Raw genomic sequence first — 57,671 nt, 5'->3', positions numbered from 1 at the left:
AGCACCTACATTCCCGATGGCACTCGGGTGAATCCGTTCAAGGTTCATCCTGCCAATAGCCAGCTGCCAGTCATGGTTGCCCATGGCACGGTGGATCCGGTTGTGCCGATCTCGCTGGCGATGGTGGCGCTGGAACAGCTGCGCCACAACGGCCTGCAACCACTCTGGCGCAGCTATCCGATGAAGCACGAGGTTTCGTACCCGGAAATTGAAGACGTCAGCCGTTTTCTCAGTGGCTGCTTGGGCCAAAATCAATCCTGATGCAAGCGGAATCGCTCTGCCAGCGTCATCAGATTGCCCGCCAGTTCACGCTGCTGGCCACCGGTCTTGCGCATAAACTTGCCGGTGGCTACGGTCGACTCTGATAAACGCTGAATAGCCATCATGTTCTGGCCCAGCTCTTTATTGGTCGTCACCTGCTCTTCTGCCGCTGCGGCCACCTGATCAGACATATCCCGGATACTGCGGACAGCGGAACGTATTTGGGCCAGCTCTCTGGCGACGGTACCCGACAGCTCGACCGTTTGCCGCGCCACTTTCTGCGATTCTTCAACAGAATGATAGGCGCGCTGTGAATCTTGCTGGAAACGGCCAACAATCCGGCCGATTTCGGCAGTAGACTCTTGTGTTTTTTGCGCCAACGACCTGACTTCATCCGCGACAACAGCAAACCCCCGGCCCTGCTCTCCCGCACGGGCAGCTTCAATCGCAGCATTCAGCGCCAGCAGGTTGGTTTGCTCGGCAATAGCCTTGATCACCTCCAGTACCCCGGCAATGGCATCACTGGAACGGTGCAAATCCTGAATCACCTCCGCCGCCTGATTCATCTGGGTATTGAGGTTTTCAATACAACCCAGACTGAGATCGACCGTTTCACCGCTGCTGTCGGCCGTTTGATTGGCCTGGCTGGCCTGGTCAGCCACTTGCTGGATGCTGTAGGCAATGTCCTGCGTCGCCTGTTCCAGCTGACTGACAGCGGTCGCAGCACTCGAGGTTTCATCCTGCTGTACCTGCATCCCTCGGGTACTCAGCGAAATAGTCATGTGATTCTGAATAGCGATCAGGTTCATTTCTGTCGCGCTGATGGCAATCTGGGAAACGGTTTCTTCCATGCGCTCCAGTAACTGATTACAGGCGGTCGCCACTTCGCCCAGCTCATCCTTCAGGTAGACCGGCACTCGCTGAGATAGATCGAGCCCCTGACTGATGGCCACAATTTGCTGGTGCAGCGCCTTGACCTGACGATAAAACATGCCGGACACCAGCAGCGTCAGCCCGGTAGAGAGGATCAGGAAAAACAGCCCGAGCAGAATCATGCTCCAGTAGGCATGGCTGACGTCAGTCAGACGAGACGAGGCCGTGTCCAGCAACACGGCTTCGAGTCCATTCTCCAGTACCTTGAGTTGATTGATACGCGCGGTCGAGGCGGCAAACCAGTCACTGGCGGCCACTCCGAATCCGCCCGTAGTGGCATATTGATGCGCAATCGCACGGTAATCAGCAACAGCACGCTGGGAAGCTGATTCCAGAAAGGCGTCAAATGGTTGCCTGCCTGCGGCATTGGAAAATTGATAAAACGAATCAAGATAGGCGCTTTGTTCGGTTTCCAGACGGATAAAACGGAGGTACAAGCCCGCTGAAAACTCGTTGGCACCAAAGGCATTACTCAACACCGCACGCTCAATACCGGCGCGCTCTTTGCCTTGCAGCAAATTGTAATAGGCCTGCAATTGACGGGAAATCACACCATCACTGGTATAGCCTGTGGCAATCGCTGACAGCGCCAGCAAGTGGCGGATAATACCGGTATAAAATGCCAGCGCATCGGGCAGGTCGAGTGCCAATCCTGCAACACCGGAGCGTACATCAGCCAAACGCTGCAAGTCGGCTTGGGCCGTCGCAATCACCGCAGCTACCTTGGGATAGCCAGACAGGTCCGTCTGATCAAGCAGTGCTTCCCAGGCTTGTAATTGGTCATCACTGACACGCCGTTGTTGCGGCAGTGTCTCACTGAATGACGCACCCTGACTGCCCAGAAACCCGGCCGACAGACCACGTTCTTTTTGTAACTCATGGGCCAGCAGACTATTGTGCCTGGCCAGATTAACCAGCACTGAAATCGCCTGCATTTCGCTTTTCTGTACCGACCTCACACGCACATCTTCGGCCAGTAAATACACCAGAGCAATCAGAGGCACGGTGATCATCAGTAACAATTTGCCTTTTACTGACAAGCGTGAAAGTAAGCTCATATCGGTTCCTTCTGTCCTTGTACGCATGTTGTTCCACATGGCTATAAATAATCAAATCCTGTTCAGACTAGAGGATGTTGCTGAAAATGCAGCACGTCACCCGTCTGAGATTGAATAAATCACTCGCGCCAGCGATACCGGCTATTAACCGGTCAGGCATCGTGACCAGTGGTTTGGCAATCCGTACCCGCAGCATCTGCTGACAGTTGCACCCCCATATAGCGCCCTCTGCCCTGCTGTTTGGCCTGATATAACTGGATATCAGCGGCCTTGATCAGATCGGCACGATTCATGGCTAAATTCGGTTTCACCGTTGCACCTCCCAGGCTGACAGAAACCTGTGATGCCAGGGGAGATTCCACATGAGGTATCGCCAGGGTTTCAATACTGCGGAGGATATTGCTGGCGACTTTTTTGGCGCCTTGCTGGTTGGTATCCGGCAAGAGGCAAACAAATTCCTCACCGCCATAACGCGACAAGCTGTCACTGGGGCGTTTGAGCACCGCCTTGATGGTCTGTGCAACCCGGATCAGACATTGATCCCCTTCAAGATGGCCATAATAATCGTTGTAACGTTTGAAGTAGTCCAGATCCACCATGATCAGCGACAGTTCACGCTGCTCGCGCAAGTCCTGCTTCCAGTTCAGCTCCAACGTCTCTTCAAAACGACGGCGATTGGAAACGCCGGTCAGTCCGTCTTGCAAGGCACTGGCACGCAACAAGTCACGTTGAATCTTGACCGCTATATGGGTTCGCACGCGGGCATACACCAGCACCGGATTAACGGGTTTGGTAATAAAGTCCACCGCCCCCACATCAAATCCGCGCAGCTCATTTTCAACTTCCTGCTGTGATGACACAAAAATAACGGGGATATCTGCGGTCATGGCATCTGCTTTTAACTGCCGGCAAACGGTATAACCATCAATGCCGGGCATCATGATATCCAGCAAGATCAGATCCGGTTGCTGCTTGCGGCAAATTTCAATAACTCGACGACTGTCTGTTGCCATTGATACCTGGCATTCGTTTTTAAAAATTTCATTCAATACCCGGATAATCAGTGGCTGATCATCCACAACCAGCAAACGGGGCAGTCGATCCAACCCCGGAATCCATTCATTAAACGATCCTGCGGTATTCATTGATCCCCCCGCATCTGGCGCAGTGTCTGCCTGGCCTGTTCAAATTCAAGACTTCCAATCTGCATAATCAACGGCTCCAGCCATTGCGGATAAGCAGAGCGGATCACTTCTGGACAGCATTCCACCATTTCCACGACCTTCATATCGCCATTGTCCAGGCTGGCATCGAGACTGTTCAGCCAGTTTGCTATTTCCTGATCCTCTTCGCCTGTCACAGAGCTCAGGGGCCTGTCATACACACCAGGCTGGCTCGAGACCAGGCTCCCGGCCATTGCTTTTGCCTCCGGCATACCATCAAGCGCCTGCACCGCTTGCTGTAATGCCACGACAGAGCGCTCAGACAAGTGCCTCAATTCGGCGATCAGGCTATCGCTATCCGGCAGGTTGTTCCCCTCCGAACCGGCCTGCACAAACACCGGCTCCAGCGCCGCAGCACGCTTGGCCAGACCGATCGCCCCCATCGTGCCTGCATTGCCTTTCAGGGCATGCAGTGTGGCAGCGGCCTCGGGCCAGCCCGCCGACTGCAGCTGCAGCGCCAGTTTTTCCAGCAGTACGCCAAAATCTTCTTTTATCGTCGCCAGCAAACGCGTGTAGATCTCCTGTTTGCCACCGAAGCGGCGCAAAATGGTAGCAAGTGGCTCGACCAGTACGTCAGTCTCACCACCACTTTGCTGGTCGTTCGCCATTACCGGTCGGGACGGAGATCTAGCAGGATCAATGGTAGCAAGAATGGCTGTGACGATACGATCGAGATCGATCGGCTTGCCCACATGCCCATTCATACCCGCCTCAATACATTCAGCATAGTCATCCAGTGACACATTGGCGGTCATGGCCAGTATCGGCAATTGTTCCTTGCTGACACGGGTACGAATCAATCGGGTCGCTTCCAGGCCATCCATGCCGGGCATCTGGATGTCCATCAGTACCAGGTCGTAAGGTCGCGCATTGTCGCTAACGCGATTCACGCCTTCCTGTCCACTTTCAGCCAGATCCACCCGAGCGCCCTCCAGTCGTAACAATTCACTGACTATTTCACGATTGATGCCGTTATCTTCCACGACCAGTAAGTTCACACCCGCAAGCCGAGGGTTGGCCAAGTCGGTGCTGACTTGGTTGTCGATTTGCTTGCCGTTCAGCAGCTCGTTGGCAACGTGATACAATTCTGCTGGCGTCACCGGTTTACAGAGGAAAGCAACCCCTTCTGCCGCTTCGGACAAGGGCTGACAATGATCATCCAGGACACCCAGGACAATAACCGCAGGAGCCTGGCCCATTAATGGTGCAACCCGGAGTCGCAAGATTAATTCCTCAACCCGGATCCCCACTATCGACGCATCCAGCACCACCAGATGCACTGGCTGCTCACGCTGGTTGGCTTGCGCAATATAGTCAACCGCAGCAATCCCATCCAAGGCCTGAACCATGTCCCAGTGTGCCGCCTCGCCCAGACGCATTAACGGTGTTGCCACCAGCGATTTGTTTTCAACCAGCAACACCCGGCAGGTTGGGTTTTCGGCTGAGGCCAGATACGTGCTGCGATTGTCCGTCCGTTGCAGTTTTACATCGAACCAAAAACGGCTGCCCCTATCCTGCCTGCTTTCCAGCTGCAACTCGCTGCCCATCAGTTCCACCAGGCGCTTGCAAATGACCAGCCCCAGCCCGGTGCCACCAAAATGTCGGCTGACTGACGCTTCGGCCTGAATAAAGCTGGAGAAAATACGTTGCTGCTGTTCGTCGGATATACCGATCCCGGTATCGATCACCTCAATTCTCAAATCCATCGACTGTTCCCTGTCGGCCAAAATACTGACCCTGACCATGACATGGCCTGACGGCGTAAACTTCAGCGCATTGCCCGCCAGGTTGATCAATACCTGCAACAAGCGCTTGCTATCCCCTTCGAATTGAACGGGTAAGCAGGGGGTAATATCAAACACCAGTTCAACCGGTTTTTGGCCCAGATTTCCTGCCATCACAACACCCAGAGTACGTAACAGCTCGTTCATATCGAAGGGGTGAACATCCAGCGCTAATTTACCGGCTTCGATTTTGGAATAATCGAGCACATCGTTTAGCAGCAGCAGCAGCGAACGCCCGGCATTCTGCGCCTTGGACAGGTAATCCGACTGGCGCTCGGTCAGCTGGCTTTGTTGTAACAGGGCCAGCATGCCCAACACAGCGGTCATGGGGGTACGGATTTCATGACTCATATTGGCCAGAAAAGCAGATTTGGCCGCACTGGAGGCATCGGCCTGATCTCTGGCATACCGCAGGTGTGCTTCATGCAGTATCTGTTCGGTGATGTCCTGATTGATGCCGGTGATACGAATCACCCGACCATGACTGGCGCGTTCGGCACGAGCAGCGCACTGGATATGCCGGATGTTGCCATCGGGCCAGACAATCCGGAACACAGTGTCAAAATAGCCAACATCCATGCAGGTTCGCAGCAACGACTCAGCCATAACCTGATCGTCCGGGTGTACTCGTTCCGACCAGCGCTCCAGTTCCAAGTCTTCATTTTTCAACTCAACCGGCTGTTGATACAGGCTGAACATACGATCATTCCAGGTCAGCAGCTCGGTATCGGTATCCCAGCTCCAGACCCCCAATTCCGCCACTTCAGCGGCCATTTCCAATTGGCTGATAGCACTTTGAACCACGCTTTGATGCTGATAGTGCTCGGATAAATCGGTCAACACGCCGACCACAATCAGACCGCCATCCTGTTCTACAGCACCAAAGCTGATCTGCGCCGGAAACAGGCTGCCATCATGACGCATCGCCTGAATTTCCTGCTCAAATGTACGGTTACTGCCTGCAAAGGCTTCGATATCGATCAGCAGTGAATGCATGAAATTATCCGTGACGGCATCGACCGACGGCGGCATCAACATGCGGATACTGCTGCCGATGATTTCCCCGGACGAGTAACCGAACAGCTGTTCTGCCGCCGGATTAAACAGCTTGATGTTACCGGAACGATCCATGGTGATAATCGGATTGACGGCAGTATCGAGAATGGCCTGGGTCGTCTTGAGGCTTTGCTGCAATTTCATTTCGGTGCGTTTGCGATGAGTGATATCAAAGACAATGCCCAGATACCCTGTCACCTCGTTGCTGTTTTCAGAGCAAATTGCCGTGACCGATACACTCACCGTCAAGCGCTTGCCCTGGCGCGTCATGTAGGTCCACTCGCGGGTTTCTGCGCCTTCCCGTTCTGGTAACGCCACCAGCACATCAAAACCGTCAACCGATACGCCGAGGGCTTCCGTCAGCTGCTGTGCCCGTTGTTTCAGTTCATCACTGTCATGAAAAATCACTGGTGTACGGATGCCAACCATCTCCTCTGAACAGTAGCCCAACATACGTTCGGCACCCGAGTTGAACAGCGTAATCACACCTTCTTTAGTGGTGGCGACAATGCCGACTTCTGACGATGAACGCAAAACGCCCTGCAGTAATTGGTTGATCCGATCGGCCTCACCAGTGCGTTGTTCGACTTGTTGTTCCAGTTTGTGCTGCAGTTCAAGCACATGCGCCTGCGCCTGCTTTTGGCGAGAAATATCACGAATGGTCTGCGACAACCCAACCAGACGACCACTGGCATCGCGGATCCCCGAGGCCGAAACCGAAACATCAATCAGCTGACCATCCAAAGCCAGACGCCGGGTTTCCAATGGCCGGACATGCAACCCCCGCTTCACCACCGAGGTCAAGATACGTTCACTTTCCTGCTGCAGATTCTCCGGTACAATGCGCTCCGTCAGCGACGTTCCCAGCATGGTCTCGGCCGGAAAGCCCAACAAACGCTCGGCACCACTGTTCCAGCTGGTGATGATGCCATCGGCATCAGTACTGACAATGCCATCAACGGAACCGTCGACAATCGCCGCCAGGTGTTGACGCTGTGACAGGTATTCCCCGCGACGCATGCGCCCGCTGATCAGCAGATACAGCAACATGGCCAAGAGCAGGTTAACAACCGCGCCCACCACGGCCACCTGAACCGGTGAGACCAGATGAAGACTGGCAGCAAACCCTGGCTGCGGGATCACCTCTATTTGCCACTGACGGCCAAAAACCGCACGCTGGACAGCAGTCGCCTGTACTACTTGGGACGAGTCTGATGTGGATTCTTTCAGGGTGGAATAAAATACTTCCGGATGTTGGTTATCGGTTATATCGGTAAAGCGCAGACTGACAAGGGCATCATTTTTCTTCAGATCGGCCAGCACTTGCCCCATCAGCAAGGGGGCGTAACTCCAGCCAAGCAATTGTTGTTCACGCTCTTCAGGTTGCAGCGGCGTCACCGGGATACGATAAACCGGTAGCAGAATCAGAAAGGATTGCAGCCGCTTACCAGCAGTTTGTACCAGAGTAATGGGAGCCGTTAACTGCACATCACCCAATGTCATCGCTGCGATAGCGGCATTACGACGCGCTGACTCCGAGGCAATATCAAGACCGACGGCTTCAGCGTTGCCAAGCAGTGGCTCAATGTACTCAATAATAAACCGGTCGCCTTCGTGTCTCTGGATCTGGCGAATGCCAAAGTGTTCCCGCACCTTCTGTTGATCAGCAAGGTAACCCGGCAATGCTTGCTCAGAGACTTTACGTATAAACCCAAACCCCCGCGCTCCCGGAAATTCCTGATCCAGATTGCGCGTCATGGCATAGCTTTTTATTGCCAGTTCATTCAGCCGGTCGCCTGCGACCAACACCACGCCACGCATACCGCGCAGGCCATATTCATAAAGGTTAATGCGGTTAACAACCTGATCCGCCACATCTTCAGCCTGCTGCGTCAATGACTGTTGCAGCTGCTGTTGATTAAAATTTTCCAGTTTCAGCATGACCGCCAGGGTCAGCAACCCGCCAACCGTCAGCAACACAACCTCAAACACCAGATATCTGACTCGCAGGGGCATGCTCCGAAACATCTATTACCTCGTCATAGAGCCCGTGATGGAAATCGTCGAAACCGGACTCTGGGCATGCAGTAAGTCGCGAGTCATGTATTCACTATAGAAGTACATGACGTATTTGCCATTCCTTGCGAAAACGGCGTTCCCTGACTAGCCTTACTTTGATGTCAGGCGGTGATGACCCCTATCCATACAACGCACAGCCAGCCGCAAGCGACACGCTTTTTGACGCTATCCGGGCTGACTGGGCAGGAGTTTTGTTTCAGAATGAATGGCAAGAATTTTTATCTCTGGATCGGGGTCTCTGCGATCCTGTACGTTGGGCTGGCGTTTATTCAACTGTTTGTCGCGCACCAGTCAGCAAAAGAATCTCTCGCCAGTGATACCGAATCCGAGCTGAAAAGGCTGTCTACCCGCTTTGAAAACCAGCTGGCTACCGATCGCAATCACTCGGTCTTTCTCGGCAGTGTGCCGCCAATCAAAGGCATTCTGAGAGCATCGGACAATCTCGGCACCGACCCGCAGGACGGAACCTCACTGGCAGAATGGAAGCAGCGACTGGAAACCATCTTTTTTGCCTATTTGCAGGTCAACGACCACATTCGCCAAATCCGCTACATCGGCCAACAGAACAATGGCCGTGAGCTGGTGCGAGTAGAACGCCGCAATGGCATCATTAATATCATTCCCGACAAGGACATGCAGGAGAAAGGCGATACCCGCTATTTCAAAGAGTCGATGGAGCTGACCCCTCATAACCTCTATGTCTCTTCCATTGAGTTGAACCGGGAGTTTGGCGAGCTGGATTTTCCGGTATGGCCAACCTATCGGATTGCTATTGCTGTCCACCGTGATGACAGTACGGTGTTTGGTATCGTGATTATCAATATCGATGCCGGCCCCTTGCTGGATATTATTCGCAACAATCATAAAAGCGCCGATGCCTACCTGCTGGATAACGACCTAAACTTCCTGATTCACCCCGACAAACGCCAGGTATTTGCCTTTGAGCTGGGAACGCCTTCCACCTGGCCTTCCTACTTTGGCTCGGCACCAGAGCTGAACGGCCGGAATTTGCACCAGCTGGATACCCGCTCAGGAGGGACTTTTTACTACAAGGCCCAGACCATACCCTACAACGGTGGCAAGAACCCCAGAGCCTTGCATCTGCTGGAAGGCTTCAGCGATGCCGATATCCAGTCCAGCACTCTGCAACAGATATTTCAGTACCAGAGCGTATCGCTACCGGTCTACCTGATCGCCATTATTATTGTGTTTCTCTACCAGCAGGCGTTGCAGGAAAGAAGCCGTAAAGCCGCCATCAATGACCAGTATCAGGCGATCTTTTCATCTTCCTCAGAAGCCATCCTCAGTATTGACGCCATGGGGAAAATCATCAGTTCCAACCCGGCTGCAGAACATATGTTCAACCTGTATTCCGCCCATATGCAGGACCAACCGGTGGCATCGCTGTTCCGAGATTCGGCCAAAGAGATCACCGATGCAATCAATGACGCGATCACCAGTGGACAAAGTCAATCGCTGTTGGTCAACGAAACCCTCAGAGGCAACTCGGTGCAGCTGAGCATCAATTGCAACCGCATTCAGACCCCGGAACCGATACGTGACAGCATTTCTATACTGATCACAGACGTCACTGATGAAATCCTCTCCCGACAACTACTGGAATCAAGTAATCGACGTCTTGAAGAACAAGTCGCCGAACGCACCTATCAGCTGGAATTTGCCTTGCAGCAAGCCCATGAAGCCAATCATTCCAAAAGTGATTTTCTGGCCAAGATGAGTCATGAGATTCGGACACCCATGAATGGCGTTTTTGGCATGCTCAGTCTGTTGCGCAAGGACACCCTGACAGAACGTCAGGAACGCCAGCTCGATATGGCCGAAAACAGCGTACGAGCACTGACCCAGCTGATTAACGATATTCTCGACTTCTCCAAAATTGAAGCGGGCAAGATGGACATTGAACATATCGAGTTCGACCTGCTGCAGCTGTTTCATTCCACCGTCTCGACCATGTACGTACAAACCATGGACAAGGATGTCGAGCTACTGGCTGACCTCTCCGATATCCAGGTCAATCTGGTCAAGGGGGATGCCAATCGTATCCGCCAGCTCCTGAATAACCTGATCGGCAATGCCATCAAATTCACCCCCCACGGCCATGTTCTGGTCAACGTCAAAACCGCTGCAGACGAGCACGGCCAATGCCAGCTTGAGTGCCAGGTTATGGATACCGGCATCGGTATTGCTCCGGAACGACAGCAACAGATATTTACCGAGTTTTCCCAGGAAAAAAACAGCACTGCCCGTCACTATGGTGGTACCGGTCTGGGGCTGTCCATTTCACGCCAGTTATGTGAATTGATGGGCGGCACACTGACGCTGGAAAGCAACCCGGGCCAGGGCAGTACGTTCGCCTTTTCCTTACCACTGGAACCTCTGCGGATGCAAGATCACTCACCCATGCCAAGCGGTCTGGAATCCCCTCAGCGAGTGCTTATTTCACTCCGGTCAGAGCAGGAAGCGCGAGTCATTAACAACATGCTCCGGCACTGGAATGTCCAGACCGACATCTGTCCTTCCAGCCAACTCAACGAGTCGACGCTGATCAATACCTCTGCCGACATTCTGGTGCTCGATTGTATCGATTTTGACAGGGTACAGGCGGTACTTGCTGCGCTTCCCGACCAGCCACACAGCCTGCTACTGGCGACTCCCAGTTCCTGTGTATTGCTGCCACAAGATATGCCCAATGGCGTCATTCTCGCTGATCGGCCGATTACCACTGTCACGCTGGAACGCTCTCTGACGTCCTTGCTCACGCGCCATTCAACGTCGCCAGCTCCCGGAACGCCACCGCTGTCAACCAAACCCGCAATTCCCCCAAACCCGACGCATACCGCCAACCTCTTTGACGGAAAATCCATCATCGTCGCGGACGATCACCGCATTAACCGAGAGGTCGTCAAGGGTTTGCTGGAGGATACCGGCGCGACCATACTGGAAGCCAAAGACGGCGTCGAAGTGCTATCGATACTGGATGGCAGCAGCAGCGAAGACGCTGTTTCACTGATTCTGATGGACTGCCAGATGCCCAATCTGGATGGCTATCAGGCAACCCAGGCTATTCGTCAGGGACGTACCGGAAAACATTATGCCGGTGTGCCTGTTATTGCCCTGACGGCCGCCGCTGTCGCTGGCGAACGGGAAAAATGTCTGGCTGCCGGAATGAACGAATACCTGACCAAGCCACTGGAACCCGCCGCCCTGTTTCTTACCCTGAAACACTATTTGCCGTCCGCACATCCCGATCAGAATACAACCCAACACCGCGGATCAAGCAAGCAAATGCACTGGGATCATGGCGCCTTGATGGATAGGATCAATCACAATCGTCCGCTGCAAAAACGCTTGGTCGATATGTTCACCACTCGCGCTACCTACAGTCTGACCCGTATGCAACACGCAGTTGATCAGGGCGATATCGACACTCTGGTCAACACCGCCCGCGGCCTGAGAGCAGCAGCAGAAAATATCTGCGCCCTGCGTATTGCCTCCACCGCTGGCCTGATCGAAGAACGCTGCAGCAGAGCACCCTCGACGTTGCCCGGTGACGCACTACAGCAATCCGTTACCGAACTGCAGGATTTACTCAGTGCCTTTCAGCATGAGACACGCCAGCAACGGCAGTAACACAGCACCCCAGATTCTGCTGGCGTCACCTTCAAGCCCTGATCGCAGCCCGATAACACCAAAAAACCTGCGCTAATATTACCTGCACGCTGAACTCAGCCGTCCGGTTTGGTATCCTTGCGCCTTTCGATTTTTGGCAGCGACCTTCATCATGATCACCATGTACGGCATCAAAAACTGCGACACCATCAAAAAGGCTCGCAGCTGGCTGGATAACGCAGCCATTGACTTCACCTTTCACGATTATAAAAAAGACGGATTGAGTGCCACGCTGGTTGACCAATGGCTGGATGAGCTTGGCTGGGAGGCACTGATCAACAAACGCGGCACCACTTGGCGTGCCCTGCCAGAACCACTAAAAACGCAGATGGATCGCACCAGCGCCCGCCAGGTCATGCTCGACAACCCATCGATTATCAAACGCCCGCTGCTGGATACCGGCAACCAGAAAATACTTGGCTTCAAGCCGGGTGACTACGAATCCCTGTTTAACCAAACCCATTGACTAACTGACCGTCCGGGCCTGTCCGGACGCGCTCGAATCGAGGAATACGACATGAGTAATGCATTTGCACTGGCCATTGGCGTCGGCACCAAAAACAGCAAGGGAGAATGGCTGGAAGTCTTTTACTCACAACCCCTGCTGAATCCGGCCGACAGCCTGATTGAAGCCACCAAAAGTGCATTCGGCTACGACGGCGGCAACCAGACTATTGAAGCCGATGGCGGCGACCTGAGCGCATTTGCTGATGCCCTGGCCGAACTGGATGCAACCCAGGCCGGTCTCGCCCGCGCCTGCATTGAAAGCGAACAGCCGGTTGTTATCACCGTACTGGAAACGGACACCCAGTCCACCAGCACGCCAGAGGTGTACCTCAAATTGCACCTGCTCTCGCATCGACTGGTCAAACCACATGGTATCAACCTGGCCGGTATGTTTGGCTTGCTGCCCAACGTCGCCTGGACCAACCAGGGGGCGATCGACCTTGCCGAACTGCCCGCCGCCCAGCTGGATGCCCGTTTGAACGGCGCACTGCTGAGTGTGAACAGCGTGGATAAATTCCCGCGCATGACCGACTACGTGGTACCGGCGGGTGTGCGTATTGCCGACACCTCCCGTGTCCGGTTGGGTGCCTACATTGGCGAAGGCACCACCATCATGCACGAAGGTTTCGTCAACTTTAACGCCGGTACCGAAGGCGTTTCCATGGTGGAAGGCCGTATCTCTGCCGGGGTGGTGGTCGGTAACGGTTCCGACCTTGGCGGTGGCTGTTCTACCATGGGCACCCTGTCTGGTGGCGGCAATATCATTATCTCTGTCGGAGAAAGTTGCCTGATTGGTGCCAACGCCGGTATCGGTATCCCACTGGGAGATCGTTGTACGGTTGAAGCAGGTCTGTACATCACCTCTGGTACCAAGATTCTGGTACTGGACGACCAGAAAAACGTGGTCGAAACCGTCAAGGGCCGTGACCTGGCGGGCAAATCTGACCTGCTGTTCCGTCGTGACTCCATCAGTGGCGCGGTACAGTGCGTTACCAACAAAAGTGCCATTCAGCTGAACGAAGAGCTGCACGCGCACAACTGATCCTGCTGGCATCGTCTGCGTCATCAAAACCACAGCAGAGGCCAATAACGGCCTGCTGTGGTCTTTGCTCCTGTCCACTCAGATATTTTTACCTGGCTGCTCACTCCACTCCTCACTCCATTATCCCAGCCACTACCCGACCACAGTGCCGCTAACTCGCAATGTAGTATTGCCGACAACGGATTGCTGACAAATTCGCCAGATGCCCCAACCGGCGGTTGGAAAACGTTGTTGTAGCCGTGGGCGTTATTTCAACTGTCGGTTTACAGACAAGGCAACAATGAATGAAAAGCAACTTTTAGGGGTAATAAATGCGCATTTACGGTCATTTTTAACGCAGCCATCGCGATGCAAGTCGATTTTCAACAGCCAGCCAAAGGTCATACATACTGGCTAGATACTTGCACCAGGCAATGGTAAAGCAACACCTTGATGCTCAGGAATAGCAGTGTATCGACCTGCTAACGCGGTGGAGTCACCCATCCGGTCACGATGGGTGTTTGCTCAGCCGCAACGAGAAGAATCAGCTTAGACCAAGAATACTGAAATTAATGACGCGAAAGCTATTGCAAACTCTTATCATTTAGATAAACTCTCTTTCATTGATAGTCATTCTCGATTATGGGGATCCGGATATGTATGTTTGTCTGTGTAAGGCCGTAACCAATCAGCAAGTCAAAGACGCTGTTGAGCAAGGACAAAGTTATGGCGAAATGCGTCGGTCACTTGGCCTGGCAACAGACTGCGGTTGTTGCGGACGAGTCGCAAAGCAGTTGATTCAGGAACATGTCCGTACCTTGCCCGAATGTGAGTTTGCCAACGTTGGTTGAGCGTCACTTGCTGATGTCATGACAATTTGCCGTGACAACACCCGCCCCTTGGTTCGTCACCCCCTGCATTGCCGTTCGTTATCCCGGCTCAATATCTTAATCCTATTGGCCGGGTCGACTGACAACAAACAACAAAGCCGCACCAGCACGACGGGCTATTGCTATCCGAGACGTAACCGTCAGAACGCATCCCACAACAGCTTGATACCGATTAACCCCAGTGCCAGATAGATAACCCGGTAGAAAGTTTTGTCATCAATCACCGCCTGCAACTTCACCCCATAGCGCACACCAACCCAGGCGATGGGCATCAGCATAACGGCCGTCAGCAGATTACCCGTGCTGAGTTGTCCCAGCAGACCGTAGGGAATCAGTTTGATTACATTCACACAGGCGATAGTCACCACGACCGTTGCCAGGTATTCCTGCCGGGGCAGACGTAACGGCAACAAATATAAATTCAGCGGTGGCCCACCGGCATGGGCGACAAAACTGGTAAAACCGGTCGTTAAACCGCAGAGACGGGCAACCAGTAATCGTCCTTGTTGCTGCTCACCCAGCTGCAAGTTGTTGCTCAATCCCCACACGGCAAACGCCAACGACAAGATACCCAGCATCATTTTAATGATTTCGGCATTGAGCCAGCCAAACAGCGCATAACCTATTGCGATACCGATCGCCGCTGGCCCGATCAGTCGCCAAAATTCCTGCAGGTTTTGTTTGCCCCACCAGACGCGCACGCTGAAAAAGTCCATCAGCAATAACAGCGGCAACATAATGGCCGCCGCCTGACGAGGATCGATATACAGCGACATCAAAGGCACTGCTACGACACCAACGCCTCCAGCAAAGCCGGATTTGGAAATACCCGTGATCAATACAGCGATTGCTGCCAATAACCAGAACCCTGGTTCAAACCCCATCCACATGTCGTTTTCCTTAAAATGGTCGCCTCGTGGCAAAGCCTACGGTCGCACAACGAACAAGCAATACCATGCACAACAATTAATTGAATCGCTTTATACAACTTTGAATTGTCAGCGCAATAGCCAGACGTGATAGCGTCCAGCCCTGTAACGCAGGTAACCTGTTGATCACTCCAACAATAATCATTTGCCAGGATTCGCCCCAGATGCTGCCCATTCTTTCTATTATCATTCCTATTTTTGCCGTGATTGGCTTGGGTTTTTACCTGGTACACAGCCGCTTCATGCCCAAGGATACGCTGCCGGTATTATCCAAACTGGTGCTGTTCTGCCTGATTCCGGCATTAACCTTCGCCACCGTAGCACGGCTGGATTTTTCCAAGGTACTGGCCTGGGATTTTCTTGGTGTTTACGCCGTTGGGGCCTTGCTGGCCCAGATCGTCGCCCTGTTGCTGTTTCGCGGCATTTTCCGTAATGGCTTATCTGAAAGTGCGATAAAAACGTTGGGATGTTCGATGCCAAACAGCATTTTTATTGGCTATCCGGTGGTAGTACAAGCATTTGGCGAAGAATGGGGGCATACCTTTGCCTTTGCGGTGATGGTCGAGAATATCGTGATTCTGCCTGCCATGCTGGTGCTGGCAGAGCTCGGCAGCAGCAAGGAGCGCCACCAGGAAACCGTGGCCATTACGGTGATTCTGGCTGGCATCGCCCAACGTCTGGCCAAAAACCCAGTACTGATCGCCATCTTTTTTGGCCTGTTGGTGTCGGTATCCGGACTGGAACTGCCACAGGCCGCAGCGCGAACTCTGACGCTGCTGGGTAACGCAGCAGCGGCCATCGCCTTGCTGGTCATTGGTGGCTCCCTCGTCGGCAACCCGATACGGGGTAGCTGGCGCGACATCAGCCTGGTCAGTACCATCAAACTGGTTATCCACCCGCTCGCGGTAGTGCTGGTATTGATGGCTTGGCCAGACTTTGATCCGACGTTGCAAACCCTGACCATCGTTTACGCTGCCTTACCTATGGCTGCCATATTCCCGATTATCGGCAGTAATTACGGCATGCGTAACTTCTGTGCCAGCAGCTTGCTGATTACCACAGTCGCGTCGTTTTTTACCCTCACCGCCGTGCTGCTACTGCTGTTATAACCCGGCCGGGAGAAAGCCCATTATGCTGGCAGTTTTGTCAGTCACTACGCCGATATTTATTCTGATTGCTATCGGCTTTCTGATCGTCCGCCGTGGTGTAATCAAAGCACATGAAATACCAACGCTGGGACGACTGATTACCTCGGTAGCTTTGCCAGCGTTGATTTTTTCACTCGTTATCGCAGTGTAACTTCAGTGAAGTGATCAACCTGACCCGGGTTCCAGCAGCATACGACAGCCGTTTTGTTTACCTGCAGCAGACCGGTATCCGGTAAACTGGCATCCTTAACCGAGCATTGATCCTGCCAAGACATTTACGGATACAACCATGAGCAAACTGATTTACGTTCTGAATGGCCCGAACCTGAACCTGCTGGGCAAGCGTCAACCGGAGATCTACGGCGACGAAACCCTGCAGGATGTTGAAGACAAGATGCGTCAGCGCGGCACCGAACTGGATCTGACGATCGAATTTTTTCAGAGTAACCATGAAGGCGAGATTATCGACCAGATTCATGCCGCCCGCGACCACGCCCAGGGCATTATTATCAACCCGGCAGCTTATACCCATACCTCGGTCGCCATACTGGATGCCCTGAATACGTTTGAGTCCGCCGTGGTCGAAGTGCATATTTCCAACGTCCACAAACGCGAGTCCTTCCGTCACCACTCCTATGTATCCTTGCGTGCTGAAGCCGTCATTGCCGGAATGGGGACATTGGGTTACCGGGTAGCGCTGGAGTATTTCGCCCAGTAAAAATCGTTGTCGTTTGAGCCAGCCCCACCAGTGTTATCTTGCCTGCAATCGACGGTTAATCGCCAGTTCAATCCAGTTAAGTTCAATACCGGTTAACCGGAAACCGGATTAAAAAGTAGCAAGATACAGCGCTTCGACCTTGTTGCGTGCCCATTCGGTTTTGCGTAAAAACTTCAACGACGATTTGATCGACGGATCGCTCTTGAAACAATTCAGGTTGATTTCCTGAGCTAACCCCGGCCAGCCATAATGTTCAACCAAACGCTTCAGTATGCTTTCCAGAGTCAAGCCATGCAGTGGGTTATTCGGTTGTTCATGTACCATCAGTATGTACCTCGTGCGGGATAGCCAAACAATGAACGCAGAAGAATGCCTGCGAATTCAACAAGAGCGAAGTGTTAGGCCAAAGAGGTAACAGAGTAAAGCTGAATCCGATCCGGGAACCAGCCAGTCGAGTCGACCCTGGATCAGAAGTCTGGCATTCAGGCGGCTGCCAGCTGCCGTTGCAGATGGGCGATGTCGATCATCAGGTTGATGTGACGCACCTTGCCACGTTGCAGTGTCCAGGTGATGGCGCAGGTAATTCCGACCAGTTTTTGATTAGGCTGAAATCCAAACACCGGCTTGATAAAGCTGCCGCACAAGGTCATCACGCTGATAGCGCGGTCACCATCGGTCATAATGTCTTCTATCGCGAGATCAAAATCAGTAATCGCACTGTGAAGGCCATCGACCTCTTTGATAAAACCATCGATGTCGTTGGTTTCAAGGGACTGGGACGCATGGTAGAGAAAATCCCTGCTCACCATTTGCTTCACCAGATTAAATCGACCCTTTCCCCAGGCATTATGTATAAACTGCTCAACGAGCATTTTATTGTCGTTTGTCATTGCCATTTCCGTGGGTGGTTGCTTTTTTGTTACAGCGCGGATTGTAGTTTTTGTGTCAGAGCGGAACCACTCCATTGCCGATAAAGCGTGACATGGTTCCGCTACACCAGCCCAACGGTACTGTTTTTCTTCTGAATGTCATCTTCCGCTATATATTCTACTTGCTGTTGGCATTGTTCAGCGCGTCAAACTGCTGCTGAATGTAGTCGAGCGTGGTGTTAAGGGTCTGAATAATCGAGTCATTATATAAAAACTGGGATTTTAATCGCGCTTCCTGAGCGGCAATCCGGGCATCCAGTTTTTCCCGCTGCAGGTCGATGACTTCCTGATCACCATCCAGCGATGCCAGCTTGTTTTTGATGACGCTGTTGCTGCCGGTCAAAACGGAGTCGAGCAGGTCAGACAACTGGTCGGCAAAGCCGGACACATAAGTCACTGTGCCGCGAGCGCCGATCTCACCGCCAGTGATTTTTAACCGCAGGCCGGATGCATCATCCACATTCCCCTGGGCGTCGGTACCTGCCTCGCCGTCACCCTTGCCTTTAACAAAACCGAAGACCGCCGTTGCGGCGCTGCTGACACTGGTCATGGTGACCTGGGAATCCTTGCCGCTGCTGCTGGACACAATGCCCAACTTGCCGTAGGCAAATGAAGTGGCATCGCCGGTGTATTCAACATTGACGCTGATATCGGCACTCTTAAAGGCATCGGTGCCATTAATCGCCGTTTGCACCGCGCTGGCCAGCGCCGAACCGCTGATGTAAGTCGCTGGTTGAGCCAGGGCCACTTCGGCTTCCACACCATCAACATTGATGCTGAAGCGGTTATTACTGTCATCGAGTGTCACCGGCGAGGAAAAATCGGCCGCCTGGCTGCCAATGTAGTAACCCGGTTTGGCGGGGGTATTGCCATCCACCGCCTTGAGAAATTGCCCGGAGCCTGTTGCTTCTACGCCATTAATCGTGCCGGCAATGTCTTTACCGACCGGAATCGCTTCGGCATACAGGCTGACGTCCTGCAAGCCGAGGAACGAAATCGCAGTGCTGTCCAGATCAGTAAAGCCAATCGCTGTACCCTGCCCGCCAATGGTGATGTGTAATGACCCCAGCTCGTTGTCAGCGTCGTAGCGATACTCGACCGAGGTATCCAGATCAAACCCGAAACGGCGCTCACCTGCCGTCAGGCCCATACCGTCGTAGCCGGTATGCGAGGTTTCATCGCTCATACCCAGAGTGGTTGCCGCGTTACCACCAAGATTGGACACCTGAATACTGGCACTGGCCCCAAAAGTCGCCGCTGTTTTGATGCCATTTTTACTGGCGGTCTCAAAGTAAAGCTGGCCACTGTCATTCACCTTTGCCTGTACATCCCCCGCCGCCAAAGTGCCTGAATCCACCAGCGCTTCGTCTACCGCCTGTTGAATAACGGCCAGATTGGAAGCGGAGTCGTTACTGCCGCCAGTGCCGTCTTCCGTCACATTAACCTGGAGCTCGGTACCATCGACGGTAAGGGTAAAACTGGCGTTACTGGCACTGAAATCAATGCCGCTGCTGATATCGGCAAAGGCAGAGGTCTGTGCTCCCCGGCCATCGGTCATGACTTCCAGATACTGCTCATGACCAGCGACAACGGTAACCAGCTTCAGCCCGCTGCCACCGAGGCTGGCGCTGACCACGCCGCTACCATAGGCAGTATCCAGCGCCGTCTGGATATCCGCCAGGTTATCGCCACTGCTGCTGTTGATGATAATTTCCTGCTCGTTACCCGCCACATTAAGACGAAAACCAGACGCCGCAGCGGCAAAATCAATCACGCTGCTGATATCCCGACTACCGGTGCTGGTATCGGCTCCGCTGACCAGGGCCGATAAATTGGTATCGGCACTCACACTGCTGTTGATGCTGGCCTGTACTTGCGCGGCCAGATCCTCGCCGTTCAGGTAGGTGCCTGCCGGTACACTGACCAATGTATCGCCAAGGGTATCGTTCACCTTGACCCGGAAGTCCACCGGCTCGGCAAACGTCACACCCGGATTTTTGCCATTGCTTTGCACGCCATCGGCGGCACTCAAGCCCAACACCGTATCTGAGCTGTTACTGCCCACCGCCGTGATTTCGATCAAATGGCTGCTGCCGGTGGCACTGGTGGTAAACGTCAGATAACCACTGTCATCAAACGCGGCGGTCACCTGGCCACTCAGGGCGGAACTGTCGATAGCACTCTGAATCGCCTGCAAGGTGTCTTGACGGTCACCATAGACGCCGTCGCTGTTCAGATCCTTACCGGACGCCGACTGGCTAACAGTAATCGCTACCGCTGCGGCACCCTCCAGCGCCAACGAAAAAGTCGCATTGCTGCTGGCGAAATCAATACCATTGTTGTCTGCCACCGGACGATTGCCCGCCAATGTCGAAGCACCGCGACCATTAAAGGCCGAAGCATTCAGGGTCGTCAGCTCAACGCCTTTGTAAGTACCGGCATTCAGGGTGTTAAAGCCAAGTGTATTGGCAGTGTTGTTATCCACACTGGTGAAATACACCTGGGACGACGCGCCATATTTGTTGGAGGTAATACTGAACGACGGATCGCTGGCATTGTGATCCACAGAGACAGAAAAGCCGCTGTTGGCGATGTTTTCTGCGCTGTTAATTTGTAATGCCAGCTCTTTTGCCAGGGCGTCGCCACTGTCGTAGTTGCCATGAGTCAGTTGCACCTGGGCCGTGGTGCCGTTCACCCGAATGGTGAAGTTGTCGTTGCTGTCATCAATCGACACCGCAGTACTGAAATCCAGACCCGCGACACGGCCGCCCTGATACATTGCCTGGGTGGCCAGCTGGGTGACATGGACATCGTAGCTGCCTGGTTGAGTATTGATCGAGTCGTTGACGTAAGTTACCTGACTGTCGGTGGTCAGACCCGACTTGGCCAGAATACTGGCAACGGCACGGCGGTCGGACGTGATCGCCTCGTTAAACGTGGTTTGATCAAAATAGAGCAAATAATCGTTGTCCTGATCGGTATTGACCCCGAGTTCCGTCAACGAGCGGAAAGCAGACCCCGACAACCCGGCAATCGGTTGGCTGATCAGTGACCGTACCTGATACTGGATCGAGCGTATGGTGGAGTCTCCCAGCAACAACCCGGCCTGTTCGTTGGCCGAATCGTAGGTGCTGAGCTCGTCGCTGAACTGCTTGAAGGTATTATAGGCATCGACAAATGCCTGAAGGTTTTCTGATAGCTGCTCCACATCTGCGGCCACCGTCACCGTCACCGTATTGCCGACATCGGCATTTTGCAGATTCAGCGTAACGCCCTTCACCACTTCATCCACGGCGTTGCTGCTGCGGGTAATATTCAGGCCATTGACCCGTAGCTGAGCGTCTTGTCCGGTGCTGGTTTCTTCCAGGGACGAATAGGCGCCCTGGGAAGCATTAAACGCTAACGCCGACAAACCTGTGGTTAACTCGGCCCCGGAGCTGTCCAGCGCTTGAATCCGCATGGCTTGCTCTTTACCGGTGTCGGCCGAGGTCATCAGCAGGCGGTAACCACTGCCGTCGTTGATAATAGATGCCGTCACACCCATATCGGCGCTGTTAATGGCATCACGAATGCCACTCAGGGTGCGATTGGAATTGTCGATCGAAATGGTCGTACCGGGTTTGTCCGGGTTCACATCCTGTCCGGTCAGGTTGCCATCGGTGTCGTAGCTGTTTTCACCAAAGGTGAAGACCAGTTTGCCAGTGCCAACGATTTCATCAAAACTGGTGTAACGGTCACTGGCCAGAGAATGAGCTCTGGCGGTATTGAGTACCTCAATGGTATAGCTACCAGGTTCGGCCACGCTGGAAGTGGTCGCGGTAAGAATATCCTCGTTGGAAGACGTCGCCACAGTGGCATTCGCCAACGACGGACTGGCCAGCTTGCTCACAGCGGAATCAAGCGTTGAAAGCTGCGACTGTATTTCGCCATAAGCGGTAATTTTGGCTTCTACCAACTGCTGTTTTGAATCCAGCCTCAGATCCGCGGCCTCGCGCTCGGCATTGATAATGTTTTCCACCAGCTCGGTGGTCAACACGCCAGATCCCAGGCCCAGCGACTCAATAGATGCCATCAGTAACTCCCGCTGGCCATATTCGACCACTCATAAAAAAACCCACACTGACGTTATCGGTCAGTGCGGGTTTTTCTTGAGCCGGGGAATCCCGGATCCTGTTTGTCGCCTAGACCTGGGCACTGAACAATAACGATGGTTCCTCATCATTCAATTTTTGCGCCAGTTCAAGGGCCAGTTCACTGGGAATCTGGCGAATCAGTTCTTCGGACTGCTTGTCGTAAACCCGAATAATAGTCTCGCCGCTGCTTTCATCCAGTTGAAAGTCCAGTGTCCGTTCCGATTGCTGCACGTATTCGTTAATACGAGAGATGGCTTCTTGCACCTGCTGCTGGTCAGGAACGGCGCTTGACTGCCCCTTGTTGCCAGCGGCTGGCAAGTCTTTGCCGGTTCCGGTTGTACCCAGTGGACTCTGGCCGTTGTTGTCACGATACATGGTGGCAACGTTGGTAGGGATTCTGGTGGTTGAATTCACGTTAATGTCGCTCATGTGGTTCACCTCACGGTCTTGAAACGATCAGTGGTGGCCGTCAGGCCACCACGTCTGTGGGTTAACCCAGCAGAGACAGAACTTGCTGACCTGCAGCGTTCGCCTGAGCCAGAACGGAAATACCTGCCTGCTGCAGCACCTGGGTGCGAGACATCTCGGCTGTTTCTGCCGCAAAGTCTGCATCCTGAATCCGCGAGTTGGCCGCATTCAGGTTTTCCGAGGTCACTTGCAAGTTACTCACGGTGGATTCCAGACGGTTCTGGATCGCACCGAGATCAGCACGCTGGGAAGCCACCTGTTCGATCGCATTGTCGACTGACTTGATCGCCGACTGAGCGCCTTCGAAGGTCGAGATGTCGATATCTTTCAGATACTGGCCATCTTCACCACCGCCGTACGTGCCCGCTTGCAAGCCCAGAGCCGACAGCTCATCAGCACCGTTCTCACCATTACTGACTTCAATCGCACTGGCTGAAGTCAGCGTTACGGTTGAATAGGTCGTGCCGGCAGTATTCGCGTAGGTCGAGGAGGTACCCGACAGATCCGCTTCACCCACTCCGGCTTCATCGGCGCTTAAACCAATGGCGTTACCAAAGTTGCTGGAATCAAAACCCGCCGCTGCGTTAGTGGATGCCTTGTTGTCGATGGCCACCGAAATGTTACGGCCATCGGCAGCGGTCAGGGTGATCGACTCACCGTTATCTTCCGCCATCACACCGGTCTGACCGGATACCGAGTTGATTGCATCGATCGCGGTTTGACGGTCACGTCCTTCATCACCGGTCAGATTGATCGCCGTGGTTTCGACGTTATTGATTATCACCGTACCGGTCGATCCGGCAGCCGCTTTGTCCAGCAGACTGGTATCACCACCACCGTTCATCGTGGTGGCATTCACTTCAGCGGTCACCCCGGTTTCTGCGCTCGACTTGTTGATCGCAGCGGCTACGGCGATACCACCGGCAGCGGCATCACTGGTCAAGGCGACAGTATCGGAGGCAGTATCATCCCTGGCATTGGCACCCTGAATAGACGTACCGTTAATCACCAGATCGCCGTTTTCCATAGCGTTTGGCGTCACCGCCTGGGTGACTTCACTGCCAGAGACAAAACCACCTTCGATAGCAAACGTGCCGTTAGTGACATCCACTTCGGAACTGGCACCAGTACTACCAGAGGTGAACACCAGGCTGCTATTGTCTGCCGATACACCCACTGTCATCGCCGGTACTGTAGTACCTGAAGCCGTTGTGGTAATCGCACCAGCGTCACCTACCCCGGTGTCGGCAATAGTCAGAGCGACACTACCAGCATCCTGGCCACCCACCCGGCTGATTTCCAACTTGTCGTTGTTGATCTCTGCCAGCACCTTGCCAGTACCAAACGCGGTATCCAGCTGGCTTTGCAGATCGGTCAGCAAGTTGGCCTGGGATTCTGCAACATCAGCGCCTTCATGATCGCTATTGATCGTAATGGTCTGGGCAGCACCGCCATCCAGGCTGATAGCAATCGCCAGGTCATCGGTTGCACCACCGGTCGCAAAGTCATAATCACTGGCAACCGTACCGCTCAGATCTGCCACTTCAATCGTACTGGCCGCATCGGCATAGCCGGAGTCAATAGCCGTCGCCAGCTCACTCAGACTGTTATAGCTGCCCGCTGCAATGGTGACGTCCTGCGCCGCAGCGCCATCAATCGCCACCGAGAACGTGTCATTTTCACCGGCAGAGACCACCAGCGGAGCAGCCGACGCGTCATAATCGGTGCCAGCACCATCCGGGTCACCCGAGAGGAAATTACCGTCAGCATCGACATTAAAGCTACCGGTTGTTGCTGTACCGGCTTCTGCCGTGACCACAACATCCGCCTGAGTGGTATCGGAAATAGCCGCCGCAGCGCCACCCACGGTTTCAGCCGGTGTCGCAGCAGCGCCGATTTCCACACTGCCACCACTGTTGGAAGAAATCACCACCTGACCACCGGTCACGGTAGCGGTAATACCCGCGCCTGACAGCGAGTTGGCTGCGACTTCATTAATCGCTGCTGCCAAGGTATCGGCATCAGTGATAGCCGCGATACCGCCCGTCGCAGTAGACAGGTCGAGGTCTTGCAAGCCAGCACCATCAACGTTAACGCCGATCGTATCGGCCGCACCCGCAGTCGCGGTATTAAAGGCCGCAACGTCGGTAATCACCGCATCACCGTTGGCCAGATGCTCAACGTTTTCATTCACCAGCGTGGTTACGGTTGTGGATGCTGCATCCACATCAATAGCGGTAATGGAGTTGGTGCCGGTATCTGCCAGTACCGCGTTCAGCAGTACGGATTTGCCATCCTCAGAAACAGCGGCTTCAACCTTGCCCGCCAGTGATGCGTTACCCGCAATCTGGCTGTTCAATTCATCAGCAAACGATTGTGCGGTTGTATAAGTGCCAGCTGAAAGCGTCAGATCAGTACCCGCAGCCGCCGCAACCGAACCGGTACCGGAACCAGTCAGGCCCAGACGTACGGTATTACCACCAGCAATAGAGTTCACGCCGTCAAAAATAAAATCCATCTTGCTTTGGGCGTAATTGCCGCCATCGGTACCAGACGTTTCCGATGTCGCAGTGGCAATATCCATATTGGCGCTGCCAGAGCGAGCAACGACATTGGCATCCGCCCCTACTTCGGTCGTGGTGAACGTCAGGCTGCCATCATCATTAGCAGATGCGGCGACCAGGGCATTACCATCGGCATCCTGGAAGTTGGCGTCGTTGGCAATGGCATTATTGATGTGCAAAGCCAGGTCTTCGGCATTGTCATACGTGCCGACACTGCCCGTGCCACCATTGGCAGAAGGATCGTAGCTAGAATCCAGCGTCAGGGTCTGGAACCCAGAGTTATTGACGTTGAGTTCAAACGTATTGTTGGTTGCATTAACAGCCGTACCAGCGGCAATTGACATATCCGCCGTCGTAAAGGTAGCGGCTGACTCAGCAGACGAGATAGACGAAGTCGTCACCGTACTGGTAATCGCAGCCGCACGGCCGGAGTAAGTGCCCGCCGTCAGACCCGAGTTACGAATATCGCCGGTGCCAGTGCCCTGACCACCTTCAACTTCGATATCAGAGCCATCCTGAGAAATCAGCGTGAAACCACCGTAGCTGGTGCCACTGGAGAGACCAGTCGCTGCTTCGGTCAGGTTACCGGAAGTGCCCAGATCCACCGTGATATTACGGCCATCTTTCGCCTCCAGCGTCACACCGCCGCCATCACCACCGTCCGTAGCCACCACACCGGTCTGGTCAGACTTGGCGTTAATGGAAGAAATCACTGAATCGCGGTCGGCAGAGGTATCCAGCCCACCCGTTGCCAAACTGATATCCACGCCATTCAGCGTCATGGTACCGGAGGCCTGACCCGCCACCATCTCACTGCCAGACGCCACGTTAGTGTTCACTTCAGCCGTGACACCGGTTTCATCCGACTTGGCATTGATGGCGGCCACTTTGGCAATCGCCGACGCTTCACGGCCCGACACAGATGAAGTGTCATCACCGCTGCGGGAAGGATCAATCGCAGTACCATTAATAATCAGATCGCCGCTGCGCAAGCCGTTTTCATTACCCAGAGCGCTAACGCCATTAGCCTGACCCACACCGAGCTTGTCGGCGGTCAGTTCAGCAATCGAAACGTCCACCGTTTGACCGGCATTAGCACCAATCTGGAAGGTCGCAGAAAAAGAACCATCCAGCAGTTTACGACCGTTAAAATCGGTTTCTTCCGAAGTACGGGTAATTTCCGCTACCAGCTGATCCACTTCTGCCTGCAACGCCTCACGATCGACATCGGAGTTGGTCGAGTTGGCCGACTGAACCGCCAATTCACGAATACGCTGCAGGTTTTCGTTCACCGAACCCAACGCACCTTCTGCGGTCTGGGCCAGGGCGATACCATCACCGGCGTTACGAACCGCCACTCCCAGACCCTTGATCTGGGAAGTAAAACGGGTAGAAATGGCCAAACCGGCCGCATCATCTTTCGCACTGTTAATGCGAAGACCCGAAGACAGACGCTCCAGAGCCTGCTGATTCGCGGACTGTGACTTGTCCAGGTTGCGCTGGGCATTCAAGGACGCGATGTTGGTATTAATAATTTGGGGCATGGTCTATCTCCTATGAGAATCTGGAGCCACCACCATCGCTGATGGGTGTTTGGCAGTGCTCCGCCTAACAGTTTCATAGTCGTTAACGGCCCACCTTCAGAGTTCTTTAGAAGTTTTTTGATTGCCCCTCAGCCGGGGATTCTCCGTAGGGGGCGTAATCTGCTGGGCTGGGCTGGCCGGTCATGGCACAGTACCCACCCCTGACCTGTGATTGATTCTGAATTGCTCCATGAATAAAGCAAAACGTACCGAGATTTTCAGCCGCCTGAGAGCAGCCAACCCCGAACCAAAAACCGAGCTGGAATACAGCACCCCTTTTGAGCTGCTGATTGCGGTATTGCTGTCGGCCCAAGCGACGGATGTGTCGGTCAATAAGGCCACTCGCAAGCTCTATCCGGTGGCCAATACTCCAGAAACGTTGCGGGCACTGGGTGAAGAGGGTCTGAAGCAATACATCAAAACCATTGGTCTGTTTAACAGCAAGGCCAAAAACGTCATCAATCTCTGCGATATCCTGATCCATCAGCACCAGAGTCAAGTGCCTCAAACCCGTGAAGCGCTCGAAGCATTGCCCGGCGTTGGCAGAAAAACCGCCAATGTGGTGCTGAACACAGCGTTCGGCCAGCCAACTATTGCAGTCGACACCCATATTTTCAGAGTATCTAACCGTACCCGTATCGCACCGGGCAAAGACGTGGTTGAAGTGGAGCAACGGCTATTACGGCTGATACCGAAAGAATTTCAGCTCGATGCCCACCACTGGCTTATTTTGCACGGTCGTTATACCTGCATTGCCCGCAAGCCGCGCTGTGGTTCATGCTTGATAGAAGACCTGTGCGAATACAAACAGAAAACGTCGGACTGAACGGCTGCCTGGCAACGGGTTCAGAACACCCAACCGGATAAACAAGAGAGGTTCACCATGAGAATGCTGCACACCATGTTGCGAGTAGGCGACCTGCAACGCTCTATCGACTTTTATACCCAGGTGATGGGTATGGAACTGTTGCGTCAGCACGACAATAAAGATTACCAGTACACACTCGCCTTCGTTGGTTATCAGCCAGAAAGTGAAGGCGCTGTGCTGGAGCTGACCTATAACTGGGGCCAGAGCGAATATGACCTCGGCAATGCCTACGGCCATATTGCACTGGAAGTAGACGACGCTGCCGCAGCTTGCGATAACATTCGCGCCAGCGGAGGCAAGGTAACTCGCGAAGCGGGCCCGGTGGCCGGTGGTAAAACAGTGATTGCTTTTGTCGAAGACCCGGACGGCTACAAAATAGAACTGATCGAAAAGACTCCGAGTTTTCCGATCGAACTTTGAGCCAACCGGCTTGCAGATACATCTGAAGTAAACACTCCGACACTTGACACTTCAAACAGGGCACCGTGTGACAGCGGATTTATGCCCTGGCTGGCTGGGCAGCTGCACTGCTCTCTGCCGCACTGCCCTGCGTGGCGCTTGCCGATTGATGCTGAATATTGCAGCTGAGCTGATCTTCTTCGCATACCCGGCGCGTCAACGCCAGGAATACCCCCAGTGATGCCAGTAACAAAGCACACGCGACCAGAATCGCCACTGGGTAGTAGAGGTTGCCCGCCAGCTCCAGCTGACTGTATTTAATAATCATAATCAGCGCTTCCAGCACCAGAGCGATACAGACGGTGCCGACAAAACGGGAAATGGTACGGCGCACGCTGACAAAAATACTCTCCCCAGCCACATCGGAGGTGTATTCCTTACCCACCCCGACACCGAGTTCATACATCGCCAGCGCGATGATCAGATTGTTGATCGATTTGATCACGTGGGTGACCATTTCGATCTCCGGGTTCCACAAGCCCGAGAAAAAATCGCTGAATGCCAGAAATACCAGTAACAACGCAATCAAATGGAAAATGCCTGAAAATAACAGGGCTACCACAGTTTTATATTCAAAAGGACGGGTACCAGAAAACATGAGAAAAATACCTCGTAAACACACAGAATAAAAATGGCAGGACTCACGCGGGTTCAACCCCGGTATTCCCGAATACACAAAGTGCGATACTGCAACCTGCCAGAGGTTCCGGTCGATTGCCTCAAGCCTGTATTCAGGGCGACAGAGTTCACACAACAGTTATGGCGCTGATTCAGGGAAGGTGTTGGCAGGCTGGTGTTGGCAGGCTGGTGTTGGCAGGCTGGTGTTGGGAAGAAAGCTGGGAAGGGAAAGATTGGGAGTACGGGCTGCAAAGCTGCATAGGCATGGCCTACATGGTCTATAAGAACCGTGTATTGGCGCGCCTGGCAGGCCAGTATTCCCACTCGGAGCGTGGGAATACCCTCCGTGTCACATTACAACGTCTTCAGATAAGCAATCAGATAATCCTGCTCCGCCTTGTCGGTAATCGACACGTGACGCATCCGGGTGCCAGGCACCAGCTTCTCATTGTCTTGCACCCACAAGCGCAGCTTGTCTTCATTCCAGGTAATACCGGATGCCCGCAGCGCCTCCGAATAGGCAAACCGTGGCAGCGAACCAGCCTTGCGACCCACGACACCGGTCAGACTTGGGCCAAAGGTATTCTTGCTGGAATCTTCTGAGTGGCAAGCATGGCAATTCTGGGCAAAAACGACGCTACCCTGAACGGCCTGCATGTCGTCACTGGCCGATGCAACAACAGGCAACAGCAACGCCGATGCACAGATCACGGTAGCAAGCATGGATGTTTTCATAACAACACTCCTGATATGGACTGGAAAATATTCGATAAATCCAGTGTATTCAGTCGTGCGTGGTTGCCATCCTGTACTTCGGCACTGTTCCCGCTGTTGTCGTGAGGCAGGTCAAGAAAATCCGGTTTTCAGCGCCGCAGGTGTCAAGCTGAAAACAAAAATGCCGGTCAGCAAACTGACCGGCATTTTGAGCCAGCAGACTGTCAGCAGAAACTACAGGCTGTCAGCAGACTCAGACAGGTACTTGGCAACACCTTCAGGAGACGCCGTCATGCCCTTGTCACCCTTGCTCCAACCCGCTGGGCACACTTCGCCGTGCTCTGCGTGAAACTGCAAGGCTTCAACCAGACGTACCAGCTCATCAATGTTACGACCCAGTGGCAGGTCATTGATGTTGGCCGCACGTACCAGGCCTTCCTTGTCGATCAGGAATGCGCCACGCAGGGCAACGCCACCAGCCGTTTCAACGTCATACGCTTTACAGATGGCGTGGCTAACGTCAGCCGCCATGGTGTACTTGACCGCGCCAATACCACCGTTGTCGATGGCAGTGTTACGCCAAGCGTTATGGGTGAAGTGAGAATCAATGGATACAGAAATCACTTCAACACCCAGCTCACTGAAGGTTGCCATACGCTTGTCCAGCGCAATCAACTCAGACGGGCATACAAATGTGAAATCCAGCGGGTAAAAGAACACCAGAGCGTATTTGCCCTTGGTAGCTTCTGAAAAGTTGTATTCATCAACGATGGTACCGTCGCCCAATACCGCAGGAACAGTAAAATCAGGGGCTTGCTTGCCTACCAATACGCTCATATCAGTCACTCCATTTATCGTGAAAATAGCGGCCATGATTTGACCGCTCCATCGAAACATGCTGGGATCATACGCCTCGTCCGAGCACGGTCAAACCATCGTCGTAATGAAAATATCGCCTGATTACTTTTTCCCATACAGCTGATAGTAATCCGCTATTTACCTTGTCAAATGCCCTGATCGCACAATGTAGCTCAGGGAACGACGGAACCATCCTGACACAAAAAACCGTTATAAAATGCAGTCAAAACCGCGAGTAATGCATGAGTACCACTGCACCCCCCGCCAGCCACTATCATCACGGCAACCTGCGTCAGGCCTTGCTGGATGCTGCGGTACATGAATTACGTCGCAAAGGCCCGGATCAACTGAGTCTGCGCGCCATTGCCCGTGCCATCGGAGTATCACAAACCGCGCCCTATCGGCATTTTGTCGACAAAAACGATCTGCTGATGGAACTGGCCGCACAAGCCTTTGATGAACTGGCCGACGTCACCCGCACGGCGATGGTTAACGCAACCAGCAACAGCGACCGTCTTTATCTCTCTGGGCATGCCTACATTGATTATGCGCTTGGCAACCCGGAAAAATACCGCCTGATGCTGGGCCAGTATTTGCCCGTTTCCGACAATTGTGACCGCCTGCGTTGTGCCGGTGACGCGTCATTCAACGTACTGCTGGAGGTCATCAGGGCCGGGGTGAACTCTGGCGAGCTGATTGACGAAGATCCGACGTTACTGGCCATACACTGCTGGACCAGCATTCACGGGCTGGCCTCGCTGCTGATTGATGAACGTGCACACTGCAGTGACATGCCGATCACCCAGGCGCAACTGATCGATGCCAACCTGAGGCTGCTGGGGCAACGTATTGGCAGGTAATCAAGGACAGCCATCGGACAACTAGCTGACACAGCGGGGGGCGCAAACGCCCTCTTCCAGTCCTCCTGCCAATCTTCATCGACCGATTCAGTGAATCGCATGGCCTATTAATATTTTAAAAAACCCTCACGACCAGCAAGGAGTGGCGCTGGTCGTGAGGGAAAATCGCCGGTAGCAGTTTGGCAAGAAGGGGTCTCTTTACCGTTTGCTTCCTGGAGTGGGTTATCGTGACCGCAAAGTCGATATGCTCCGGGAGTGGTAGCCCGTCCGGCGCAACCGGGCTGCCTGTCACTTCCATGTGACATTCTATGAAACGGCTGCTAGCCCGAAACGTCTTCCGGGTCGGCAGCGCCGTCTTTGGCCCACTGGCGCAATTTGAACTTTTGCACCTTGCCAGTTGAAGTACGTGGCAAGGTGGCAAAAATCACCTGTTTAGGTGCCTTGAAGTGAGCCATGTTCTGGCGGCAATAGGCGATGATTTCCTGCTCATCCACCTGCACACCCTCCACCAGTTTGATAAAGGCGCAGGGGATTTCGCCCCACTTGTCATCCGGTTTGGCGACGACCGCAGCGTCTTCGATATCCGGGTGGCGGAACAGCGTTTCTTCCACTTCGATGGAGGAGATATTTTCGCCACCGGAGATAATGATGTCTTTGGAGCGATCCTTGATTTCGACGTAGCCGTCTTCATGCCATACCGCCAGGTCACCGGTATGTAACCAGCCACCCGCAAATGAAGCATCGGTAGTACTCGGGTTTTTCAGGTAGCCCTTCATCACGATATTGCCGCGCAAGAAGATCTCGCCAATGGTCTCGCCATCCTGTTCAACCGGCTGCAAGGATTCCGGATCAGCCACCATCATGCCTTCTTGCATCGGCACCTGAACGCCCTGACGAGCCTTCAGACGGGCACGCTCACCGACACTCAGATCTTGCCATTCGTCTTTCCAGCAGCACACCACACAGGGGCCGTAGGTTTCGGTGAGGCCATACACGTGCGTCACGTCGAAGTTGATGGCTTCCATTTTTTCCAGCACCGACGGTGGAGGTGGTGCACCGGCAGTCATGACCTTGACGCTGTGATCCAGTCCGGCCCGCAGGGATTCATCAACGCCCGCAATCAGACTCAGGACAATAGGAGCACCACACAGGTGATCGACCTTCTCGGCCACAATCAGCTGCACAATGTCTTCCCCGCGCACATGGCGCAGGCACACGCTGGCACCGCCGATGGCAGCCATGGTCCAGGGGAAACACCAGCCATTGCAATGGAACATCGGCAGTGTCCAGAGATAAGTCGCGTCGGCGGTCATACCCCAGGACAGGGCGTTGGAAGCGGCGTTCAGGTAAGCACCCCGGTGGTGATACACCACCCCTTTGGGGTCACCCGTGGTGCCGGAGGTGTAGTTGAGAGTAATGGCGTCCCATTCATTGGCAGGGCCGCTCCAGGCATCGTCTTCGTCGCCTTCAGCCAGCAGTTGCTCGTAGTTGAGTGCGCCAAGCAGTTCACCGCCGTCAAACGCCGGATCGTCGATATCGACCACCACAGGCGGTTTGGCCAGCATGTGCAGGGCTTTTTTCACCACTGCCGACATTTCACGATCAACAATCAGCAGTTTGGTCTCAGCGTGTTGCAGAATAAACGCCACGACCGGGGCATCCAGGCGGGTATTGATGGAATTCAGCACCGCGCCACACATCGGCACACCAAAATGAGCTTCGAAGTGCTCTGGCAGGTTAGGTGCCATCAAGGAAACAGTATCACCCTTGCCAATCCCCCGCTTGCGGAGGGCGCTGGCCAACTGCTTGCAACGGCGATAGATTTCAGCCCAGTTGCGGCGTACGTCACCATGGATCACAGCGGCTCTGTGTGGATATACAAACGCCGCCCGTTGCAGATACGACAGCGGGCTGAGTGCCTGGTAGTTGGCCTCTGCCGCGTCGAGATGTTGATCGTAGATATTGTCGTTCATCGTATTTGCCTGCTGCTTTTATGTTGGTTCCCGTTCTGGTGCACCGGATCGTTTCCTGTCCGACCGGATGCACCACCCGTAAGAGGCCTTATTTACCAAGCCGACTGGCGCTGAAGTTTCTGGCCATCATGCGTTGGAACTCCCCAACCACGCCACGACGAAACGACAGCACGCACATCACAAAGATGGCTCCCATGATGATATGGATATAATTGCCCAGTTCCCCGCCGGAAAATACGGTACTAATGGCGATGACAATCGCCGCACCCACCACCGGGCCAAACAGGGTTCCCATACCGCCCAGCAAGGTCATCAGTACCACTTCGCCAGACATGTGCCAGTGTGCATCGGTCAGGCTTTCCAGTTCGAACACCAGCGCCTTGGTGGCACCGGCCATACCTGCCAGGGCAGCAGAAATCACAAAGGCCAGCAACTTGTAGCTACCGACGTTATAGCCCAGCGATACCGCCCGTTGTTCGTTTTCACGAATGGCTTTCAATACCTGACCAAAGGGTGAATGTACGGTGCGGAACACCACAAAAAAGCCGATCAGGAAGACCGCCAGCACAAAGTAATACATGTTGAGATTGTCGTTGAGGTCGATCAGACCAAATAACTTGCCACGCGGAATACCCTGCATACCGTTTTCACCACCGGTAAAGTCGGCTTGCAAATAGAAGAAAAATACCAGCTGCGCCAGTGCCAGCGTCACCATGGCAAAATAGATACCTTCACGCTTCACCGACAGCTTGCCAAAAACAAAGCCCAGGGCCGCCGAGGCCAATGTGCCAAACAGCACACCCAGCTCTGGCGTCAGGCCGAAATGGGTCATGGCATAACCAGTGACGTAACCGCCAGTCGCCAGAAAAGCGGCATGGCCGAACGACAACATACCAACAAACCCCAGCATCAGGTTGAAGGCACAAGCAAACAGTGCGAAGCAGAGAAATTTCATCAAAAAGACCGGGTACACCACCATCGGAGCCGCCAGGCCGACGATGATCAGTGCCACTGTCAGAATCAGGGTCAAGCCCGCAGTACGCGGTTGAGTCAGAGCAACAATTCGGGTTTGCGTCGTCATATCAGGCCTCTTTTCCGAACAGGCCGGAAGGTTTCACCAGCAGTACCAGCACCATGACCATAAAGATCACCGTGGTAGACGCCTCGGGGTAAAAGTATTTGGTCAGTCCCTCGATAATGCCCATCATCAGCCCGGTCAGAATGGCACCACCAATCGACCCCATGCCACCGATCACCACAATGGCGAACACCACAATCAGAATATTCGCGCCCATATCCGGGCTGACGGAATACACTGGAGCGGCCAGTACGCCTGCAAGACCGGCAAGACCGACGCCAAAACCGAAGGTCAGGGTAATCATCATCGGAACGTTAACGCCGAATGCCTGCAACAGTGCCGGGTTTTCAGTACCCGCACGCAGATAGGCCCCCAGACGGGTTTTTTCAATTACCCACCAGCTGGCGGCACACACCAACAAAGACACCAGAATAATCCAGGCGCGATACACCGGCAGGTACATAAAGCCCAGGTTATAGCCGCCCTTGAGTGCTTCCGGCACCGGGTAAGACTGCCCGGATGAGCCAAACAGATGACTGAAGACCCCCTGCAGGATCAGTGCAATACCAAAAGTCAGCAGCAGGCTGTAGAGATGATCTTGCCCGGCAATAGGACGCACCAGAAACCGCTCCATCAGCATGCCGATAACACCGACGGTCAGCGGTACCAGTATCAGTGCCAGCCAGTAATTGACGCCCAGGTGCTGCAGTGCCAGCCAGGCCAGAAATGCCCCCAGCATGTACAAGGCACCTTGAGCAAAATTGATAATACGCAGCAGGCCAAAAATAATCGCCAGCCCGAGCGCCAGCAACGCGTAAAACGAGCCATTGATCAGGCCAACCAGCAGCTGCCCCAACAGGGCAAACAAATTGATTCCCATAAAGGTAACCATAAGGTCTTCCTCTAATGCGGCGGCCCCTGGGCCGCCGCGTTCTTGTTCTTGTATCGGGTGTTAGTCAGCCTGGATACCCGACCTATACCGCCGGGTATCCAGCAACACTCGCGCAGAGCTGTGCAGGATTAAATAGTTGATCCCTTGAAATTACATTCCGCTTTCATCGCGCCAAACGCCTCGTCACCGGGAATCACTTTCTCGATTTCATACAGATCATTGGGGTTTTTACGCTCGTTGCCCTTTTTTACCCGCACCTGATACATGTCGTGCACCATGCGGCCATCGGCACGTAATACCGCGTTACGGGCAAAAATATCATTGGGATGCAGCGCTTTCATTTGTGCCATCACTGCCTTGCCCTCATCGGTACCAGTGGCTTTAACGGCGTTGAGATAATGCAGTGTCGAGGAATAAGCGCCGGCATGTGCCATGGTTGGAATGGCGCCGGTACGATCCATAAAACGCTTGGCCCAGGCACGGCTTTCGTCATCGCGATCCCAGTAGAAACCGGTGGTCAGACGCATATCACCAATGATGCTGGCATCAATCGACTTGGTATCCGAAGAGAACACCAGCAAGCCCACCATGGTGGCCTGTTGGCTGAGACCAAATTCAGCCGCGCCTTTCAGCGAGTTGACAAAGTCCTTACCGGCATTGGCTAACGCCACCACGTCCGCACCGGAAGACATTGCCTGCAAAACAAACGAGGAATAATCAGTGGTGCCCAGTGGCGCACTGGCAGAACCAACCACGGTGCCGCCATTAGTCTCAATAATACCGGTAGCGACTTTTTCTAACGCATGTCCAAAGGCATAATCAGCGGTAATAAAAAACCACTTTTTCTTGCCACTATCCATCAGCGGTTTCACCGTACCCCTGGCCAACGCCACAACGTCGTAAGTCCAGTGGGCGTTAAACGGTGAGCAGGTTTTGGTGGTAAAGGTATTGGAACCGGCACCGGAAATCAGAATCGGCTTTTCGTTAACGTTGGCAACCTGGGCCACAGCGCCCACTACCGACGAGGCCACCAGACCATTAATGGCGTCTACACCTTCGCTTTCGATCCATTCCCGTGCCTTGGCAGAACCCAGATCCGGCTTGTTCTGGTCGTCAGCCGAGACCACCTCAATCGGCTTGCCCAACATGCTGCCGCCAAAGTCCTCTACCGCCATATTGACCGCATCGACACAGTGCTTGCCGCACACGTCACCGTATGGACCGCTCATATCCGCCAGTACGCCCAGTTTGACCTTGTTATCAGACAAGCCACCGGCCTGGACAGAGAAAGCGGCAACAGACATCAGCGCAGCCACAGAGCAGCTTAATGCCGTTTTGAGGCCAGCTTTCGGGATGTTGGTGTTAAATTTCATTCGAACCTCTTTTATTGTTATTGATGGTTGTGCGCGTTAAACGCCCAGCAGGGCATTAAGTTGGTTTTGCTTCTGGTGCAATTCGTGCTGATGGATTTCTTCGACAATGTGGCCGTGCTCCATCACGTAATGACGGTCGGCAATCGGAGCGGCAAAGTGGAAGTTCTGCTCAACCAGCAGAATGGTCAGGCCGCGCTGTTTCAGCTGGTTCAAGACCTCGGCCAGACGTTGCACAATGACCGGAGCCAGACCTTCGGTGATTTCATCCAGCAGCAGGATATTGGCACCGCTGCGCATGATTCTGGCCAGCGCCAGCATTTGTTGTTCGCCGCCCGAGAGCCGGGTTCCCTGGCTATAGCGGCGCTCCGCCAGGTTGGGAAACATGCTGTAGATTTCTTCCAGAGACACGCCATCCGAACGCACGTCCGGTGGCAACATCAAATTTTCTTCTACGTTCAGGCTGGAAAAAATACCGCGTTCTTCCGGGCAAAAACCCAGCCCCAGCCAAGCGATCTGGTGAGCAGGCATCTTGATGGTTTCCTGGCCATTGATCACCACACTGCCGGTACGGCGACCAACCATATTCATGATCGATCTCAGGGTCGTAGAACGACCGGCACCATTACGGCCCAGCAACGTGACCAGTTCGCCCTGGTTTACGTACAAGTCGACGCCATGCAGAATGTGCGATTCGCCGTAAAAAGCATGCAGGTCACTGACCCGAATTTTTTCGTCGCCCACTCGATGAGTCTGGGTCTGGCTGTTCAGGAGGTGGGTAGTCGCCGAATTCATGCAACAGCCTCCTTGTCGGCCGCGACACCAAGATAAGCCTCACGCACGCGCGGGTCGGCGGACACCGTGGCATAGTCGCCTTCCGTCAGTACCGCACCACGCTGCAAGACGGTAATACGATCCGCCAGCTGCGAGACCACTTTCAGGTTATGTTCCACCATCAGAATGGTGCGATTAACCGCCACAGTACGAATCAGATCCGCCGTGCGTTCGACGTCTTCCTGGCCCATACCCTGAGTCGGCTCGTCCAGCAGCAACATTTCCGGATCAAGTGCCAGCGTTGTCGCGATCTCCAGTGCGCGCTTGCGGCCATAGGACAAATCCACCGTGACCACACGGGCAAAATCCTGCAAGCCAACGGCTTCCAGCAGTTGTTCGGCGCGTTCATTCAAACGCTCCAGCACCGACTCCGGTTTCCAGAAATGAAAGCTGTTGCCCTCACGTTGCTGTAAGGCAACCCGGACATTTTCCAGCACCGTCAGATTGGGAAAGACGGCCGAAATCTGGAACGACCGCACCAGTCCCTGACGAGCAATAGCAGACGATTCAACGGCGGTAATATCGCGGCCGTTAAACAGAATTTTCCCGGAGGTCGGAATGAGGTACTTGGTGAGCAGGTTAAACACCGTGGTTTTACCTGCGCCGTTCGGTCCAATCAGCGCATGTATATGGCCACGGCGGATATTCAGGCTCACGTCATCAACCGCCGTAAAACCCTTGAATTCTTTGGTCAGGTGGTGTGTTTCGAGAATATAGTTATTGTTCATTTCTCGTATCCGATGAGGTTGAAATATCGTTATCGGTCGGGTTATGGCATCCGCTGTTAACGCGTATTCAACGAAGGTCTAATTGGCAAATATTATTTTTATAACACCGGAATAAGTTGCTACAGAATGTCTCTAAAAATGCAGTACGCGATTCTTAACGCAGTCATTTCGAGCGCAGTCGTTTATAGATTTGCCCTATAGCCGGTGTTCAGGTGCCAAGGTATCCCTACATCGTGTCGCGAGTTTTGCGCAAATGTATCCAAATGTTTCATCACCACCGTGCGACAACTGTCGGGATGGCTGGTGGGATGGCTGGTGGGATGGCTGGTGGGATAGCTGTCGGGATAGCTGTCGGGATGGCTGTCGGGATGGCTGTCAGGATGGCTGACATGCTTGCCTGCAGTAACCGATAAGCCCGGATTGGTGATTGACGAGTCGGCCCTGTATCTGGATCAATAGGGGCCGTTTATTTCGGTATTACCCCATGCGCCCGCTCTCTCCTGCTACCTCATCGTCCGCTCTACTCAATGCGCATAAATCGCGTTTGTCGCGCCAGCTATCGCTGATTATTCGCGGCATTCTGGTGGTGGTCTTTGTCTTTGTGTATTTTTATACCGTGCCGATGATCAAACAGAAGGTATTTGAAATAGAGCGTAATTCCTCACGCCTGGCACTGAATAACGTATTTGAAATTGCCAACCGTATGTACGCCGGGGTTGAGGAATACCGGCAACAGGCATTGGATAACCACAAAGGTCAATTAAAACTGGTGGTGAATTTGGCCGAAACTTTTTTACGTTCACACTTTCAGGAAGCCGCAAAAAACGGCATTCCGCTGCAACAGGCACGGCAAACAGCATTTTCCTATCTGCGTAATTTCACCTTTGGTAACCAGGACTACATCTGGGTGGTGGATCACAACATCCAGGTACTGTCGCACCCGGATCCGCGCTTTCACCAGGATGCCCGGATAAAACCGGGTGACGATATCCAGCCGATTTTGGAATCCGTGGTGAGACAAGCCATGCACGACGGCGAAGGCTACTACCACTACAAATGGTCGCGCATTGCCGGGGCCGAAAGCCTCGACAAAGTATCGTTTGTACGGGATTACCCCGAATGGGGTTTTGTAATTGGTTCCGGGGTATACCTCGACGACCTCGAGGCCGAAGTACGCCTGCGCCGTGAACAAGCGCTGACCGATCTGAGACACGCCTTGCAGGAAATCAAGGTCGCCAAAACCGGCTACATGTACGTGTTCGACTCCAACGGCCATATGCTGATTCACCCCAACGACAACCTTGATGGCGTCACCTTTACCACCCTCAAGAACCCGATCACGCAACAACCGATCAATCAGGAACTGATGAAAGTCGCTGATACCGGCAAGGAGCTGAACTACCGCTGGGACAAACCCGACGATCCTGGCAACTACGCCTACGACAAGCTCTCGCTGGTACGCTACATCAAAGGTTTCGACTGGTATATTTGCTCGTCGGTTTACCTCGACGAGCTGCAAAGCAGCTCCGAACTGCTCAGTTCCCGCATCATGGTACTGGCCGGACTGACCATGCTGGCGACCTTGCTGATTTCCAGCTTTCTGGTCAACCGCATTACCCGGCCACTGGAACAGCTCGCCAGCACCGCACTCAAGGTACAAGGAGGTGACCTGTCCGCCCGTACCGGCATTCAGCGCGATGATGAAATCGGCATCCTGGCCTCCAGCATCGACGCCATGGTGCAACGCCTGCGCAACAATATCGAAACCCTGGACGCCCAGGTCAAACAGCGCACCGAAGAACTGCTCGCCACCAATGCCCGCGCCCAGCGCATGAGCGCCGTCGGACAACTGGCGGGCGGCCTCGCCCACGACTTCAACAACCTGCTGTCGATTATTGTTGGCAACCTGATTGTCGCCCGCGAGCATTACAGCGCCAACGACCCGGAACTGGACAAACTGCTAAGCCCGGCTGAACGCGCAGCCCGGCGGGGAGCCGACATTACCCATAGGCTGCTCGCCTTTTCCCGCCGCCAGCCACTTCAACCGGAAATTGTCTCGGTCAATGCGGTAATGGCAGAAGTACTGGAACTGCTGCACAGTGCTTTTAGCGGCCCCTATCGGCTGCACTACCGGCCACAGCAGCATCCGGAACTGGCCTGGGCCAACGTCGATCCCGGCCATCTTGAAAACGCCCTGGTCAACCTCGGCCTCAATGCCCGCGATGCCATGCAAGACGGCGGAACATTGACCTACAGCTGGAAACTGTGCGATATCACCCGGCCAATCGAACAGCGCTTTGACGAAACCGTACCACCAGGGCGATATATTGAAATTGGTGTAGCTGATACCGGCAGCGGCTTTAGCCAGTCCGCACTCGAACAGGCGTTCGAACCCTTTTTCAGCACCAAACAGGGCAGCAACAATTCCGGACTGGGGTTATCGATGGTCTATGGTTTCGTCAAGCAGTCATTCGGGTATATTCAGCTTGGCAACCCGCCTCAGGGCGGTGCCATGATACGGCTGTTACTGCCCGCCAGCAGCGCCCCGGCCAATCCTGACCTGAGCGACGACGACAGTGGTCGCGGGCCAGAGCTGGCTCCTGGTGGACTGTATTTACTGGTAGAAGACAACCCCGACGTACGGGCCGTGATCCGCAAGCAGTTGACCGACCTTGGCCAGCATGTGGTTGAAGCCGCCGATGGCGACGAAGCCCAGACCTTGCTCGACGGCCTGCTGGAACACAATCCAACCGCACTCACCGGTATGGTCAGCGACATCATGATTCCCGGTAGCATGAACGGCCGCAAACTGGCAGCAACATTACGCCGCCGGGCACCCGCAGCGGTTATCTTGCTAGTGAGTGGTTACACCGATGATCCGACCGCCAGACCGGGCAGTGGCAATGACCCTGCTGACCAGCAAGACCCGATGCTGGTGCTATTACGCAAGCCGTTTGATCGCCAGCAACTGGAACAGGCGCTGGAGCGCGCCAGTGCCCGCGTCCGTCTGCACCATCAACACAGGAGTTTAACGTGAGCCAACAGGCGCTGATTTACCTCGTCGAGGATGACGCCGACATCACCGAACTGGTCAGCCGCGAGCTGAACCGCTACGGCCACAAGGTGCGTTGTTTCCGCACCGGTGCCCAACTCACCAGCGCACTGCGTCAGCAACAACCGCAGGTCTGTATTGTTGACCTCGGCTTGCCAGATATCGACGGTCTCGAACTGGTGCGCCAACTCACCACCCGCGAAGAAGTCGGCGTGATGATTCTCTCTGGCCGAGACAGCCTGCCCGACCGGGTGCTGGGCCTGGAGCTGGGTGCCGACGATTACATCAGCAAACCCTTCGACCCCCGCGAACTGGTCGCCCGTACCAATAGCATTGTGCGCCGGCTGGAAAAAAATGCCCGCCTGCAAACCACCACCTTCGGCCCCGACAAAGACGTTCCCTCAGTGGCCTGTTTTGCCGACTGGCAGCTAGAGTGCGCCACCCTGACACTGCGCAAGGACAGCGGTGAAGAATTTGTCCTCAGCGCCGGAGAAATGGACCTGCTGATTCGCCTGCTGAAATACCCGCGCCAGATCCTCAGCCGCGACCAGCTACTCAAACACCACGACGAAGCCTTCGACCGCAGCATCGATGTACGCATGTCGCGCATTCGTAAAAAAATTGAAGACGACCCCAAATCCCCGCGCCTGATCAAAACCATCTACGGAATGGGCTATATGCTCACCAGTGATGTGCAATGGAAATAAAACAGCCTGTGTGTTCTACCCTCAATTGGCCGAGTCATCACAGATTGACGGTTATGTTGAAAAATACCGGGTCGCACAACAGCAACTCCAGCCAAGTGTTGCAGAGAAAAGCCAAAGCATCAGTGCCAGCTTCTGGGTATCACCGATACATGACGGTCATGCGCAGAAATCCGAAAAACTGCACAACCGCTGCAGCACCTATTTATCCGGGATGCCTGAACTTTTGATAGCGAATAAAAATCGAATCCCGTCAACGCACGTTTTCTCGGTTCTGAGGCTATAGTCACATAGGTGCATGTATAGACTCATGTCGTTAAGGATACATGTCGTTAATAAAAGGTCTGGAAGCCATTGGCAGAGCGGTATTCATAACCGGTATAACCCAGGCTGAGCTGAAATCAATGCTCGCTTTTTCAACGGGCTTGCACGCTTTCACGGAGCCTGATACGGTAATCACCTGAAAATACAGGGGTTGTGCTTAGGTTTACACGTTTATGCGCACAGCCATCAGAGATTAATGCGCACGCTCGCTTTCCCGGATAGGGTTGATCTGAAAATGGATGTTAAATCATATTTTTCAAAGAGTTAAATTGCACTTCCAGAAACTGACTCACCCAGAAATCGCGCATGCGCACTAATAAACTAATGCTAGGCAATCGTAAATTCACACAAATGTAGAGTGAAAAATAATGTTTGAATGGATCGCAAATCCAGAGGCGTGGGTAGCATTAGCAACTCTATTGGCATTGGAGATTGTTCTTGGAACAGACAATATAATATTTATATCAATACTCGTTGGTAGATTGCCAGAAAAACAACGGGCTAAAGCTCGACAGATTGGTCTATCTTTAGCGATGGGCACTCGGTTACTACTGCTTTTCAGCTTGGCTTGGGTTATGGGCCTGGTGGAGCCTTTGTTTATTGCCTTCGGAAATGAAATATCTGGAAGAGACATAATACTAGTTATAGGCGGGCTTTTTCTTCTCGCAAAATCCACACACGAAATACACGGTAGTTTTGAAATACAAGAAGCATCTAAGGTGCAGCTTGTAGCCTCCGGGTTTATCTCAATCCTCATTCAGATTGCTATCCTTGATGTTGTGTTTTCACTTGATTCGGTAATAACTGCTGTAGGGTTAGTTGATCATCTAAGCATAATGGTTATAGCTATTATTGCATCGGTTGGCGTTATGCTTTTAGCCGCCAAACCAATAGGTGATTTTGTAGATGCGAACCCTACAATAAAAATGTTAGCGCTGTCTTTCTTGATGCTGATAGGGTTCACTCTTATTGCGGAGGGGTTCGATGTTCATATACCAAAAGGTTACGTTTACTTTGCTATGGCCTTTTCCTTCGTCGTAGAGATGCTCAACATAAAAATAAGAAATCGTAGGGCAAAAGCTTTTGAGACAATACAGCTGGCAAAAAAAATTACTGAAGATGAAAATGCTTAATCGGGTAGCCGAGGGTTAGAGACCCTCGGCTACCCGATTATGAGCCAATCTTTCCGTACCTACTGTGCTGTGATAGATGGATTACTATCTGGCCGTTTTCTGTATTAACTGGATAATATATTTCGTATCGGCCATCATTCGACGAAAATTTATGTGTGGAGGTGGAACCGTCAAATATAGAGTTTAGATATTTCCGCTCTTCGCTAGACGTACTTAAAATGTAATCCACTTTTAATGCCTCTTCATCCTTTCCCAAGCCAGAGTAACTTGTGAACCCCAATAACAGTGGCTTGCCACGCAAGCTATCTCTAGTTATAATCGTAACCTAGGAAATTTTTCCTCAACCTTGCTCAAAACCTTAATATCCTGGCTGGCGCTTTCGATATACTCGCGAGAGAATGAATATCTTGAAAGCCTACCAATAATATCTTTTTGCTCTTCCAGTAATTCAGCCGCTGAGGAGACAAGATATTTCTCCTTCTTTTTGGACGTTGCTAAGTCGCCCGCATACAAAAAAATGAATATGGCCACCAATGAAGAAAGAAACATATAAATAGTTTTTTTGCCGCTAGGGATATTTTCCCTTTTCTCGATATCTCGTCCATCAGCTATGGCCGTGAGATTGAACATAATGTTGAGAATAATTGCTCCAGAAAGGATCGCAAATATCCCTAGAATACTCAACAAAAAAATTTCGGTCATATTCTCTCGGAAGACTTTAAAGCCGAATACGGACGAACATATAAATATGAACACCCAGTACATTAGTAGCACGACAGTAGCAAGTGCAATCTTATTTGTTATTTTCACTACATTCATTGTTTAGAATCCTTCGTGCTCATAACGCCGCAAACATCTGCGACTTTGAAGTGGATTGTTTGTGGTAGCGTAAACCGCAAAACAAGTAACGGTAAAGCCGTCAGACTGATTTGCCTTGTTAGGGCCTTTACTGTAAACTTGTACGGCAATTCCGTACATGATGGTGAAAATATGGATACCATAAGCGTAAACAAGTTTCGAGATAACCTAAAAAGCGTTGTAGAACAAGTAGTTAGCAGGCATGAGCCCTTGAAGGTTACCCGCAGAGCAGGCGAAGCCTTTGTCGTTTTGAGCGCCGAAGACTGGGAGCGTGAACAAGAAACGCTGTCTGTTCTGCAAAACCGTGACCTGATGCAGCAAATTGCAGCTTCTCTTGAAACTCACAAACATGGCCAAGGCTATAAACCGACCAAAGAGCAGATGGATGAGATCACTGGTATTTGAAGGGAGCACTTGGGAGACATACGAGCAAATGCGGGAAAAAGATAAGAGGCTGCATAAAGCTCTATGCAAACTCCTGAAAGAAATGCTTCGCTCTGACGATCCCTCTTCAGGCCTCGGAAAGCCAGAGCCCTTAAAACATAACCTTTCAGGGCTTTGGTCTAAACGCATATCCCAGAAGGACCGATTGATATATAGGTTTGATGATAATTCCATTTATATCTTCGCTATTGGTGGCCACTACGACCAGCCCTAACAGTTTATTCATGCGCATGCGCGTTTTTCTGTTTTAACGTGCGCATTAATTCTACGCCAAAAGCGCAAAACCACTGAATTTCATGGGGTTACGCTAACAGCAACCGAAAAAATGCGCAACCTCTCTTGAAATACGAGCATGGATTTTCTCTTTGATTTGATTGCACTGTTCATACATACAGATTTTTCGGGAGGAGCAGAACCATGAGCAAAAGGGGACATCTATTTAATCCGGTGCTCACTCTGGGCCACCGGATGGTTTCGAATCACGAAGCCGACTTGCAGGCCTGACGGGTCAAGTCAAACGTCGGCGACACAGAGTCGAGATCATCCGGCAGCCCCCGAAGGGCGCGGGTTGCCGCCGTCCAGTGCGGTGTTGACGAATTTGAAAAGGACTCGTCATTTCGCTGCATTCGTCGCCTTGCCCTGAACAACGGCAACACTCGCGCAGAGCCGTGCAGGATTAAATAGATGTCCCCTTTAGTCGACAACCTTTTAAAATATGATTTGAATGTATTTGCCTCCACTCTTAGGTTAATTGACGACGAGATCCAACCTATTCCTGACAACCTTGCGGTAAGGCTGGTAAATTTAGCAGAAAAAATATCTAGAAAAACAGTTGAAACTGACCATAGAAATACCTGTCTTTTGATATGTGCTCTTCTTTGGGAGCATAGGCAGGATCATTGGCTGGCACTATCTTCCTCGCTGATAAGAATTTTAAATAAGATAGGGCTTTCCCCATCAGCACAGATGGTGGATGTCGGTTATGATGGCGACACTCAAATACACTCCCCCTTAGGTAGCCTAATATCTGAACTAACTGTAAACAAAAATATCATAGAGCATGAGGTCACGATTGGAGAAGGTCAGACGATAATCCTATCTTCGTTCCAAAAACGGATGTGGGATTTAATGTCGGGTGAATTCCCTAGGATTGGAGTGTCAGCACCAACCTCTGCTGGAAAATCCTTTGTGCTTATCGCAAAAATTATCGATATTTGTTATGCCTCCCCATCGGATATTTTTTTTATCGTTCCGACAATAACACTAATTAATCAAGTTACTAAAGGTTTAAGAGTATTTTCAAAAAAGCATGGCCTAGAAGGAATTCGTGTACTCCAATCTTATGAGCCGAGCGTCAAAGACCGTGAAATAAGTAGTGTCTATGTCATGACGCAAGAAAGAGCTTTGTCCGCACTGAAAGCTAATGACTTTACGGAAGGGGCTCTTGATATTTTGATCGTGGATGAAGTACAAAATATTGAGCGAGTATCAAGTGAAGGGGATGAAAGGTCTAAAGACCTCTATAACTTAATACATATTCTAGAAAACGATATCAAACCAAAGATGGCTGTTATATCAGGGCCGAGAGTAAAAAATATTGATGGGGTTGCAAGCAGTCTTTTCAATACGGATGCTATTAGTCTTAAAGCAGATCTTCCTCCAGTTATTAATCTAACGTATTCATTTGCCAAGAATGGAAAGTCAATATCACTGAATCAATATTACTCGGAGAATGATTACCCGCAGAGTATATCAATATCTCCTGATAAAGTATCCAAAGACCTTTTTGGAAAGGTTCGGTATGACAAAAAAATATATGATCATATATCGGAGATACTAAAGTTTTTGCCGGAAAAATCTGGAACGCTTATATTTTCACCCACAAAAAACCAAGCAAGAAAAACGGCTATGAATATTCTATGTAATAGCCATGTTGATAACAAGCTTAATAGTCTTGCTAGCTACATCGGAGAAACTGTTCATGAAAATTACTCACTCAAAAGGTGTGTAAAGAGCGGTGTGGCATATCACCACTCTGGTGTGCCTCCCCATATCAGAAATGCAGTAGAAAAGGCGTTTTCAGATAAAATTTTAGGGGTAATTACATGTACAACAACGTTAATGCAAGGGGTTAATCTACCGGCTAAAAATTTAATTGCCAGAAATCCCTATCTGAGTGGCAATAGAAGTGGCCCAGAGCTAACGCCATATGAATTCGCAAACTTACGTGGCAGGGCTGGTCGCTTACTAAAGGACTTTGTGGGACGAGCAATTATTCTAGATGAAAAAGCATTTGATGACAGTCAAATTGAGCTATTTGATTATCCGGAAAAAGATGTAGGTACGGGGTACTCTAAAAAATACAATGAAAACAAGACTGAACTGTTAGTCGCATTAGAAGACAATCTTCCCGTTTCTACTGATTTTGACCAATTTGGGGATTTATTAAGTCACGTACGTACAACGCTTTTGAGATATGGACGAAATGCGAAGGCAAGATTGCTAAAAGCTGGCATTGATATCCCAGATGAAATATTAAACCAAGCTAGAATTGATTTGCAGAAGCTTGATGTTGACAAGGCAATTTGTCTACAGTTTCCCCACTGGGACCCGCTGGTTTTAAACTCTATGTATGTAGCAAGCCGTACTAGAAATTTAAGGCCGCCCAAAACGCCATTTGACCAGAACTTCTTAAGCTCTCTACAGAATATTCTATATTTTATTGAAGAATTTGCTCCAACGTACATGAAACGATATTTGGATGGTGTAGGTAATGATAGGTATCTATATAAACTTTTAAAAGCAGCTAATTCATGGTCTCGAGAAAGTCCATTAAAAGATGTTATTTCTTGGAAAGACAACATGGATGAAGATGAAATAGAAGATATGCTAAAGATGATCTTAACGGAGGTTATGTACTCGCTACCAAAAGCTTTAGCTCCAGTTATTGCTATGAGCGACCCTAATAGCTCACTTTTGTCAGTTATGGAATCAGGGATTCACTCTCCACTTACACGGAAGCTAACTGAAATGGGGTTGCCTCGTGAAATAGCAATTCGTGCGGGAACTATTATGAGCGACTCCTTGCCTGGAGGAGAAGAGATAGAATCTCTGACAGAGGTTGATTTGCGAAATGCAGTAGAGATTATTTCTTCTAGCTTTGGTGATTGGGAACGCTTTCAGCTTGAAGACATTTTAATTTAATAGTTAGTATCAGGTGGAAATGTTATGGGCAGAGCAAAATCTATGGAAATATCGGGTATACGTTTTAAAAAAAAGGGAGATGTACTGCTTTATTTAAAGGAAATGTTGAATAAATATAGACTTGAGGAGCAAGTATCCGTAGATGATGCCGTATTTTTAAGTGCGGCTTTACTGAATCATCCCGATGCAAAAGAGAAAATTGGTTTGGGTGTTAGCCACTTTTTTGTTCGTAGTGCGGATTATGGAACAAAGTGTTTTTGGATCGAAAGAATAGATGGCACTCAAGAGCGGTTTTCATATAAGAGCTGTGTATGTTGATCTCTCATAAATTAACTTCTCCAATGTCCGCTATTGGCCGGAAGATGACATAAACTCTAAAAAGGGGAAGGTCTTCCCCTGATTATAGCCGCCGTAGCGTCTTCCATCCCCCCTTCTAGCGGGGATACCCCGCAACGCCCCGTATAACTTTGACTGTGAACACATCCGTGTTCGCCTATCTATTATTTATTCCCCTTTTGGGTAGACCTAAAAATATCACATAACTTGTCTCCATCAAGACATCCCCCAATCTTCCGCTCTGCGTTTGTGCAGATGGGGCGGTTCCCCCTGTCTGGATTGCGTCAAAACATGCGATTTTACGCTCGCTCCGCTCCCTATTTTTTCTGGGGTTTTCAACCCCAAAAGGGGTGTGTTTTTTACAAGGAGCAAAGACATGAACAGTGATTACAATATTTACGTTGCCGATTTAGCCGCCTACAACGCCGGAACGCTGCACGGGGTTTGGATTGATGCCACCCAAGAGCTGGACGACATACACGAAGCGATACAAACCATGCTAGCCGCCTCACCTGAACCGTTCAGTGAAGAATGGGCAATCCATGATTATGATGGTTTTGGTGGGCTTGGTTTAGGCGAATATGAAGGCATTGAACGGGTTCACGCTATCGCCGTTTTTCTCGAAGAGCACGGTGAGTTAGGCAAAGCCGTATTATCTCACTGGTGCAGTGATATAGACCAAGCGCAGCAAGCTTTGTCTGATGACTATCACGGCTGCTTTACCAGCCTTGCCGACTTCGCGCAGGAACTGACCGAAGAAAGCACAAGCATTCCAGAAAATCTGGCCTATTACATCGACTACGAGAAAATGGGACGGGATTTAGAAATGAATGATGTGTACACCGTCACGACGGCCTACGATGAAGTGCATGTGTTTTGGAACCGCTGAGGCGGTTTCTTCTTAACGGTTTCTTAATTCTGATTTTATAGAATACAACTATAGATTTAATCAGGATGGTAGGGCTATGGGGCGTGATATGCGCAGGAAATATAAGCAGTACGGGATTTTTATCTGTGATAAAACTCCCGTAAGCAAAGCGGTAGATTTGCGCGGACTTCCCGTCTGGGAGGTTGCGCAATGACCAGCGAGTTTGACGTCATTAATAAAGCCGCTGATGAAAAACGCCAAGAACAGGCGCTTGATGACTATCATAATGAAATGGCAGGACGCGATACCGGACGCATAAAGCGCTTTGGTTTTAATCAAGCACGTCAGGACGTTATCCAAGAAGAAAAGCGCAAGCAATCTGCCTTTGAGCAGATGATGATGAATGCTGTTTATCGCGAAGCGTGGACGAACGCAATGGATGCCTTAAACCAAGCGGAAGAAGCCGTGTATCAAGCCCTGATACAGGCCAGTGACACTTTGCATCATGAGCAGCGCCAGTACCAAGGACTATTGGACAGAGCAGCCTTGACCGCCGATGGACAGCGGGTGTTTAAAGATAAGCACGGTGATGTGTACACCGAAGACGGAGAAAGGCTCTCGGCAGACGAAGCGGCACAGATTGACTGGCGCGGTGACGATCCTTCAAGGGAAGATCAGAGCAACAGGCAGGATGCACTGACAACCGCCCAAGAAGAATTTGACCGTATCAGCGGCCATTCCAATCGTATTGTGGAAATTCGTGAAGAATTGACGGATCAGAATGACCCAGCGTCTATTGATCGTGTACAGGAACTAAAACTAGATGCACTAAGTATTGAACAATCAATTGAGATAAGTAAGGTCAAAAATGAAACAACACTTAATCAAACAAATGTCGTTTGTTCAGACAATCTAATTTTTAATGGTGCCACAAGCCCTCTCCGCTAAGGCCAGCATAATGGCATTTGGTGGAACATCCTCATATTGTTTCATGCTCGCTATGATAAGGCCGTTACGTTCTGCGTTTTCATCACCATAGTACCATTTCATTATACATTTACCTTGCTGATGATTATTTGTGTTTGCTGCGACCAGTCCCATCATATCTACAGCACCCTCAATCCAGAATTTTTGGTGAGCTTCATCAAGTTTAAGAAAGTCTTTAGCCGTAAATCCTTCTGCCTGCACCATACCTGATGCACAGAAACACAAGCCCACATATACCAGAAAGTTCTTTAAGAAATATCTGAAAGATGATAAGGCTATAATTGCTGCGTACCCAGCAAGAGATTGGCGTCAATATCCCCCACACACAGACGCTTCAGTCTCTTGCTATATGATTGATAACATTGAGGAATCGGCATTATGTCAACTTTCAGATAGAAGTTGATAGGCTAAATTAAGTTCAAAAATTTCACTTGGAAAGCACATCACCATGATGACCAAGGGGCGCAATGACAACCATCCCCGCAAAGGCTCATCCATCAAGGTTCAACCAATCCGATCATTTGAGGTTATTGCTGCCATCAAGGCACATCTGCACGACCAACCCCGTAATCTCTGCCTGTTCACACTGGGGATCAATACCGCATACCGCGCCAGTGAGTTGCTATCACTGACCGCAGGGCAGGTAGCTCACCTGAAGGCAGGTGACGTTTTGGACATCAAGCAGCGAAAGACCAACGAATACCGTATGGCTGTTTTGAATACTGTGGCAGTGGACTCTATTCAGAGCTGGCTTGCGCTCCATCCTAGCCGCAACATAACCACAGCCCCATTGTTTCAGTCACAGCGCGGCAGACGGTCTTTGTGTGTTGCGGCGGTTAACCGCTTGGTTAAATCGTGGTGCCGCGAGACTGGCCTGTCTGGCAACTTCGGCAGTCACACTCTGCGAAAAACATGGGGCTACCACCAGCGCATCCACAACCACGCGAACGTGGCCTTGCTCATGCGAGCCTTCGGCCACGCCACGGAAGCCCAGACGCTGGACTATCTCTGTATTCTGCCAGACGAGATCAAGGCTCTTTATCTGGGGTTGGAGTTATGAATGCAGATGCACAGTTCAGCTCCCGAAGTGGGAACTGAACCCGTTGCCAAGGTCAATCAACACATACAAGCCTATGGCTTTGTGCGTATTAGTTCTGTAACTGTCTGGAACCCGTCCATCCATGCTGCTGTGGCATCGTCACGCCAGCCAACTATCTTCAAGATATTGTCGTAATCAGCCTGCAAGTTTCTGGAGAAAATAGGCTCGTGATGAGCAATACGGTTCCTCAGCTCTCGGATAGTAAAGATATCGTTATATAAACTGGCTCGTATCTGCTGTGCAGTATCATTGGTTGGTGCAAAAGGAAAGGATGCTTTGATGTGCTGGTTCCAAAGCCTATTATCATGACGGGACGTAAACATGCGCTCCCAGAACACGAACTTCAGCTCAGCCACAACCTTCCCCATTGTCGGCTCACGTCCTGCGACTGCCATCAGATCTCTCTTGGGGCTGTATCCAACTTGTGGATTCGTCAAACTTCGAATAAAACCATTGTTCCATGGCCAATTCGCGGTATGAACGGCTTCGATGGCTTCCACGACCGCATTCCTCGTGCTAACTTCAAGCATGTGCAGAGGGATGAGGAAGGCAGATGATACCTCCAAGTTCCATTTGTAAAGCACAAGAGCGCGTTCTTTATCGTTGCCGCAATGCTGAAGGTACGTGGCAAAGCGAGGCTGAGATAGAGTTTTGGGGATGTTTACGAGCTCTTTATGCGAAAATGTCGTCATAGCCTAAAGTTCATATTCCTTTATAATATATTGACAGTAATAGCAGCACAGTATAGCATTGTATATAGAAGCTTTGAGAACGCGGGCGTAAGCCTCCCCTCAGAGTGGCTAGAAGTTAAAGGCCCACATTCGTGTGGGCTTTTTTAATGACAGCACATTACTCCCCCATTGAAGCAAACCGCTCCTTTTTGCTCTCAAAGACTTACTTTGACCACAATTTGTTAATCCCTTCGATAACGAACACAAACACACCAACGGTAAGCAGTGCTAATAAAAATGCACTAAGACCAAGCTGGAAGTCACTCCATTTTGTAAAAGCACCCTTCAAATAAGGATGTATAACAAGATCCGCAAGACCTGTAGATCCAATAAACCCAAACAGCACTGCTAGCCAGCGATCTATATGAGATCTACTTTTATCATTTTGATAACGGCGCTCATCAAGATGCCAGCGTGCTTGTTCTTTAGCGTCTGTAATCAGGTTTTTGGTTCCGGCAGATTCCAATAAGTAATTTACTGTATCGACAATCTCACCTGCTTGACTAGAAGTATGTAAAGTAGATTCTACTGACGACAGTACTTTGTACGCTGCAATTAAGCTTTCATCGCTTGATGGAGAACATGCGACAGCGCAGGCTCGAGCGATTTTCAAATTAAGGTATTCAAAGTGCTCAGCACGGGCTTGATTTTCAAGGACTCTTGCTCGGGTATTTCTCTCTTCCCAAACATCATCCGGTGAATTACTTTCTCTCAGCCACGTCCATAAAAAGAGTGCACGATTGCCGTGGAGCGCATAGTCATCAAAAATTCTTAAATCTGGTGGCAATTCAACAGGATTTGTAAAATCTTGAGAACGCATCAAAAAACGAGACATAGATAAGCCGAATTTTTGATATAAATCTTGCTTATTATCAGGTTGATCTTTGAATCGCATTATGGATATTGACGGTCTTCCTTGCCACATCAGCAATCCGGCCAAATCTTCTTTACGAGTAAACGCCACAAGACTGCTTATAGCATTAACATATATTGATCGACATAAGTCGAAAGTGGATTCCCAGCCATCTTCACTATCCGCACAAGCAATATGATGTAGCAGCCACAATTCATCTCCTATCTCGAATTTACTTCCCTCACCCGCGAGTGATTCATCTAGCTTTCTTCGGCTCTCGCCACGAAGTTTTTTTATCAATCGGGTTGAACGCCATCCTTTTATCTTCTGCCCCCCCAAAGAAAGATCTGAGATAAATGCTTCTGGGATTAGTAATTCAGCATCAAGTCTTTGAATCTCACCATGAACAAATATTTGATCAAAGTAGCATTGAAACATATTTATAATACTTCTAATGAAATCAGTTTCTTCCATGCCCTCCGACGAATAATCGATTTGAAAACTCAATATCATGATTCCATCGGAATGTATCTTCAGCCAAGGAGATAACACTGTTTCCTCGTCATCCTTTACAAGAACTACAGGAGGCAACGCCGTCCTTAAATATGAGGGTGACCTTTTGGACTCAACACCTTCAATGCGTTGCTCTTGAAATGATAATTCCAAGCAAAATGCCAAATCATGAACAACATCCGATGGAACTTTATCACTAAACTTAATACTCCAACTTGAATCCCACTGACGGCCTTCAGGTCTAATCCATTCAACTTGCGACTTGCCATCCTCATCTATATATATAGCCTTTAGATCTGAAAAACAGATAGCCTTAGTAAACCCTGATTTCAGGAGGTTTTTGGATGTTTTTACCAAATCAACTTCTGTCAGATTTAATCCAATGGCATAATTATAAAAACAGTTAAACTGCTGTATTTCCATGCTATCCATTTATCTCACAATTATAAATACGCAACGAGCCATTGGTGTCATTGACAACTAGAACTCTGGCAAATTTTCTAAGTTATCTTCCTCCTTACCGTTATCAACAGTTTTCAGGTAACTAATACCCTGAACTTTAATCACATATACTTTTTGTCCTTTACCCCAATTGCCACTGGAATTCTTAAAGACAGTTATAAAGGATGTACCATTATTGATCGCATCCACTATAGCTTGACGTTCGTATACTTCCCCAGTTCCAACAGTGTCATCATTATCTTTGTGTGCTTTAAGTTGGCTGATGTGAGTATGATCGGCATTATACCGGACTGCTGAAATCAAATAGTCTGCCCATTTAGCCATCGTGTTTCTCCCTTTGAATAGATAATATTCAATTGTGCGTGTGAACTTCATGTCTACCATAAAGGGAAACACTCAAGGGTTGAAGAGTTTTATTTGCACAACTCGCAGTGCACTAACGGAAAGTCTCGGCCATATACGTCTAATTTATTAGACTAATGACGTCTGTATGTAATTACTAATAGTGATGATAGAAATACATCAAATGTTGGACACCACTTCCGAAGCCTAACTTCGTGACATTGCCCGACAGTAATAGCCTACAACTATTCAATGATTCATATTAATAGCTTCGATCAATTTTAGTAAAAATCCTTAGCCATGTAGCGACTTGTCTTTGGCTCGAATGGTCTTGTGCTTTTCCCTATTGAAGTGTCCTGCAAGATGCTCTCAATCCTAGCCAAATCAGTGAATAATTGGTTTAAGTCACTTTCCATAAGCTCCACCATTCTTTTTTGTCCTTAAAATAAGTGTCTAACACTTTGAAAGATAAGGATAAATTGGGGGTTCGATACACACCGTTTCGAACCCATGTCAGGCGGTCAGCAAAGACGAGTTTTAGGACGGTTCTTTTCTGAGTGAAGTCCCCATAAGTCCAGTATTTATGCGGGTTCAGAAGAAAATCCATGGCGGTTCGATACATCCCGTCATAGGTCTTTGTTGGACGGCCTGTTTTTTCCATTTTGTCTTCCAGTAACAGCTTCTGTTGCTCCAGTTCATCGATTCGACTTTCCAGCTTTTGCTGTACGGTGGTTGAGCTGGTTTCAACGATTTTATCGAGCAGTTTCTGGATTTCTTTATCGACGTTCTGGTACTCCTGCTTGATCACCTCTTTTTGCGCGGCGTGTGATTTTTGCTGTTGTTTCCAAAGCTGTTTGAACATTTTTTCCGCAACACCTTTCAGCTCACCCAGTGACAGGGATTTGAGCAGCTTTTCAAATTCTCCTTCCAGCACGTCTTTCCGAATGGATTTGCCCTTGTACTGGCACTTGCGGTTCTGGCACAGGTAATAAGGGTGATACTTGCCGGTTTGACTGCGTGAGGAGGCCGATGTGAGTGAGTTGCCGCATTCGCACGAAATCGCGCCTCTGAGCGGAAACAGCAGGTGCAGGTCTTGTCGGCTGGGGGCATGGGTGCATTTTTTCATGCGTTCCTGAATGTTCAGGAAGTCTTCATAGGACACCATGCCGGTATGCTGACCTTTTCTCAGGCTCACGCCCCAGCCCTTGTGTTCGATCATTCCAGCGTAGAGCGGATTGGTCAGTAGCTTGTTGACGCAATCATTCCCGACTTTGCCGCTCTTGCCTTTGGGGAACAGCGGCGAATGCTCCAGGAAGCGGCGGCACTCTGTTTGCGTTTGAAAACGTCCAGACAAGAAGCCTCGCATCATTTCTTCGATCACAGAGGCCACGGGTTCATCACGGACAAAGGCTTTGGGCTGGCCTCGCTCTTTGTGGTATTTGAACCCAACCGGCGCGATAAAGGCGTAGTAACCAGCTTCCAGCCGCGCCAGTGTCTTTTGTCGGCACTGCCTTGCGTTGGATTCTCGCTCGTACTCCCCCGCTGCTACGGTGATGGATTGCTGAAACCGTCCTTCCGGGGTTTGCTCAAATACAAAGTTGGGGGACATGGGCTGCGCGTCGTACTTGTCCAGTTCACGGATCAAGCCCCAGTAGAAATACACATCCCTTGAGAAGCGTTTGATGTCGTCGAAGACCACCACGTAATTGGTTTTACGGTGAGTGTTAACGGCCATTTAAAGTGACCCACCTCTGGCCATTAATTTTGATCCACCTTCGCGTGGCCTTCTGGCCACTTTAACCCTAACGTTCCCGGTTTTTCTGACCGGGAACTCACTGAAGGACTGGATTGTGATTCATAAAATCAAAGCGCTACACGACAACGGCAATGGCCTGTCCATTCGAGCCATCGCCCGAGAACTCGGGGTTTCCCGCAACACGGTTCGCAAGTACCTCAACATGCATGAAGCGTCGATTGATCAGCAACAACAGAACCCGGAACGCTCAAAATCGCTCGATCAGTACCGCGATTACCTGCAACTCTGGCTACAGCGCTATCCCAACCTCAGTGCCGTCAAGCTCATGCGCCGATTACGCGACCAGGTACCGGATCTGGCGGTATCGGATCGCACCATCCGCCGCTATGTTCAGACGTTAAAACAACAGACGGCCTCTGCTCAGGCTCGCTATTACAAACCGGTTCTGGACGACCTTCCGGGTGTTCAGTGTCAGGTTGATCCTGGTGAGTTACGTCAGGTCAAGGTCGGTGAGGCGTTGTGCACCCTGTATTTTGTGGTGTTTGTGTTGTCGTTTTCCCGGCTTATGTACGTCGGCCTGTCCTGGAAGCCACTGGACACACGTCAGTTTATTCAGCTTCACGATGAAGCCTTTCGTTACTTCGGCGGCGTTCCTGAAGAATGCGTCTACGATCAGACCAAACTGGTGGTGCTGGACGAGCAGTATCGCGAGCTGAACCTGAACCCGCTGTTCGCCCGTTATGCCACCACCATTGGCTTGCATATCCACGCCTGTGAGGGATACGACCCGGAGAGCAAGGGCAAGGTCGAAGCCGGGGTCAAATACGTCAAGCAGGATGCGCTCTACGGTGAGGAGTTTGACTCTCGTGACGCCGTGGCCATCCATGTTCAGGAATGGCTGGAGCAGGTCGCCAACTGCCGACGTCATGGCAGTACCGGCGAAGTGCCGAGACAGCGTTTTGAGGTGCAAGAGCAAGCCCGCCTCAAACCCTATCTGCGACCCGACAGCCTCTATCCGGATGCCCCGCAAACCACCCGCAAGGCCGACAAGACCGGGCTGATCTCCTGGGCAGGCAACAAGTACTCGGTGCCGATGGCCTGGCAGAACAACACCGTTGGCGTTGAGGTCGATGACGGCCACCTGATTATCCTTGACCCGGTCAGCGCTGAACGCCTGGCGCGTCATGAACTCTGTCTCGAAAAAGGACAGAAGGTCATCAATAACCATCATTATCGGGATCCCCAACAACGAATACCGGCTCTGGAACAACAACTGATCGAACGATTGGGAGACGACAGCGCCCGCAGCCTGTGTCAGCATCTCCGGCAACGAGAACCCAAAATCTACAAGGATCAACTGGCCGGTATTCTGGAGCAGATCCAGCGCTACCCGGAACTGCCCTTCGACGTGCTCAAGAGCGTGGCCAGTCGGGAGGACATCAGCGCCCGCCGCTTCGGCGAGCATCTGGAAGCCGAACAGCAAGCACAGGAACGAGAACGGCAAGCGGATACGACCGAGCCATCCTGTCCAGCCAGTGGGCCTCTGGACCTGAGCCGCTACGCCGCTGTTGGCCACTCCAGTGGACAGGAGGTGCGCCATGAGTCAGCTTGAACAGACCCTGAAACGCTATCGAACCTTGCGTCTGAATGCCCTGAGTCGGGATCTGGTCAGCCTGATCAGCGAAGCCGAAGCGAGCGAATGGTCGTATCTGAACTTTGCCGAACGCCTCGCCAGCCATGAACTGGAACAGCGCCATGGCAGCCGGGTGCAGCGCAACC

General features: G+C 51.6%; 48 protein-coding genes (1 of these 48 running past the window's edge). 23 read left to right on the top strand and 25 right to left on the bottom strand.

The annotated features are described in order from the left end of the window. Positions 1-261: the final stretch of an alpha/beta hydrolase gene (locus tag WG929_RS15490; RefSeq protein ID WP_416206797.1), read on the top strand. It extends 435 nt beyond the left edge of the window; 261 of the gene's 696 nt are visible here — the last part of the coding sequence; the start codon falls outside the window, past its left edge; the stop codon is at positions 259-261. On the opposite strand, the gene WG929_RS15485 is transcribed toward WG929_RS15490, so the two are convergent. The 3 genes from WG929_RS15485 to WG929_RS15475 all read right to left on the bottom strand — a co-directional run bounded on the left by WG929_RS15485 (position 252) and on the right by WG929_RS15475 (position 8,343). Continuing rightward, on the bottom strand, positions 252-2,252 hold the full coding sequence (locus WG929_RS15485; protein WP_416206796.1) for a methyl-accepting chemotaxis protein: 2,001 nt from the start codon (positions 2,250-2,252) through the stop codon (positions 252-254). The two genes, WG929_RS15490 and WG929_RS15485, sit on opposite strands and share 10 nt — an antisense overlap. A gap of 152 nt (positions 2,253-2,404) precedes the next feature. Next, the gene (locus tag WG929_RS15480; RefSeq protein WP_416206795.1) at positions 2,405-3,397 is read right to left on the bottom strand and encodes a diguanylate cyclase domain-containing protein; all 993 of its coding nucleotides are present in this window, start codon (positions 3,395-3,397) and stop codon (positions 2,405-2,407) included. Continuing rightward, complete coding sequence (locus WG929_RS15475) at positions 3,394-8,343, bottom strand: CHASE domain-containing hybrid sensor histidine kinase/response regulator (RefSeq protein ID WP_416206794.1); 4,950 nt, start codon at positions 8,341-8,343, stop codon at positions 3,394-3,396. Before WG929_RS15475 ends, WG929_RS15480 begins: the two co-directional genes overlap by 4 nt. A 252-nt stretch (positions 8,344-8,595) precedes the next feature. Here WG929_RS15475 and WG929_RS15470 point away from each other — a divergent pair, with 252 nt between their 5' ends. The 4 genes from WG929_RS15470 (at position 8,596) to WG929_RS15455 (ending at position 14,463) form a co-directional block, all read left to right on the top strand. Further along, the gene (locus WG929_RS15470) at positions 8,596-12,045 is read left to right on the top strand and encodes an ATP-binding protein (protein ID WP_416206793.1); all 3,450 of its coding nucleotides are present in this window, start codon (positions 8,596-8,598) and stop codon (positions 12,043-12,045) included. A 151-nt stretch (positions 12,046-12,196) separates the two neighbouring features. Further along, entirely contained in the window at positions 12,197-12,550 is a 354-nt protein-coding gene (locus WG929_RS15465; RefSeq protein ID WP_369857359.1) for an ArsC family reductase, read from the top strand. Positions 12,551-12,601: 51 nt separating this feature from the next. Next, positions 12,602-13,633, top strand: a complete 1,032-nt coding sequence (gene dapD, locus WG929_RS15460) for a 2,3,4,5-tetrahydropyridine-2,6-dicarboxylate N-succinyltransferase (protein WP_416206792.1) — start codon at positions 12,602-12,604, stop codon at positions 13,631-13,633. A 635-nt stretch (positions 13,634-14,268) separates the two neighbouring features. After that, positions 14,269-14,463 carry a (2Fe-2S)-binding protein gene (locus WG929_RS15455; protein WP_369857357.1) on the top strand — a complete coding sequence of 65 codons (195 nt, stop codon included), beginning with the start codon at positions 14,269-14,271 and terminating at the stop codon, positions 14,461-14,463. Between the two features lie 179 nt (positions 14,464-14,642). Here the strand turns inward: WG929_RS15455 and WG929_RS15450 are convergent, their stop codons facing one another. Next, positions 14,643-15,386 carry a sulfite exporter TauE/SafE family protein gene (locus tag WG929_RS15450; protein WP_416206791.1) on the bottom strand — a complete coding sequence of 248 codons (744 nt, stop codon included), beginning with the start codon at positions 15,384-15,386 and terminating at the stop codon, positions 14,643-14,645. 209 nt (positions 15,387-15,595) lie between these two features. Here WG929_RS15450 and WG929_RS15445 point away from each other — a divergent pair, with 209 nt between their 5' ends. The 3 genes from WG929_RS15445 to aroQ all read left to right on the top strand — a co-directional run bounded on the left by WG929_RS15445 (position 15,596) and on the right by aroQ (position 17,297). Next, positions 15,596-16,540, top strand: a complete 945-nt coding sequence (locus tag WG929_RS15445) for an AEC family transporter (protein ID WP_369857355.1) — start codon at positions 15,596-15,598, stop codon at positions 16,538-16,540. 22 nt (positions 16,541-16,562) lie between these two features. Next, on the top strand, positions 16,563-16,730 hold the full coding sequence (locus tag WG929_RS15440; RefSeq protein WP_369857354.1) for a hypothetical protein: 168 nt from the start codon (positions 16,563-16,565) through the stop codon (positions 16,728-16,730). Between the two features lie 138 nt (positions 16,731-16,868). Then, on the top strand, positions 16,869-17,297 hold the full coding sequence (gene aroQ / locus WG929_RS15435) for a type II 3-dehydroquinate dehydratase (protein ID WP_416206790.1): 429 nt from the start codon (positions 16,869-16,871) through the stop codon (positions 17,295-17,297). Between the two features lie 108 nt (positions 17,298-17,405). Here aroQ and WG929_RS15430 read toward each other — a convergent pair whose 3' ends face one another. From WG929_RS15430 to WG929_RS15410, 5 genes are all read right to left on the bottom strand, one after another. Next, positions 17,406-17,621, bottom strand: coding sequence for a VF530 family protein (locus WG929_RS15430; protein ID WP_416206789.1), 216 nt, complete (start codon positions 17,619-17,621; stop codon positions 17,406-17,408). Positions 17,622-17,779: 158 nt separating this feature from the next. Next, entirely contained in the window at positions 17,780-18,187 is a 408-nt protein-coding gene (locus WG929_RS15425) for an ester cyclase (protein WP_369857351.1), read from the bottom strand. Positions 18,188-18,344: 157 nt separating this feature from the next. After that, positions 18,345-22,298 carry a flagellar filament capping protein FliD gene (gene fliD / locus WG929_RS15420; RefSeq protein WP_416206788.1) on the bottom strand — a complete coding sequence of 1,318 codons (3,954 nt, stop codon included), beginning with the start codon at positions 22,296-22,298 and terminating at the stop codon, positions 18,345-18,347. Between the two features lie 109 nt (positions 22,299-22,407). After that, complete coding sequence (locus WG929_RS15415; protein WP_416206787.1) at positions 22,408-22,788, bottom strand: flagellar protein FlaG; 381 nt, start codon at positions 22,786-22,788, stop codon at positions 22,408-22,410. 61 nt (positions 22,789-22,849) lie between these two features. Next, positions 22,850-26,935 carry a flagellin N-terminal helical domain-containing protein gene (locus WG929_RS15410; protein ID WP_416206786.1) on the bottom strand — a complete coding sequence of 1,362 codons (4,086 nt, stop codon included), beginning with the start codon at positions 26,933-26,935 and terminating at the stop codon, positions 22,850-22,852. Positions 26,936-27,164: 229 nt separating this feature from the next. Here WG929_RS15410 and nth point away from each other — a divergent pair, with 229 nt between their 5' ends. Then, positions 27,165-27,800 (top strand): endonuclease III, encoded by a 636-nt coding sequence (nth, locus tag WG929_RS15405; protein ID WP_416206785.1) that lies wholly within the window; start codon positions 27,165-27,167, stop codon positions 27,798-27,800. 57 nt (positions 27,801-27,857) lie between these two features. Next, a complete protein-coding gene (gene gloA, locus WG929_RS15400) occupies positions 27,858-28,262 on the top strand; it encodes a lactoylglutathione lyase (protein WP_416206784.1) in 405 nt (134 codons plus the stop codon). Positions 28,263-28,341: 79 nt separating this feature from the next. On the opposite strand, the gene WG929_RS15395 is transcribed toward gloA, so the two are convergent. The 3 genes from WG929_RS15395 to WG929_RS15385 form a co-directional block, all read right to left on the bottom strand. Beyond that, entirely contained in the window at positions 28,342-28,899 is a 558-nt protein-coding gene (locus WG929_RS15395; protein ID WP_416206783.1) for a hypothetical protein, read from the bottom strand. A gap of 374 nt (positions 28,900-29,273) precedes the next feature. Next, positions 29,274-29,654, bottom strand: a complete 381-nt coding sequence (locus WG929_RS15390) for a c-type cytochrome (RefSeq protein WP_416206782.1) — start codon at positions 29,652-29,654, stop codon at positions 29,274-29,276. A gap of 213 nt (positions 29,655-29,867) precedes the next feature. After that, positions 29,868-30,470 carry a peroxiredoxin gene (locus tag WG929_RS15385; RefSeq protein ID WP_369857343.1) on the bottom strand — a complete coding sequence of 201 codons (603 nt, stop codon included), beginning with the start codon at positions 30,468-30,470 and terminating at the stop codon, positions 29,868-29,870. A 263-nt stretch (positions 30,471-30,733) separates the two neighbouring features. On the opposite strand from WG929_RS15385, the gene WG929_RS15380 reads away from it, so the two are divergent. Further along, positions 30,734-31,351, top strand: a complete 618-nt coding sequence (locus tag WG929_RS15380; protein WP_416206781.1) for a TetR/AcrR family transcriptional regulator — start codon at positions 30,734-30,736, stop codon at positions 31,349-31,351. A gap of 320 nt (positions 31,352-31,671) precedes the next feature. Here WG929_RS15380 and WG929_RS15375 read toward each other — a convergent pair whose 3' ends face one another. The 6 genes from WG929_RS15375 to WG929_RS15350 all read right to left on the bottom strand — a co-directional run bounded on the left by WG929_RS15375 (position 31,672) and on the right by WG929_RS15350 (position 38,226). Further along, the gene (locus tag WG929_RS15375; protein ID WP_416206780.1) at positions 31,672-33,324 is read right to left on the bottom strand and encodes an acyl-CoA synthetase; all 1,653 of its coding nucleotides are present in this window, start codon (positions 33,322-33,324) and stop codon (positions 31,672-31,674) included. A gap of 88 nt (positions 33,325-33,412) precedes the next feature. Then, positions 33,413-34,303, bottom strand: coding sequence for a branched-chain amino acid ABC transporter permease (locus WG929_RS15370; protein WP_369858040.1), 891 nt, complete (start codon positions 34,301-34,303; stop codon positions 33,413-33,415). 103 nt (positions 34,304-34,406) lie between these two features. Next, positions 34,407-35,294 (bottom strand): branched-chain amino acid ABC transporter permease, encoded by an 888-nt coding sequence (locus WG929_RS15365; protein ID WP_369857340.1) that lies wholly within the window; start codon positions 35,292-35,294, stop codon positions 34,407-34,409. Between the two features lie 128 nt (positions 35,295-35,422). Beyond that, the gene (locus tag WG929_RS15360) at positions 35,423-36,667 is read right to left on the bottom strand and encodes an ABC transporter substrate-binding protein (protein ID WP_416206779.1); all 1,245 of its coding nucleotides are present in this window, start codon (positions 36,665-36,667) and stop codon (positions 35,423-35,425) included. Between the two features lie 36 nt (positions 36,668-36,703). Beyond that, positions 36,704-37,459: an ABC transporter ATP-binding protein gene (locus WG929_RS15355; RefSeq protein ID WP_416206778.1), complete on the bottom strand. Its 756-nt coding sequence runs from the start codon at positions 37,457-37,459 to the stop codon at positions 36,704-36,706. Beyond that, a complete protein-coding gene (locus tag WG929_RS15350; protein WP_416206777.1) occupies positions 37,456-38,226 on the bottom strand; it encodes an ABC transporter ATP-binding protein in 771 nt (256 codons plus the stop codon). Before WG929_RS15350 ends, WG929_RS15355 begins: the two co-directional genes overlap by 4 nt. 484 nt (positions 38,227-38,710) lie before the next feature. Between WG929_RS15350 and WG929_RS15340 the strand changes: the two genes are divergently transcribed. The 3 genes from WG929_RS15340 to WG929_RS15330 all read left to right on the top strand — a co-directional run bounded on the left by WG929_RS15340 (position 38,711) and on the right by WG929_RS15330 (position 43,439). After that, positions 38,711-41,263, top strand: coding sequence for a cache domain-containing protein (locus tag WG929_RS15340; protein ID WP_416206776.1), 2,553 nt, complete (start codon positions 38,711-38,713; stop codon positions 41,261-41,263). Next, positions 41,260-41,985: a response regulator transcription factor gene (locus WG929_RS15335; protein ID WP_369857335.1), complete on the top strand. Its 726-nt coding sequence runs from the start codon at positions 41,260-41,262 to the stop codon at positions 41,983-41,985. The genes WG929_RS15340 and WG929_RS15335 overlap by 4 nt, the downstream gene beginning before the upstream one ends. Before the next feature lie 689 nt (positions 41,986-42,674). Beyond that, on the top strand, positions 42,675-43,439 hold the full coding sequence (locus tag WG929_RS15330) for a TerC family protein (RefSeq protein WP_416206775.1): 765 nt from the start codon (positions 42,675-42,677) through the stop codon (positions 43,437-43,439). Positions 43,440-43,751: 312 nt separating this feature from the next. On the opposite strand, the gene WG929_RS15325 is transcribed toward WG929_RS15330, so the two are convergent. Then, positions 43,752-44,141 (bottom strand): hypothetical protein, encoded by a 390-nt coding sequence (locus tag WG929_RS15325; protein WP_416206774.1) that lies wholly within the window; start codon positions 44,139-44,141, stop codon positions 43,752-43,754. A gap of 288 nt (positions 44,142-44,429) precedes the next feature. On the opposite strand from WG929_RS15325, the gene WG929_RS15320 reads away from it, so the two are divergent. Next, positions 44,430-44,702 carry a type II toxin-antitoxin system Phd/YefM family antitoxin gene (locus WG929_RS15320; RefSeq protein ID WP_416206773.1) on the top strand — a complete coding sequence of 91 codons (273 nt, stop codon included), beginning with the start codon at positions 44,430-44,432 and terminating at the stop codon, positions 44,700-44,702. After that, positions 44,647-44,955, top strand: coding sequence for a Txe/YoeB family addiction module toxin (locus WG929_RS15315; protein WP_416206772.1), 309 nt, complete (start codon positions 44,647-44,649; stop codon positions 44,953-44,955). The genes WG929_RS15320 and WG929_RS15315 overlap by 56 nt, the downstream gene beginning before the upstream one ends. A gap of 265 nt (positions 44,956-45,220) precedes the next feature. On the opposite strand, the gene WG929_RS15310 is transcribed toward WG929_RS15315, so the two are convergent. After that, the gene (locus WG929_RS15310; protein WP_369854690.1) at positions 45,221-45,367 is read right to left on the bottom strand and encodes a hypothetical protein; all 147 of its coding nucleotides are present in this window, start codon (positions 45,365-45,367) and stop codon (positions 45,221-45,223) included. A gap of 58 nt (positions 45,368-45,425) precedes the next feature. On the opposite strand from WG929_RS15310, the gene WG929_RS15305 reads away from it, so the two are divergent. The 4 genes from WG929_RS15305 (at position 45,426) to WG929_RS15290 (ending at position 50,097) form a co-directional block, all read left to right on the top strand. Next, the gene (locus WG929_RS15305) at positions 45,426-47,945 is read left to right on the top strand and encodes a DEAD/DEAH box helicase (protein WP_416206771.1); all 2,520 of its coding nucleotides are present in this window, start codon (positions 45,426-45,428) and stop codon (positions 47,943-47,945) included. Between the two features lie 24 nt (positions 47,946-47,969). Then, positions 47,970-48,263, top strand: coding sequence for a DCL family protein (locus tag WG929_RS15300; protein ID WP_416206770.1), 294 nt, complete (start codon positions 47,970-47,972; stop codon positions 48,261-48,263). A gap of 394 nt (positions 48,264-48,657) precedes the next feature. Then, positions 48,658-49,170, top strand: coding sequence for an antirestriction protein ArdA (locus tag WG929_RS15295; RefSeq protein ID WP_416206769.1), 513 nt, complete (start codon positions 48,658-48,660; stop codon positions 49,168-49,170). Between the two features lie 189 nt (positions 49,171-49,359). Next, positions 49,360-50,097 (top strand): hypothetical protein, encoded by a 738-nt coding sequence (locus tag WG929_RS15290; RefSeq protein ID WP_416206768.1) that lies wholly within the window; start codon positions 49,360-49,362, stop codon positions 50,095-50,097. Here WG929_RS15290 and WG929_RS15285 read toward each other — a convergent pair. Further along, positions 50,062-50,340: a hypothetical protein gene (locus WG929_RS15285; protein ID WP_416206767.1), complete on the bottom strand. Its 279-nt coding sequence runs from the start codon at positions 50,338-50,340 to the stop codon at positions 50,062-50,064. The genes WG929_RS15290 and WG929_RS15285 overlap by 36 nt on opposite strands. A 244-nt stretch (positions 50,341-50,584) precedes the next feature. Here WG929_RS15285 and WG929_RS15280 point away from each other — a divergent pair, with 244 nt between their 5' ends. Continuing rightward, positions 50,585-51,196: a tyrosine-type recombinase/integrase gene (locus WG929_RS15280; protein ID WP_416206766.1), complete on the top strand. Its 612-nt coding sequence runs from the start codon at positions 50,585-50,587 to the stop codon at positions 51,194-51,196. A gap of 71 nt (positions 51,197-51,267) precedes the next feature. On the opposite strand, the gene WG929_RS15275 is transcribed toward WG929_RS15280, so the two are convergent. The 4 genes from WG929_RS15275 to WG929_RS15260 all read right to left on the bottom strand — a co-directional run bounded on the left by WG929_RS15275 (position 51,268) and on the right by WG929_RS15260 (position 55,835). After that, on the bottom strand, positions 51,268-51,735 hold the full coding sequence (locus WG929_RS15275) for a hypothetical protein (protein ID WP_416206765.1): 468 nt from the start codon (positions 51,733-51,735) through the stop codon (positions 51,268-51,270). A gap of 394 nt (positions 51,736-52,129) precedes the next feature. Further along, complete coding sequence (locus WG929_RS15270) at positions 52,130-53,764, bottom strand: hypothetical protein (RefSeq protein WP_416206764.1); 1,635 nt, start codon at positions 53,762-53,764, stop codon at positions 52,130-52,132. A 48-nt stretch (positions 53,765-53,812) separates the two neighbouring features. Continuing rightward, positions 53,813-54,118, bottom strand: a complete 306-nt coding sequence (locus WG929_RS15265; RefSeq protein ID WP_416206763.1) for a DUF3892 domain-containing protein — start codon at positions 54,116-54,118, stop codon at positions 53,813-53,815. Between the two features lie 418 nt (positions 54,119-54,536). Next, complete coding sequence (locus WG929_RS15260) at positions 54,537-55,835, bottom strand: recombinase zinc beta ribbon domain-containing protein (RefSeq protein WP_416206762.1); 1,299 nt, start codon at positions 55,833-55,835, stop codon at positions 54,537-54,539. Between the two features lie 151 nt (positions 55,836-55,986). Here WG929_RS15260 and istA point away from each other — a divergent pair, with 151 nt between their 5' ends. Next, on the top strand, positions 55,987-57,504 hold the full coding sequence (gene istA / locus WG929_RS15255; protein ID WP_416206761.1) for an IS21 family transposase: 1,518 nt from the start codon (positions 55,987-55,989) through the stop codon (positions 57,502-57,504). Beyond that, a partial coding sequence (locus WG929_RS15250) for a hypothetical protein (RefSeq protein WP_435873322.1) occupies positions 57,491-57,671 on the top strand: 181 nt, incomplete at its 3' end. The genes istA and WG929_RS15250, both read left to right, overlap by 14 nt.

The organism is Oceanobacter antarcticus (assembly GCF_044962685.1).
In the GTDB taxonomy this organism is placed as follows: domain Bacteria; phylum Pseudomonadota; class Gammaproteobacteria; order Pseudomonadales; family Oceanobacteraceae; genus Oceanobacter; species Oceanobacter antarcticus.
The sequence above is the reverse complement of the archived record's forward strand: the minus strand, read 5'-3'. Positions and strand labels throughout refer to the sequence as shown.

Bases quoted from the DNA above. Each gene is read 5' to 3' on its own strand.
- WG929_RS15485 (WP_416206796.1), bottom strand. From the start codon at position 2,252: ATGAGCTTACTTTCACGCTTGTCAGTAAAAGGCAAATTGTTACTGATG.
- WG929_RS15480 (WP_416206795.1), bottom strand. From the start codon at position 3,397: ATGAATACCGCAGGATCGTTTAATGAATGGATTCCGGGGTTGGATCGA.
- WG929_RS15475 (WP_416206794.1), bottom strand. From the start codon at position 8,343: ATGTTTCGGAGCATGCCCCTGCGAGTCAGATATCTGGTGTTTGAGGTT.
- WG929_RS15470 (WP_416206793.1), top strand. From the start codon at position 8,596: ATGAATGGCAAGAATTTTTATCTCTGGATCGGGGTCTCTGCGATCCTG.
- WG929_RS15465 (WP_369857359.1), top strand. From the start codon at position 12,197: ATGATCACCATGTACGGCATCAAAAACTGCGACACCATCAAAAAGGCT.
- dapD (WP_416206792.1), top strand. From the start codon at position 12,602: ATGAGTAATGCATTTGCACTGGCCATTGGCGTCGGCACCAAAAACAGC.
- WG929_RS15455 (WP_369857357.1), top strand. From the start codon at position 14,269: ATGTATGTTTGTCTGTGTAAGGCCGTAACCAATCAGCAAGTCAAAGAC.
- WG929_RS15450 (WP_416206791.1), bottom strand. From the start codon at position 15,386: ATGGGGTTTGAACCAGGGTTCTGGTTATTGGCAGCAATCGCTGTATTG.
- WG929_RS15445 (WP_369857355.1), top strand. From the start codon at position 15,596: ATGCTGCCCATTCTTTCTATTATCATTCCTATTTTTGCCGTGATTGGC.
- WG929_RS15440 (WP_369857354.1), top strand. From the start codon at position 16,563: ATGCTGGCAGTTTTGTCAGTCACTACGCCGATATTTATTCTGATTGCT.
- aroQ (WP_416206790.1), top strand. From the start codon at position 16,869: ATGAGCAAACTGATTTACGTTCTGAATGGCCCGAACCTGAACCTGCTG.
- WG929_RS15430 (WP_416206789.1), bottom strand. From the start codon at position 17,621: ATGGTACATGAACAACCGAATAACCCACTGCATGGCTTGACTCTGGAA.
- WG929_RS15425 (WP_369857351.1), bottom strand. From the start codon at position 18,187: ATGACAAACGACAATAAAATGCTCGTTGAGCAGTTTATACATAATGCC.
- fliD (WP_416206788.1), bottom strand. From the start codon at position 22,298: ATGGCATCTATTGAGTCGCTGGGCCTGGGATCTGGCGTGTTGACCACC.
- WG929_RS15415 (WP_416206787.1), bottom strand. From the start codon at position 22,788: ATGAGCGACATTAACGTGAATTCAACCACCAGAATCCCTACCAACGTT.
- WG929_RS15410 (WP_416206786.1), bottom strand. From the start codon at position 26,935: ATGCCCCAAATTATTAATACCAACATCGCGTCCTTGAATGCCCAGCGC.
- nth (WP_416206785.1), top strand. From the start codon at position 27,165: ATGAATAAAGCAAAACGTACCGAGATTTTCAGCCGCCTGAGAGCAGCC.
- gloA (WP_416206784.1), top strand. From the start codon at position 27,858: ATGAGAATGCTGCACACCATGTTGCGAGTAGGCGACCTGCAACGCTCT.
- WG929_RS15395 (WP_416206783.1), bottom strand. From the start codon at position 28,899: ATGTTTTCTGGTACCCGTCCTTTTGAATATAAAACTGTGGTAGCCCTG.
- WG929_RS15390 (WP_416206782.1), bottom strand. From the start codon at position 29,654: ATGAAAACATCCATGCTTGCTACCGTGATCTGTGCATCGGCGTTGCTG.
- WG929_RS15385 (WP_369857343.1), bottom strand. From the start codon at position 30,470: ATGAGCGTATTGGTAGGCAAGCAAGCCCCTGATTTTACTGTTCCTGCG.
- WG929_RS15380 (WP_416206781.1), top strand. From the start codon at position 30,734: ATGAGTACCACTGCACCCCCCGCCAGCCACTATCATCACGGCAACCTG.
- WG929_RS15375 (WP_416206780.1), bottom strand. From the start codon at position 33,324: ATGAACGACAATATCTACGATCAACATCTCGACGCGGCAGAGGCCAAC.
- WG929_RS15370 (WP_369858040.1), bottom strand. From the start codon at position 34,303: ATGGTGGTGTACCCGGTCTTTTTGATGAAATTTCTCTGCTTCGCACTG.
- WG929_RS15365 (WP_369857340.1), bottom strand. From the start codon at position 35,294: ATGGTTACCTTTATGGGAATCAATTTGTTTGCCCTGTTGGGGCAGCTG.
- WG929_RS15360 (WP_416206779.1), bottom strand. From the start codon at position 36,667: ATGAAATTTAACACCAACATCCCGAAAGCTGGCCTCAAAACGGCATTA.
- WG929_RS15355 (WP_416206778.1), bottom strand. From the start codon at position 37,459: ATGAATTCGGCGACTACCCACCTCCTGAACAGCCAGACCCAGACTCAT.
- WG929_RS15350 (WP_416206777.1), bottom strand. From the start codon at position 38,226: ATGAACAATAACTATATTCTCGAAACACACCACCTGACCAAAGAATTC.
- WG929_RS15340 (WP_416206776.1), top strand. From the start codon at position 38,711: ATGCGCCCGCTCTCTCCTGCTACCTCATCGTCCGCTCTACTCAATGCG.
- WG929_RS15330 (WP_416206775.1), top strand. From the start codon at position 42,675: ATGTTTGAATGGATCGCAAATCCAGAGGCGTGGGTAGCATTAGCAACT.
- WG929_RS15325 (WP_416206774.1), bottom strand. From the start codon at position 44,141: ATGACCGAAATTTTTTTGTTGAGTATTCTAGGGATATTTGCGATCCTT.
- WG929_RS15320 (WP_416206773.1), top strand. From the start codon at position 44,430: ATGGATACCATAAGCGTAAACAAGTTTCGAGATAACCTAAAAAGCGTT.
- WG929_RS15315 (WP_416206772.1), top strand. From the start codon at position 44,647: ATGGCCAAGGCTATAAACCGACCAAAGAGCAGATGGATGAGATCACTG.
- WG929_RS15310 (WP_369854690.1), bottom strand. From the start codon at position 45,367: ATGCAGCGAAATGACGAGTCCTTTTCAAATTCGTCAACACCGCACTGG.
- WG929_RS15305 (WP_416206771.1), top strand. From the start codon at position 45,426: ATGTCCCCTTTAGTCGACAACCTTTTAAAATATGATTTGAATGTATTT.
- WG929_RS15300 (WP_416206770.1), top strand. From the start codon at position 47,970: ATGGGCAGAGCAAAATCTATGGAAATATCGGGTATACGTTTTAAAAAA.
- WG929_RS15295 (WP_416206769.1), top strand. From the start codon at position 48,658: ATGAACAGTGATTACAATATTTACGTTGCCGATTTAGCCGCCTACAAC.
- WG929_RS15290 (WP_416206768.1), top strand. From the start codon at position 49,360: ATGACCAGCGAGTTTGACGTCATTAATAAAGCCGCTGATGAAAAACGC.
- WG929_RS15285 (WP_416206767.1), bottom strand. From the start codon at position 50,340: ATGGTGCAGGCAGAAGGATTTACGGCTAAAGACTTTCTTAAACTTGAT.
- WG929_RS15280 (WP_416206766.1), top strand. From the start codon at position 50,585: ATGATGACCAAGGGGCGCAATGACAACCATCCCCGCAAAGGCTCATCC.
- WG929_RS15270 (WP_416206764.1), bottom strand. From the start codon at position 53,764: ATGGATAGCATGGAAATACAGCAGTTTAACTGTTTTTATAATTATGCC.
- WG929_RS15265 (WP_416206763.1), bottom strand. From the start codon at position 54,118: ATGGCTAAATGGGCAGACTATTTGATTTCAGCAGTCCGGTATAATGCC.